This window comes from Alicyclobacillus fructus (assembly GCF_017329605.1).
Lineage (GTDB): Bacteria > Bacillota > Bacilli > Alicyclobacillales > Alicyclobacillaceae > Alicyclobacillus > Alicyclobacillus fructus.
On record NZ_JAFMTY010000015.1, the window covers coordinates 1 to 57,671 of the forward strand.

General features: G+C 62.6%; 50 protein-coding genes (1 of these 50 running past the window's edge). 13 read left to right on the forward strand and 37 right to left on the reverse strand.

Going from position 1 to position 57,671, the window contains the following annotated elements; genetic code table 11:
• Positions 1-72: 72 nt before the first annotated feature.
• The 12 genes from J3481_RS08870 to queF all read right to left on the reverse strand — a co-directional run bounded on the left by J3481_RS08870 (position 73) and on the right by queF (position 12,297).
• Positions 73-342, reverse strand: a complete 270-nt coding sequence (locus J3481_RS08870; protein ID WP_236011462.1) for an acetyl-coenzyme A synthetase N-terminal domain-containing protein — start codon at positions 340-342, stop codon at positions 73-75.
• A 37-nt stretch (positions 343-379) separates the two neighbouring features.
• On the reverse strand, positions 380-1,567 hold the full coding sequence (locus tag J3481_RS08875; RefSeq protein WP_206831684.1) for an acetyl-CoA C-acetyltransferase: 1,188 nt from the start codon (positions 1,565-1,567) through the stop codon (positions 380-382).
• Positions 1,568-1,593: 26 nt separating this feature from the next.
• The gene (locus J3481_RS08880; RefSeq protein WP_206831685.1) at positions 1,594-2,256 is read right to left on the reverse strand and encodes a CoA transferase subunit B; all 663 of its coding nucleotides are present in this window, start codon (positions 2,254-2,256) and stop codon (positions 1,594-1,596) included.
• Positions 2,257-2,284: 28 nt separating this feature from the next.
• Positions 2,285-2,995 carry a CoA transferase subunit A gene (locus J3481_RS08885; protein ID WP_206831686.1) on the reverse strand — a complete coding sequence of 237 codons (711 nt, stop codon included), beginning with the start codon at positions 2,993-2,995 and terminating at the stop codon, positions 2,285-2,287.
• Between the two features lie 603 nt (positions 2,996-3,598).
• Positions 3,599-4,798 carry an IS256 family transposase gene (locus J3481_RS08890; protein WP_206831746.1) on the reverse strand — a complete coding sequence of 400 codons (1,200 nt, stop codon included), beginning with the start codon at positions 4,796-4,798 and terminating at the stop codon, positions 3,599-3,601.
• Between the two features lie 1,109 nt (positions 4,799-5,907).
• Positions 5,908-7,608, reverse strand: a complete 1,701-nt coding sequence (locus J3481_RS08895) for a class I adenylate-forming enzyme family protein (protein WP_206831687.1) — start codon at positions 7,606-7,608, stop codon at positions 5,908-5,910.
• A 31-nt stretch (positions 7,609-7,639) separates the two neighbouring features.
• Positions 7,640-8,392 (reverse strand): SDR family NAD(P)-dependent oxidoreductase, encoded by a 753-nt coding sequence (locus J3481_RS08900; RefSeq protein WP_206831688.1) that lies wholly within the window; start codon positions 8,390-8,392, stop codon positions 7,640-7,642.
• Positions 8,393-8,433: 41 nt separating this feature from the next.
• Complete coding sequence (gene menB / locus J3481_RS08905) at positions 8,434-9,243, reverse strand: 1,4-dihydroxy-2-naphthoyl-CoA synthase (RefSeq protein ID WP_407929327.1); 810 nt, start codon at positions 9,241-9,243, stop codon at positions 8,434-8,436.
• An 8-nt stretch (positions 9,244-9,251) separates the two neighbouring features.
• On the reverse strand, positions 9,252-10,403 hold the full coding sequence (locus J3481_RS08910; protein WP_206831690.1) for an acyl-CoA dehydrogenase family protein: 1,152 nt from the start codon (positions 10,401-10,403) through the stop codon (positions 9,252-9,254).
• A 118-nt stretch (positions 10,404-10,521) separates the two neighbouring features.
• Positions 10,522-10,710, reverse strand: a complete 189-nt coding sequence (locus tag J3481_RS08915; protein ID WP_206831691.1) for a hypothetical protein — start codon at positions 10,708-10,710, stop codon at positions 10,522-10,524.
• A 52-nt stretch (positions 10,711-10,762) separates the two neighbouring features.
• On the reverse strand, positions 10,763-11,854 hold the full coding sequence (locus J3481_RS08920) for a YheC/YheD family endospore coat-associated protein (protein ID WP_206831692.1): 1,092 nt from the start codon (positions 11,852-11,854) through the stop codon (positions 10,763-10,765).
• An 89-nt stretch (positions 11,855-11,943) separates the two neighbouring features.
• The gene (gene queF / locus J3481_RS08925; protein ID WP_008341475.1) at positions 11,944-12,297 is read right to left on the reverse strand and encodes a preQ(1) synthase; all 354 of its coding nucleotides are present in this window, start codon (positions 12,295-12,297) and stop codon (positions 11,944-11,946) included.
• A 66-nt stretch (positions 12,298-12,363) separates the two neighbouring features.
• On the opposite strand from queF, the gene J3481_RS08930 reads away from it, so the two are divergent.
• Positions 12,364-13,809 carry a methyltransferase RsmF C-terminal domain-like protein gene (locus J3481_RS08930; RefSeq protein WP_206831693.1) on the forward strand — a complete coding sequence of 482 codons (1,446 nt, stop codon included), beginning with the start codon at positions 12,364-12,366 and terminating at the stop codon, positions 13,807-13,809.
• On the opposite strand, the gene J3481_RS08935 is transcribed toward J3481_RS08930, so the two are convergent.
• Positions 13,725-14,645 (reverse strand): 3-hydroxyacyl-CoA dehydrogenase family protein, encoded by a 921-nt coding sequence (locus tag J3481_RS08935; protein ID WP_206831694.1) that lies wholly within the window; start codon positions 14,643-14,645, stop codon positions 13,725-13,727. The genes J3481_RS08930 and J3481_RS08935 overlap by 85 nt on opposite strands.
• A 122-nt stretch (positions 14,646-14,767) precedes the next feature.
• Here J3481_RS08935 and J3481_RS14850 point away from each other — a divergent pair, with 122 nt between their 5' ends.
• On the forward strand, positions 14,768-14,896 hold the full coding sequence (locus tag J3481_RS14850; RefSeq protein WP_268884336.1) for a hypothetical protein: 129 nt from the start codon (positions 14,768-14,770) through the stop codon (positions 14,894-14,896).
• Here J3481_RS14850 and J3481_RS08940 read toward each other — a convergent pair.
• From J3481_RS08940 to J3481_RS08955, 4 genes are all read right to left on the reverse strand, one after another.
• Complete coding sequence (locus J3481_RS08940) at positions 14,893-15,669, reverse strand: SDR family oxidoreductase (protein WP_206831695.1); 777 nt, start codon at positions 15,667-15,669, stop codon at positions 14,893-14,895. The genes J3481_RS14850 and J3481_RS08940 overlap by 4 nt on opposite strands.
• Positions 15,670-15,709: 40 nt before the next feature.
• Positions 15,710-16,009: a hypothetical protein gene (locus J3481_RS08945; RefSeq protein ID WP_206831696.1), complete on the reverse strand. Its 300-nt coding sequence runs from the start codon at positions 16,007-16,009 to the stop codon at positions 15,710-15,712.
• Between the two features lie 177 nt (positions 16,010-16,186).
• Positions 16,187-17,485 carry an MFS transporter gene (locus J3481_RS08950; RefSeq protein ID WP_206831697.1) on the reverse strand — a complete coding sequence of 433 codons (1,299 nt, stop codon included), beginning with the start codon at positions 17,483-17,485 and terminating at the stop codon, positions 16,187-16,189.
• 15 nt (positions 17,486-17,500) lie between these two features.
• The gene (locus tag J3481_RS08955) at positions 17,501-18,253 is read right to left on the reverse strand and encodes a PIG-L deacetylase family protein (RefSeq protein ID WP_206831698.1); all 753 of its coding nucleotides are present in this window, start codon (positions 18,251-18,253) and stop codon (positions 17,501-17,503) included.
• A gap of 127 nt (positions 18,254-18,380) precedes the next feature.
• Here J3481_RS08955 and J3481_RS08960 point away from each other — a divergent pair, with 127 nt between their 5' ends.
• The 4 genes from J3481_RS08960 to J3481_RS08975 all read left to right on the forward strand — a co-directional run bounded on the left by J3481_RS08960 (position 18,381) and on the right by J3481_RS08975 (position 22,624).
• Positions 18,381-19,331, forward strand: coding sequence for an aldo/keto reductase family protein (locus tag J3481_RS08960; RefSeq protein ID WP_206831699.1), 951 nt, complete (start codon positions 18,381-18,383; stop codon positions 19,329-19,331).
• Between the two features lie 11 nt (positions 19,332-19,342).
• Positions 19,343-20,626 carry a molybdopterin molybdotransferase MoeA gene (locus tag J3481_RS08965; protein ID WP_206831700.1) on the forward strand — a complete coding sequence of 428 codons (1,284 nt, stop codon included), beginning with the start codon at positions 19,343-19,345 and terminating at the stop codon, positions 20,624-20,626.
• Positions 20,627-20,675: 49 nt separating this feature from the next.
• Positions 20,676-21,566 carry a UTP--glucose-1-phosphate uridylyltransferase GalU gene (gene galU, locus J3481_RS08970; RefSeq protein WP_206831701.1) on the forward strand — a complete coding sequence of 297 codons (891 nt, stop codon included), beginning with the start codon at positions 20,676-20,678 and terminating at the stop codon, positions 21,564-21,566.
• A 170-nt stretch (positions 21,567-21,736) separates the two neighbouring features.
• Positions 21,737-22,624, forward strand: coding sequence for a C40 family peptidase (locus tag J3481_RS08975; protein WP_206831702.1), 888 nt, complete (start codon positions 21,737-21,739; stop codon positions 22,622-22,624).
• 82 nt (positions 22,625-22,706) lie between these two features.
• Here J3481_RS08975 and addA read toward each other — a convergent pair whose 3' ends face one another.
• The gene (gene addA / locus J3481_RS08980) at positions 22,707-26,393 is read right to left on the reverse strand and encodes a helicase-exonuclease AddAB subunit AddA (RefSeq protein WP_206831703.1); all 3,687 of its coding nucleotides are present in this window, start codon (positions 26,391-26,393) and stop codon (positions 22,707-22,709) included.
• Positions 26,390-29,902 carry a PD-(D/E)XK nuclease family protein gene (locus J3481_RS08985; protein ID WP_206831704.1) on the reverse strand — a complete coding sequence of 1,171 codons (3,513 nt, stop codon included), beginning with the start codon at positions 29,900-29,902 and terminating at the stop codon, positions 26,390-26,392. The genes addA and J3481_RS08985 overlap by 4 nt, the downstream gene beginning before the upstream one ends.
• A gap of 126 nt (positions 29,903-30,028) precedes the next feature.
• On the opposite strand from J3481_RS08985, the gene J3481_RS08990 reads away from it, so the two are divergent.
• Positions 30,029-31,243: an MFS transporter gene (locus J3481_RS08990; RefSeq protein WP_206831705.1), complete on the forward strand. Its 1,215-nt coding sequence runs from the start codon at positions 30,029-30,031 to the stop codon at positions 31,241-31,243.
• A gap of 147 nt (positions 31,244-31,390) precedes the next feature.
• On the opposite strand, the gene J3481_RS08995 is transcribed toward J3481_RS08990, so the two are convergent.
• The 3 genes from J3481_RS08995 to gabT form a co-directional block, all read right to left on the reverse strand.
• Positions 31,391-32,194 (reverse strand): carbon-nitrogen hydrolase family protein, encoded by an 804-nt coding sequence (locus tag J3481_RS08995; RefSeq protein ID WP_206831706.1) that lies wholly within the window; start codon positions 32,192-32,194, stop codon positions 31,391-31,393.
• A complete protein-coding gene (locus J3481_RS09000; RefSeq protein WP_206831707.1) occupies positions 32,191-33,534 on the reverse strand; it encodes an APC family permease in 1,344 nt (447 codons plus the stop codon). Before J3481_RS09000 ends, J3481_RS08995 begins: the two co-directional genes overlap by 4 nt.
• Positions 33,535-33,650: 116 nt before the next feature.
• A complete protein-coding gene (gene gabT / locus J3481_RS09005) occupies positions 33,651-34,970 on the reverse strand; it encodes a 4-aminobutyrate--2-oxoglutarate transaminase (protein WP_206831708.1) in 1,320 nt (439 codons plus the stop codon).
• Between the two features lie 218 nt (positions 34,971-35,188).
• On the opposite strand from gabT, the gene J3481_RS09010 reads away from it, so the two are divergent.
• Complete coding sequence (locus J3481_RS09010) at positions 35,189-36,799, forward strand: sigma-54 interaction domain-containing protein (protein WP_206831709.1); 1,611 nt, start codon at positions 35,189-35,191, stop codon at positions 36,797-36,799.
• A gap of 126 nt (positions 36,800-36,925) precedes the next feature.
• Here the strand turns inward: J3481_RS09010 and dusB are convergent, their stop codons facing one another.
• The 6 genes from dusB to J3481_RS09040 form a co-directional block, all read right to left on the reverse strand.
• Positions 36,926-37,912, reverse strand: coding sequence for a tRNA dihydrouridine synthase DusB (gene dusB / locus J3481_RS09015; RefSeq protein WP_206831710.1), 987 nt, complete (start codon positions 37,910-37,912; stop codon positions 36,926-36,928).
• 68 nt (positions 37,913-37,980) lie between these two features.
• Entirely contained in the window at positions 37,981-38,211 is a 231-nt protein-coding gene (locus J3481_RS09020) for a TM2 domain-containing protein (RefSeq protein WP_206831711.1), read from the reverse strand.
• 51 nt (positions 38,212-38,262) lie between these two features.
• Positions 38,263-39,144 carry a D-alanyl-D-alanine carboxypeptidase family protein gene (locus J3481_RS09025; protein ID WP_328702084.1) on the reverse strand — a complete coding sequence of 294 codons (882 nt, stop codon included), beginning with the start codon at positions 39,142-39,144 and terminating at the stop codon, positions 38,263-38,265.
• Between the two features lie 99 nt (positions 39,145-39,243).
• On the reverse strand, positions 39,244-39,918 hold the full coding sequence (locus tag J3481_RS09030; RefSeq protein WP_206831713.1) for a metal-dependent transcriptional regulator: 675 nt from the start codon (positions 39,916-39,918) through the stop codon (positions 39,244-39,246).
• The gene (locus tag J3481_RS09035) at positions 39,915-40,586 is read right to left on the reverse strand and encodes a fumarylacetoacetate hydrolase family protein (RefSeq protein WP_206831714.1); all 672 of its coding nucleotides are present in this window, start codon (positions 40,584-40,586) and stop codon (positions 39,915-39,917) included. The genes J3481_RS09030 and J3481_RS09035 overlap by 4 nt, the downstream gene beginning before the upstream one ends.
• Before the next feature lie 190 nt (positions 40,587-40,776).
• Complete coding sequence (locus J3481_RS09040) at positions 40,777-41,193, reverse strand: BrxA/BrxB family bacilliredoxin (RefSeq protein WP_236011478.1); 417 nt, start codon at positions 41,191-41,193, stop codon at positions 40,777-40,779.
• A 204-nt stretch (positions 41,194-41,397) separates the two neighbouring features.
• Between J3481_RS09040 and hemE the strand changes: the two genes are divergently transcribed.
• Genes hemE through hemG form a run of 3 tightly spaced genes read left to right on the forward strand, consistent with a single transcriptional unit; the run spans position 41,398 to position 44,812 of the window.
• Positions 41,398-42,486 carry a uroporphyrinogen decarboxylase gene (gene hemE / locus J3481_RS09045; RefSeq protein WP_206831716.1) on the forward strand — a complete coding sequence of 363 codons (1,089 nt, stop codon included), beginning with the start codon at positions 41,398-41,400 and terminating at the stop codon, positions 42,484-42,486.
• Positions 42,483-43,403 (forward strand): ferrochelatase, encoded by a 921-nt coding sequence (hemH, locus tag J3481_RS09050; RefSeq protein ID WP_206831717.1) that lies wholly within the window; start codon positions 42,483-42,485, stop codon positions 43,401-43,403. The genes hemE and hemH overlap by 4 nt, the downstream gene beginning before the upstream one ends.
• Before the next feature lie 5 nt (positions 43,404-43,408).
• Positions 43,409-44,812, forward strand: coding sequence for a protoporphyrinogen oxidase (gene hemG, locus J3481_RS09055; RefSeq protein WP_206831718.1), 1,404 nt, complete (start codon positions 43,409-43,411; stop codon positions 44,810-44,812).
• Positions 44,813-44,825: 13 nt separating this feature from the next.
• On the opposite strand, the gene J3481_RS09060 is transcribed toward hemG, so the two are convergent.
• A complete protein-coding gene (locus J3481_RS09060) occupies positions 44,826-46,103 on the reverse strand; it encodes a beta propeller repeat protein (protein WP_206831719.1) in 1,278 nt (425 codons plus the stop codon).
• Between the two features lie 142 nt (positions 46,104-46,245).
• Here J3481_RS09060 and J3481_RS09065 point away from each other — a divergent pair, with 142 nt between their 5' ends.
• Positions 46,246-47,016 carry a sulfite exporter TauE/SafE family protein gene (locus tag J3481_RS09065; RefSeq protein ID WP_206831720.1) on the forward strand — a complete coding sequence of 257 codons (771 nt, stop codon included), beginning with the start codon at positions 46,246-46,248 and terminating at the stop codon, positions 47,014-47,016.
• A gap of 139 nt (positions 47,017-47,155) precedes the next feature.
• Positions 47,156-49,516, forward strand: coding sequence for an EAL domain-containing protein (locus tag J3481_RS09070; protein ID WP_206831721.1), 2,361 nt, complete (start codon positions 47,156-47,158; stop codon positions 49,514-49,516).
• Here the strand turns inward: J3481_RS09070 and J3481_RS09075 are convergent.
• From J3481_RS09075 to secD, 8 genes are all read right to left on the reverse strand, one after another.
• Positions 49,494-49,745 carry a hypothetical protein gene (locus J3481_RS09075; protein WP_206831722.1) on the reverse strand — a complete coding sequence of 84 codons (252 nt, stop codon included), beginning with the start codon at positions 49,743-49,745 and terminating at the stop codon, positions 49,494-49,496. The genes J3481_RS09070 and J3481_RS09075 overlap by 23 nt on opposite strands.
• 102 nt (positions 49,746-49,847) lie before the next feature.
• Entirely contained in the window at positions 49,848-50,297 is a 450-nt protein-coding gene (gene dtd, locus J3481_RS09080; RefSeq protein WP_206831723.1) for a D-aminoacyl-tRNA deacylase, read from the reverse strand.
• 16 nt (positions 50,298-50,313) lie between these two features.
• The gene (locus J3481_RS09085) at positions 50,314-52,494 is read right to left on the reverse strand and encodes a RelA/SpoT family protein (RefSeq protein WP_206831724.1); all 2,181 of its coding nucleotides are present in this window, start codon (positions 52,492-52,494) and stop codon (positions 50,314-50,316) included.
• A gap of 25 nt (positions 52,495-52,519) precedes the next feature.
• Positions 52,520-53,044, reverse strand: coding sequence for an adenine phosphoribosyltransferase (locus J3481_RS09090; protein WP_206831725.1), 525 nt, complete (start codon positions 53,042-53,044; stop codon positions 52,520-52,522).
• A 24-nt stretch (positions 53,045-53,068) separates the two neighbouring features.
• Positions 53,069-55,039: a single-stranded-DNA-specific exonuclease RecJ gene (gene recJ / locus J3481_RS09095; protein WP_236011480.1), complete on the reverse strand. Its 1,971-nt coding sequence runs from the start codon at positions 55,037-55,039 to the stop codon at positions 53,069-53,071.
• A 2-nt stretch (positions 55,040-55,041) separates the two neighbouring features.
• Complete coding sequence (locus J3481_RS09100; protein WP_206831747.1) at positions 55,042-55,974, reverse strand: cation diffusion facilitator family transporter; 933 nt, start codon at positions 55,972-55,974, stop codon at positions 55,042-55,044.
• Between the two features lie 71 nt (positions 55,975-56,045).
• The gene (secF, locus tag J3481_RS09105) at positions 56,046-56,972 is read right to left on the reverse strand and encodes a protein translocase subunit SecF (RefSeq protein ID WP_206831726.1); all 927 of its coding nucleotides are present in this window, start codon (positions 56,970-56,972) and stop codon (positions 56,046-56,048) included.
• A protein-coding gene (gene secD / locus J3481_RS09110) for a protein translocase subunit SecD (protein ID WP_206831727.1) crosses the window boundary here: on the reverse strand, positions 56,956-57,671 show its 3' portion. The gene runs 586 nt beyond the window's last position; 716 of the gene's 1,302 nt are visible here — the last part of the coding sequence; its start codon lies beyond the right edge, outside the window; its stop codon occupies positions 56,956-56,958. The genes secF and secD overlap by 17 nt, the downstream gene beginning before the upstream one ends.

Below are 57,671 nucleotides of genomic sequence, written 5' to 3' on the forward strand. Positions count from 1 at the left end.
TGCGCAAGCCTCATCGACAAGTTTTGGCCCAAACGATTGGAATTGACATGGTTTGACCCAGAAAACAACCAGTTATTGAGAGCAACTGCATAGCGCCTGATTGATATAGCTTCCGGGAAAAAACTGAAAATCCGGAAGTTCGCCCGCAATCACCGTTTTGCCGCGCTGCTGCCAAACCAACTCGTCCGCCACTTCGTCCCAGAACGCCGCCGGATCGTCGATGGACGCCTGGTACTTCGCGCGATAGTCGTCGAAATTCCTGAGGTACGAACGAGCGGCATACGCCTCCGGTGGCGGAATGAGCTTTGCGGCCGCGATCATGCTCAACACTTCGTCTGCCATGAGAACCCCTCCTCGAGGTGATGGACGTGCGGCAGAATCATCGCGCAAGGCGCTCCACGACCATGGCCACGCCCTGTCCTCCGCCGATGCACAGCGTGGCCAGGCCGTAGCGGCCGCCCCGTCGCTCGAGCTCGTACAGGAGCGTGACCAGAATCCTGGCCCCGCTCGCGCCGATGGGGTGACCGAGCGCGATGGCGCCGCCGTTCACATTCAGCTTGTCGTCCGGGAACGACAGCGCTCTGGCCACGGCGAGCGCCTGGGCGGCAAAGGCTTCGTTGGCCTCAATCAGGTCCAGATCCTCGACGGACAGCCCCGCACGGCTCAGCGCCTTGCCCGTGGCCTCGATCGGCCCAAGACCCATGACGCTCGGATCGAGTCCCACGCTCGCATAACTCACGATGCGCGCCATGGGCTTCACACCCAATTCCTCGGCGCGATCCCGCGCGAGCACGAGCATGGCTGCGGCGCCGTCGTTGATGCCCGAACTGTTGCCAGCCGTCACCGTGCCGTCCGCCTGAAACGCCGGCCGGAGCTTTGCCAGAGCTTCGTACGTCGTATCGGAGCGCGGGTGTTCGTCGCGATCGACGAAAGCCGGATCGCCCTTGCGCCGGGGCACCATCACGGGCACAATCTCCTCCTGAAATCGCCCTGCCTCGATCGCTTCCTTGGCGCGCATCTGGCTTCGAAGCGCAAACCGGTCCTGATCCTCGCGGCTGATGCCGTGGCGATTGGCCACGTTTTCAGCGGTGACGCCCATGTGAATGTCACAAAACGCGCACCACAACCCGTCGCGGATCATGCTGTCGACCACTTCGCGATGGCCCATGCGGTAGCCGTCGCGCGCCCCCGGGAGCAGATAGGGCGCGTTCGACATGGACTCCATGCCGCCCGCCACCATGACCTTCGCGTCGCCCGCGCGAATGGCTTGCGCCGCGAGCATCACCGACTTGAGGCCAGATCCGCACACCATGTTGACCGTCGTCGATGGGATCTCCTTCGGCAGGTCGGCGCGCATCGCGGCTTGCCGCGCCGGATTCTGGCCGATACCGGCCTGCAGGACGTTGCCCATCATCACTTCGTCCACGGCTTCGGGGGCCACGCCCGCGCGCCGCAGCGCCTCGCGGATGACGGCCGCTCCAAGGTCGGGCGCGGATAGAGGCGCGAGGCTGCCTTGAAACGTTCCGATGGGCGTCCGAACCGCCCCCGCAATGACCACCTCTTGCACGCTGCATTCCTCCCACTCACCCGTCGTCAATCGATGGACATCATCTTCACGCCTTCCGGCGGGACGTGGAGCTCGGGCTCTGTGATGCGCTGCACATCTTCGACGGTGTGCCCGGGCGCGACCTCGCGCAACACAAGCCCCTTTTCCGTCACGTCGATCACGGCATAGTCCGTGATGATTCGGTGCACCACTCTCCGGCCGGTGAGCGGCAGGCGGCAAGTTTTCAGGATCTTCGGCTCGCCATCCTTGTTCACGTGTTCCATCGTCACGACCACGCGCTTGGCGCCGTGCACGAGGTCCATCGCGCCGCCCATGCCCTTGACCATCTTCCCGGGTATCATCCAGTTGGCGAGATCGCCAAACTCCGAGACCTCCATGGCGCCGAGGATCGCGATGTCAATATGGCCGCCGCGGACCATGGCAAACGATTCGGCGCTGTCAAAGAACGCGGCGCCCGGCACCGCAGTGACCGTTTCCTTGCCTGCATTGATGAGATCCGGATCCTCTTCGCCCTCGTAAGGGTAGGGGCCGATGCCGAGCAATCCGTTTTCGGAGTGAAGCATCACGCCGCGGCTGGGATCGAGATAGTTGGCCGCGAGCGTCGGCATGCCGATGCCGAGATTCACATAGTCGCCGTCTCGAATTTCCTGAACGGCCCTGCGGACGATCTGATCGCGCGTGAGCGGCATCCACCATCATCCTTTCCTTCGCGCGGCGTCACGCCTGCGGACGCGAGCGGACGGTCCGCCGTTCGATCCGCTTGACGGGATTCGGATTCACGACAATCCGGTGCACGTAGATGCTCGGCGTGTGAATGAAGTTGGGATCGAGCTCGCCCGGTTCCACGAGTTCCTCCACCTCGACGATGGTGACCTTCGCGGCCGTGGCCATGACGGGATTGAAGTTGCGCTCCGTCTCGTGGTAGATGACGTTGCCGAGCTTGTCGGCCTTCCAGCCCTTGATGAGGGCGAAATCGCCCGTGATGGCCCGTTCGAGCACGTATTCGCGCCCGTCGAACTCGCGGACCTCCTTGCCCTCCGCCACGGAGGTACCAACGCCCGTCGCGGTGTAGAACGCGGGGATGTCCGCCCCTCCTGCGCGGATGCGCTCCGCCAGCGTGCCCTGCGGAACCAGCTCCACCTCGAGTTCCCCGCTTAAAAACTGGCGTTCGAACGTCTTGTTCTCGCCCACGTAGGACGACACCATCTTGCGAATCTGCCGCGTCTGAAGCAGGATGCCGAGGCCCCAGTCGTCGACACCGCAGTTGTTGCTGACGCAGACGAGTTGGGACACGCCTCGCTCCCGAAGGGCCTGGATGAGCGCCATGGGAATGCCACAAAGTCCGAAGCCGCCAACCAAGAGCGTCGCCCCGTCGGGGATGTCCGCGACAGCCGCCTCCGCCGATTCGTACACCTTCTGTGAACGCATGCACTCCACTCCCATCCGACGATGGCACAACACGCCGTCGTTGACCGAGATAAACGTAAGCGTTTTCATTCTAACAGATCGACAAGGAGCCTCGCTAGACAGGGAGAGGCAACGCAGGCACAGCACCGCGGGGGATGCTGGACGGCGAGCGCAGCGGACGGCCGCAACGCACACAATGGGACATGAACCCCGACCTGTGCACATGTGGACTCTCACTCAAGAGGGGAATGGAGGGCACGCAAAGATTTATAAGCCCTCTTTATAAAAAGTCAAGAACCGGACGAGGAAGACACATATTAATACGGCACACAAAGTCATTATTGATGTAGATATCCACCACAACTCCCAAACCAAATGATTATGAACCCATGGAATGAGATTTAATAAAGCAAAGCCAAACACGGTTCCTACAAGCCCAATTGGGTGTGTCAAGAGAACTGTGTAAACTCCGTATCAAGAATTTTCGGGTGATCGTCTTGGCCCCGACCTGAGGCACTCTGCCAGGCTGTCAAGGTACGCGTCCCAGCCTTGACAGCCGATGTTGGGCTGCCATCCTGGTGAGACGTGGCAGGCCACACACCGTGGGGCATGCCACCTAATGCCTTATGGAAGATACGGCGTCACTCGGTCTCCGAAGTAGATGGCCAGCTGCCCTAGGATCGTGCCCCAATGGGTCACCCGCATCGTCCACTTCTGTGTCACCTCCATCGTCGCCAAATACAGCATCTTCAGCAAGGATTCATCGTTGGGGAACATGCTCTTGCCTTTCGTCGCCTTGCGAAGTTGCCTGTGGTAGCCCTCGATGATGTTCGTCGTATACATGATGCGTCGCATCTCGACCGGATAGCGGAAGAACGTCGCCAACTCCGACCAGTTGTCCCGCCATGACTTTACGCACAGTGGATAGCGTGCACCCCAGGTTTCTTCGAACTTCTCAAGCTCCATTCGCGCCGCTTCCTCCGTTGGCGCTTGGTAAATCGGCTTCAACGCGGCAGAGACCGCTTTGAAGTCTTTGTACGACACGTATCGAAGCGAATTGCGAATTTGGTGCACGATGCATTTCTGGATGTCCGATTGCGGGAAGCAGGCCGCGATGGCTTCACTGAAGCCTTTCAGGTTGTCCGTCGAGAACACCAGCACATCCTGTACTCCGCGCGCCTTCAGGTCATTCAAGACGCCCAGCCAGAACTTCGAGGACTCACTCTGGCCGATCCAGATGCCCAAGACATCCTTGCGGCCTTCTAAGTCGACGCCAAGGACCATGTAAGCAGCCTTGTTGACGATGTGGCCTTCTTCACGCACTTTGTAGTGAATGGCATCCAGGAAGACCACTGCGTAGACGGGATGCAGGGGCCGATTCTGCCACTCCTGAATTCGAGGCAAGAGGCGATCCGTGAGGTTCGACACGAGCGTCGGCGAAATCTCGACGCCGTAAATCTGATGGAGATGGTCTTGAATATCCCGGGTGCTGAAGCCTCGAGCATACAGAGCGATGACCTGATCCTCGATGCTTGGCATGCGCTTTTGGCGCTTCTGCACCACAACGGGATCGAATTCACCCTTGCGGTCTCGGGGCAGGGCGATTTCAATATCGCCAAGCTCCGATTGCACGGTGCGCTTTGCGCCATGGCCGTTGCGGGCGTTGTCTGTGTCTTTGCTCTTCGTGTCATATTTGGCGTAGCCCAGATGCGTGTCCATTTCCGCTTCGAGCATCTCTTGGACTGCCGTCGCGAACAAATCCTTCAGCATGGCCTGCACGTCGCTCAGGTCTTTGAGATGCCCGTCGCGAATGTATTGACGCACCTGTTCCTTGGAAAAAAGCTTCTTCTTGTTTTCCACTTTGCTTCACTCCCCATGTAGACTCCCGCATTTGAGTCTGGGGAGTTTACACAGTTCATTTTACACTCTCGCCCAATTCCACATCGGTACACATTGTACATCTCTCGTGCAGCTCTCGATCTCACAACTGAACCAACTACCTCCTTCGTTTGGCAATCTACGTGACTTATCGTGTGCCTCAGCGTTATTGGAGGCCAAGCTACTTCCAGTTGAAACAATCGCCCCTCCCAAATCCAAATGAGTCCCTCTGATGACGTCCCACGCCTCATCATCAGACATATGAGAAAATTCACTTGAGGCATACTGGATGGAATGCATGATATTCTGCAATTGAAACTTATCAAAAAAGCCCATCCCTTCCTTGACAATACTCACTCCAGGAATTAAAGCAACACCATCGAGTATAACTGTCGTAAGACCGACCTCTTTACGAGCGAAGAAATAAGTATCCGTTACAGCTGCGACAGTGCCACTAAGTAGAGATACTCCGTCAGCGATCGCAGCTATGGGAGGTGCCCATGCCGTTCCCCCAGCAGTCAAGCCGTGCGCAAACCGATGCGCCGTCAAACCACCCGAACGCCTCGATGGAAATCCCCGTCGTCCGAACACCCGACTTCGACACTTCGTAGTCATACAAAGACCCACGAACCCTTTGCCCATGCAGGTTCGTGGGACCTGTGGATCACTCGTGTAGTGCCTGCAGCCCTCGTGTTCGAGGTTCGATCCGCAGAATTCTTCGCGGCCTCTCATGATGAAACACAGGGCCATGTATACACAACCCCCCGCTGTGCTTGAGGAGACCATTTTTAAGGACGGAGAGGCGGAAAACCCTGTGTCATAAGTTTGACGGTTACGCACCCGGTTTTAAATGGGTATTTTTAGCAGTTGGTTTGCGAAAAGCAGTATAGAAAACCCGCCTTTGAAAGGGATTTTCCGCTCGTCTCCTTCCGTCCAGAGCACACAAAGGTGTCCTTCCGCGGAGCCAGCTGAAAGCACCACAACGCACCGTCGCGCTCGGGTAAACGCATCGCCGACGTCGCACTTACGAGGCGGGATTCTCGCCTCGCCAGCGCTCAGCTTCGCTCGGCCTTACCGCCCGCGCCCGGGCGAAGGTGCTGCGCAAGCTCCCGCAGAGCGAAACGCTGAAACTTGCCCGTGCTCGTCATGGGGATGCGTTCGATCATCTGCACGGCCTCGGGCCAGTGCGACTTGCTCACGCCGCGATCGCGCAGAAACGCCTGAATCTCCTCCAGCGTCAGAATGTCGCCCGGCTGCTTGGGCACGATAAACACCGCGGCCCGCTGCCCGAGACGTTCGTCCGGCATCGCGACGACGGCCGCCTGCCCGACGCGCGGATGCGTATACAGGACCTCCTCGATGGCACGCGGATCGATCTTGTAGCCGCCGCGGTTGATGAGGTCGTCTCGCCGGGCGACGAACGTGCAGTAACCTGTTGCATCCACCCGCACGATGTCGGCTGAATGAAACCATCCTTCGTCGTCAAACATCCGCCTTGTGTTCTCCGGCTGGCGGTAGTATCCAGGGATCATGCTGGCACCCCGAACCCAGAGCTCTCCCTCGCACGGCGGCTCGAGCCGATGCCCTTTGTCATCCACCACCTGATCGTCGAGACCGTCCAGACACTTGCCAAACGACACGCTCGTGACGTCGATCCCGTCCCCTGGTCGCGTGATGTGCGTAACCCCGCCCTCGGTGTAGCCGTAGCAAGCGAAGATGTCGGCGCCGAGCTTGGTGTGAAGCGCCTTCAGGATCTCGGCCGGACAGGTCGCGCCAGCGTACACAATACCCCGGATGGATGGCACCGACGACGTGGTCAGATCGTCGGCGTGGGCGAGATCGACGAGCATGGGCGTGGCACCGAGGAGATACGTCGGCTGCTCGCGGCGCAGCATGGCGATGGCTCGCCGAACGTCCCAGGAAGTGAGCAACGCCACCGGCGCCCCGCGGTAAAGCGCCCCGAGGCACCCAATTCCGAGCCCCGTGAGGTGTGCGATGGGCGTTACGATGAGCCACTTGGCCGCTGGCTCGAACTGCGCGGTCTGGTTAATCTGACGGATCCAGTACAGATTGTTCGCGTGCAGATGGATCTCCGCCTTCGGCCGCCCCGTCGTGCCCGAGGTGAACATCACGAAAAAGGGATCGATCGCGACGGGCCGCACGTCGGCGAGCGCCGCGGCCGAAGCGCCCGATTGTGAGTGAAGGATCTCTTCGTACGAGATCGCCTCGCCCCCGGGCGCATGAGGCACGGCAACCAAGGTTAAAGCGCACCCCGCCCCCTCTGCGGCGCGCCGCATGAGCGAGATGTAGTCCCGATCGCGGTACGCCGCCATGACAACAGCGACTTTGGGCGCCGTCAGCTGGAGGATATACGAGAGATCGTGTTCGGTGTACGGCATGTGGTACAGGACAGACACCGCACCCGCCTTCGCGGTGCCGAGCAGCGCCACCAAGAACTCTTGCGTGTTGGGCAACTGAAGGGCGACGCGATCGCCCGGGCCTATCCCCAACGAGAGAAGCCCAAGCGCAAACCGATTCGACGCATCCTCAAGTTCCTGGTACGTTGTTACAGTTCCATCTTCGTCGATCACGGCTGAAGCGTCCGGCGTCCTCTCCGCGTGCAGAGTGAGAAAGTCCAGGAAAGTCTCCTTAGTCCACCGGCCCGCCCGCACGTGAGCCTCGACGTGATCGCGGGTCATCCAGACGTCGTCCCGCGACACGAGGCGCTCGAGACTGGCTTCCCATTTGCCTTGCACGACCCCATCACCTCCGGAATAGCACCGGACCTCATGCCATGGTCAGGCCGCCGGACACGCTCAGCGTCTGCCCGGTGATGTACGAGGCCTCGTCCGAGGCCAGGAACGCGACCGCGTTCGCGATGTCACTCGGTTCTGCCAGTCGCCGGAAGGGGATGGCCTTCTCCAGCGAGGCCGCCAGCTTCTCGTTTTGCGCCGCGATCTCCTGAAACAGCGGCGTGTTGGCCGGGCCCGGGCACACCACGTTCACGTTGACGCGATATCTTGCCATCTCGCGGGCGAGCGTCTTCGAAAATGCAATCACGCCGCCCTTCGCCGCCGAATACACCGCCTCGCCCGTGGAGCCCACGCGGGCCGCGTCGGAACCGATGTTCACCACCTTGCCGTACCCGCGCCCGATCATGTGCGGTAGCACCGCGTGGCACGTGTAGAGCACGCTCTTCAGGTTGATGGCGAGGATTTTCTCCCACGTCTCCTCTTGGCTGTCGAGAAAGAGCTCCATCCGGTCCCACCCGGCGTTGTTCACGAGCACGTCGATGCGCCCAAACGCGTCGACCACGGCCTGCACCATGACGTCGACCTCTGCCCTGCGCGTGACATCGGCTCGAATGGCAACAGATGAACGGCCCATGGCGCGCAGGCGATCGCTCGTGTCGCGGGCGCCCTCCAAGTCGAGATCGACCACCGCAACCAGCGCACACTCTTCCGCGAGCCGCTCGCAGATCGCCCGACCGATGCCGCGTGCCCCGCCCGTCACGATGGCGACTCGATCCTCAAGTCGCATACCACTTCCCCCTTGCTCCGCCCGTCTGCCGTCAGGTGCGATCAGCGATGGCGAAACTTTCGAAAGTCGGGCTTGCGCTTTTCCTTGAAGGCCTGAAGGCCCTCGAGAGCCTCCTCCGAACGGTAGTACATGGCGAGAGAAGCCATCGAAAGGCGCGTGATTCCGTCGATGTTCGCCGAATCGGCGTTAAACGAGTACTTCAGAAACTTGAGCGCCGTCGGACTCTTGTCGAGGATTTTCTGGCACCACACTTCGACCTCTTGCATCAGTTGAATGTGTGGGACCACCTTGTTGACGAGGCCCATCTCAAGCGCTTCCTCGGCCGTATACTGCTCGCACAGGAACCAGAGCTCCCGCGCCTTCTTCTCGCCCACGACGCGGGCGAGATAAGCGCTTCCGTAGCCTGCGTCGAAGCTGCCTACCTTCGGCCCCACCTGGCCGAATTTCGCACGATCGGACGCGATCGTCAGATCGCAGAGGACGTGCAATACGTGTCCGCCGCCTATGGCGTAGCCGTTCACAGCTGCGATCACGGGCTTGGGGATGTTGCGGATGAGCCCGTGAAGCGTCTCGATCTCAAGCCCGATCCCCTCCTCCAGGCCGCCGCCTGTGCCCGTGTAGCCCTCGCTGTCGCGATCCTTCTGATCGCCACCCGTGCAAAACGCGCGATCGCCCGCGCCCGTCAGCACCACGACGCCAACCGTCTGGTCGTCCCATGCGTCCCGGAAGGCGTCGATCATCTCGCGCACCGTGAGCGATCGAAATGCGTTCAACACCTCCGGCCTGTTGATGGTGATCTTCGCGATCCCGTCTCGCTTCTCATAGAGAATGTCCCGGTACGACACCCCCATCGCCCCCTTCAACGTGGTTTGTACGGCTTGCCCAGCCATTCGCGAGCGATCACGATCTTCTGCGTCTGCGCGGTCCCATCGCCGATCTCCAGGCCGATCACGTCTCTCAGGCGTTGCTCGAGTGGCAGATCCTTCGTGTAGCCGTAATGTCCATGGAGCAGGATGCTCTCGTGGATGGCCTGCGCTGCCACTTGAGGACCGAGCCACTTGCACATGGAAGCCTCTTTCGTGTGCGGCAAGCCGCGATCGCGCAACCACAGCGCCCGGTAGCTGAACCAGCGAATCATCTCAAGTTTCGTGTAATATTCCACCAGCGGGAACGCAACGCCCTGAAACTGTGCGAGTGGCCGGCCGAAGGCATGCCTGCGCTTAACGTGCTCCGCCGTTTCGTCCAGGGACTGCATGGCCGCGCCGAGGCACTGCAGGCAGATGAGGACGCGGCTGAGATCGAAGCCCTTCATGAGCTGGTAGAACGCCCGATTTTCCTCGCCGATGCGGTAGTCGGTCGCGACCTCAACGTGATCGAAAAACACCGATCCGCGCCCAATGGCGACGTTGCCCATGTCCTTATAGCGGTGAACCTCGACGCCGGGCGTTTCCCGCGGCACTAGAAAGGCGCTTACACCGCGCGCGCCAGCGTCAGCCTGCGTCTTGGCGAAGACGACAAAGGCATCGGCCACCGATGCAAGCGAGATGCCGGACTTCTCGCCGGTAATGATATATCGATCGCCATCTCGCACCGCGCGCGCAGCTAGATTCGCGACATCTGACCCAGCACCAGGTTCCGTGATCGCAATCGCGACGAGGCGCTCGCCAGACGCCATCGGTGCAAGCCATTCGCGCCTGACGGCGTCCGATGCATGCGCTTCGAGCACTTCGGCGAGCAACGCGTTCAGCATGACCGCGTATGCCGCGTTGAAATCGCCGCGAGCAATTTCCTCCGCAGCGATCCCGGTCGTCACACAATCGGCCCCACTCCCGCCGTATTGCGGTGACACCCGGAGACCCGTGAGCCCGAGCCTCCCCATCTCCCGCCAGAGATGGCGCGGAAACGCGCCAGTCCGATCCCATTCGGCATAATGCGGAAGTAACTCTCGACGCGCAAATTCGCAAAGAACCGCCCGCAGTTGCTCCTGCTCCTCCGTGAACCGGAAGTCCACTCCTGGCACCTCCCTTCGAGTAGATGCCGGTTTGATGAAGAAGAGACTTGCGTTGTCGCAGCTATGGAGAGCGTCAAGAGCCTTACTACCTCATTTCCTTACTTATTATTTTCCAAATTTAAATATGATTCAGGTCGATCTCGTCCCGCGTCACGCGCCATCTCTGCCGCAATCGGTAGTGCGTGAGGACGTGATCGTTATCCGAGCGCCACAGGCCGAGATGGAGGCCGGAAACAGATGCGTGTGCATATCGATGGCACGACTGGCTGGCGGCGGCGCGCACCCACGCGGCGATGGAATGTTCCATGGGCACACCTCATGGCTCGAATCGTACCGCGTCCTCTCGCCGTGACAGAGCCTCAGCGGTGCGCAAGCCAGTGCGCGAAGCCCGCCTGGCAGGCGGCCAGCTTTTCCAGCATCGGCCGATCGAGGAGGGAGCGGGCGGGTTTGGGATTCATCTCGATCATCCAGACGTGCCCGTCCTCCTCCACGGCCATGTCGAAGCCGACGAGTCCGACGGTTTCATACCGGCGGGACAACGCCTCGGCGATGGACTTGGCGGCGCGGACGAGATCGCCGACCGGCACCTCCTTGCCTTCCCGCTTCGCCGCGGACTCCAGTTTCTCTAGCGTCCACCGCTCGCCTCCCGCGATGATGTTCGTCACCACGCCGTCGGGCGCGGCCATCTTTGGGACAATGCCAATCAGTTGCCATTCGCCTTGATGATCCCGGTGCAGGACCACGCGAAAATCGACCCTTCGCCCGTTGACGCGAAACAGGCGGAGCCCTCGTTGCACCAAATACCGCCCGCGCAAAGACTGGACGAAGTCGGCGAGGCGACGGCGATCCACCACCCGCTCCCACGCCCTGACCCGTCCGCCTCGGCGGTCCGCGCGCATCCTCACGCGGCCGTCCGCCAGAAGCTCGAGACGGTGCACGTTGACACCCCCGTATCCGCCGCTCGGCTTCACATAGACGATCCGCCAACGTTCGAGCGCCCGCCAAAGCGCGTCAGCGGTCGTCAGCATCTCGGTCTCGGGCACGAGGTGGTGGAGCTGTGCCCGGCGGAGGAAACCGACCATCTGCCATTTGCCCGGAAGCATGGGATTGAAAAGCGGCACGCCGCGGCGGCGCGCCTGCGCCCTGAGTGCCGCGCTGTAGCCCTTGACCGCCAGGTGGACGTAGACGTTCTCATAAATGACGTCAGGAAACCGGAGCGACGCAGGCTCCCAGTCGCCGTCCGGTCGGTTTGAATCGACAGGTACATACGCCGAAATTCGCGACCACTCCGCCTGCCGTCCCGGATCAAACAGACAAACGCGCATGCCGTGGCGCCTGGCCGCCCGCGCGATCCGGCGATAATGCACGCCGGGGCGCCACCTGCGGCGGCCGTCTCGCGGAACCGCGGTCGAGGCGATGCCGAGCCACAAGCCGTCTGGATAGTCCGCCACGCAAATCCCCTCGCATTCAATCCATGGTATGCGAGAGGCCCCGATTCGCGCGAAAAACGCGACCGCTTGGGCGCGATCGCGTTTTTCGATCATTTGCGGTATTCTACGGTCACCTTGGTGTGAATCCCGCCGCGAATGGTGAAATCGCCGACCACCTTGGCGTAATGCGGCTCCGCGGCGGCCACGAAGTCGTTCAGAATGCGGTTGACGCAGTCCTCGTGGTAGCTGGCCTCGTTGCGGTAGCTCCAGAGGTACAGCTTCAGCGATTTGAGCTCCACGAGTTTCTGATCCGGCTCATACTGAATGTAAATCGTCGCGAAGTCCGGCTGACCCGTCATGGGGCACAGCGTCGTGAACTCCTGCGTCTCCATTTCGACCGTGTATCGGCGATCCGGATGGGGATTCGGCACGGTCACAAGCGTCTTCGAAGGCTGGTTCAACATGGAGATCTCACCCCTTTGGCATTCTACCGTTCGAACCTTAGGCGGACAAGCGAGGAGGCACAACGGGTGCGTTTTCCACCTGAAATTCCCGCAGCATTTGCAGCGCAAATGACACATTGGCTTGGCGCCGAAGCGGACCACCTGCTGTCCGCGCTTTCCGGCAGGCCGTGGCGCGGTCTGCGCTATGCCGCGGTCGCGAAGCCGAACGGCTCGTTGCCCGCGAGCCTTGCGCCGTTCCTGCGCGATCGCGTCCCGTGGACGGAGGACGGCTTCTACCTCGCCCAAGGCCCGTCGCTGGGGTATACCGTGCTTCACCAGGCCGGCGCATTCTACCTGCAGGATCCGTCCGCGATGGCGGTGGCGGTGGCGCTCGATCCGAGGCCGGGAGAGCGGATCCTCGATCTCTGTGCCGCGCCTGGCGGCAAGACGACGTACGCGGCACTCTTGGCCGCGCGCCGCGGCGGCGCACAGATGGTGGCCAACGACATTCACCGCGATCGCGTCCTCGCCCTCGCCGAGAACGCGGAGCGAGTCGGCGCGCCGTGCGCCATCACGAACGAATCGCCCTCCCAGCTCGCGGAGGCGTGGCCGCAGGCTTTCGACGCCATCATCGTGGACGCGCCCTGCTCCGGTGAAGGCATGTTTCGCAAGGATCCGGCCGTGCGCGCGGAGTGGAGGCCAGATGCCCCGGAACGGTTTCAGGCGCTGCAAAAGGACATCCTGACGCATGCCCTGAACATGCTCAAGCCGGGAGGCCGGCTGGTGTATTCGACTTGCACGCTGAACCCGCTGGAAAATGAGCAGGTGGTGTTATGGCTTCTCGATCATTTTCCCGTCGAGCTGGAGCCGTTGCCGGAATGGCCCGAATGGCAACCGGCCCGCGCCGATTGGGCGGCGGATCGACCGGAACTCCGGCGCGCGAGGAGACTGTGGCCCCATCTGGGCCGAGGCGAGGGACACTTTGTGGCGCGACTTCGACTGTGCGAACCCGTGTCTGACCAACCCCGCAGACGATCCAAGAGCTCGGCGCACCCGGGCGCGAACAAGGCGTGGGAAGCGTGGCTCGAGTCGTTCGTGACGGCCATTCCGGCCTCTTGGCGCCGGACGACCGGGAACAAAAACGTCGTGTTCGCCGACGTGCTGGGCGATCTCGCCGCACCCGGCCTGCGCGTCCTTCGGCCCGGCCCGCCGCTCGCCGAGCGAAAGGGGCGGGTGTATGTGCCGCACCACGCGGCGTCCCGGCTGATTCCGCCTGGTGGTTTCCGCGCGACGGTCGAGATCGACGAGGAGACCGCCATCCGTTACCTTGCGGGCGAACCTCTCGCCGCGCCCGGGGATGTGAGCGAGGAGACAGCCTTCTGCGCCGTGGCACACGAGGGATTTCACCTCGGCTTCGCGAAACGTGCGCCGGGGCGGCTCAACAACCTTTACCCGAGGGGCCTTCGCTCCACGCGCATCGAATCACTCGCGGCGCTTGCGGAGGAAGTTGCCGCATCTTCGTCGTATACGTAAAACCCCTCTCCGCTCTTGCGGCCGAGCTTGCCCGCGCGGACCATCTGGCGCAGGAGGCGAGGCGGGAGATAGCGGCTGTCTCCCGTCTCACGCGCGAGTTTTTCGCTGATGGCCAGGACGTGATCGAGCCCCATGCGGTCGGCCAGTTGCAAGGGACCGACGGGATGTTGAAGCGCGAGGCGCATCGCTTCGTCGATATCGCTCGCGGCGGCGACACCCTCTTGCAGCGCGCGAATGCCCTCGTGAATGAACGGGATGAGAAGCCGCTGCACGAGAAACGGCGGCACGTCGATGGTCTGAATGGGCGTGAGCCCGGCGCGCTTGCAGAACCTAAGCGCGAGATCATGCGCCTCCTCGCATGTCACATACCCCCGCACCACCTCGACCACCCTCGACGAGGTGGGCGGCTGGGGAAAATGCAAGCCCAAAAACCACTCCGGCCGGGACGTCGCACCCGACAGTTCCGTGATGGAGAATGTGGAGGTGGTGGTCGCCAACACGGCTTGACTCGGGGCAAATCGGTCAACCTCGCGCCACAAGGCGACCTTGGCCCCAAAATCCTCGGGAATCGCCTCGACGACGAGATCGACCTCGCAGGCAGCTTCAAGCCGTGACACAGTGCGGATGCGCCGCAGAACCTCCTCCATCTCGCCCGGCGTCAATCCGTAGTGCCGCGAACGCGCCGCCAGCCTCTGACCCATGTGGAGGAGCGAGCGCTCGAGCACGTCTTCGTTTGTGTCGTACAAATGCACGCGCATGCCGCCCAACGCGGCCGCCATGGCGACGCCGCGGCCGATGAAACCCGCGCCAATGACTCCGACGGATTGAACGTCCACCGACCTTCCTCCTTCCGCCCGCAGGTTCAGGCGGTTCCCTTCGATTGCATAGGAAGAGCGAGCAAATCGAACCCTGTAAAATGCTGAATCACGACCCATCCCCCTTGGGAGGAGGAGTCTGGATGCGCGACAGCACCGGCTATCTCATCGCCGCGGCCTGCTTCGCCGCGTACCTCACCTGGCGGCTCTCGGACGGCCTCAGGCGATCGTTGAAACAGCGCGATCGGGCAAACGACGAGACCAAGCCCTAAGGCTCCGGCCTGCGCGGAAAGGAATCCTTGGCCACAATTTCGCGGGCGCCGGTCACCTCGAGGACAGTGCCATTGACCTCCTGGCTGTCTTCCCGCAAAAACCACTCCACCGCGCGCGCTACGTCTTCTCCGACCGGCGGCCGCAATCCTTCTTCCGTGCGCACATCCTTGACCTCTTCGATCATCCGCATCTTGTCCTCGCCGCGGATATCGCCGGGACAGACCATGTTGGCCGTGATCCCGTATCCGCGCTCCTCGCGCGCGATGGACCGGGTGAGGGCCGCCAAACCGGACTTGGCCGCCGCGTATGCGGCGCGAAACCGCCATCCCCGCGCCTCGCCCGCGCCGTCGTAGCCCACGGTGACGAAGCGGCCAAACCGCTTCGCGCGCATGTCGTGGACGGTCGCCCGGTAGAGCCAGAAGAAGTTCGTGAGATTTCCGTCCATCATCCGGCTCCACATCTCGTCGTCGTAATCCGCAAGCGGCCTTCGCTCAAACACAAATGGACCGAAATTGTGGACAACGGCGTCGATCCCGCCGAGAGCGTCTTTCGCCGCGGCCACGGCGGCCTGAATGGCATCGCGATCAAACAGATCGCAGTGAATCGGCAGGACCCGGCGCCCGTCGCTTTCCACCTGCCGCGCGAGGGCCACCGCCTCCTGGTGGCTTCTTCCGTATGTAAACGCCACGTCCCAACCGGATTTCGCAAGTGTGCGCACCATGCTGTGGCCAAGCCCTTTTGCGCCGGACGTGATGAACACCACTTTCGCCACAGCCTGTCCTCCTTTCGAGCGTGAGGTGGGAGGGGAGCCCTCACCACCACCAGGGTCCCCACCACCAAAGTGCAAGCGCCAAAGCCACAGCCCATGGAATGAAAATCAGCGGCCAGAGCCACCACGCCGTCTCTGCGTCGAGCGATTGCGGCACTTGATCAAGCGTGCGCAGGTCTTCCTCGCCTGTGAATCCCGCAAGGCGCGCACCTGGACGATACGCGCGGAGATACAGGCCGCGATCGTCGACGTGATGGAGCACGCCGCGGTGCACGCCGCTGTGCGTATACACGACGACCGGCCTGCCGATGTAGTTTCTCGCGATAGAACGCAGGTCCGCCATCCTCCATCCCTCCTTTGCCGCGTTTGCTGTACCGTACGCAGCAAAGGAGCGCAAGGGATGGACGAAACGGAAGAGGCGGCACAGAAAGGCTCAAGCCCTGACCCAATTTCCACTCATTGTACGGGTTTTGCCCAGGCGAAGCCAGCCCTGTCCGACAGGCTGTGCGCCCCCGCCGCGTCAGGCCGTGCGCCAGCGCTGATAGGCGCGCATGCTGATCCAAGCCCCGGCGAGAAAGAGCGCGGGCACGAGTCCGAGCAGGATCCGAAAACCTTCCACCGCGCTCGGCGGTTGCATGGCGGCGCCTGATCGATAACCCGACACCGCGAAAAAGACGGCCATCACGGCGTACTGCAGGGATAACCCCAGGCGCACGATGCATCCGTTGACGCCGAGATACATGCCCTCGCGCCGGCGGCCCGTGCGACTTGCGTCGAGATCGATCACTTCCGCCAAAAGCATGTTCAAGAGCACCATGAAGCCCGCGACGGGAACGCCGAGGCACAGTCCCGTTACAAGCACAGAAGCCGGCGAGCGGTCGACGAGAAGGAGCGCCTCCACACACGCGTACATGGCGATGGCCACCATGGCGCAGCGCGAAGCACCATATCGAATCGCGGCGCGAGCCCACACAAAGGCGACGGGCATCGCGACGACGAAGATGCCGCCGAGAAAGAGCGAATTTTGAAGTGGAGTCAGGCGCACCACGTACGATGTGTAAAACGAGGAGGCTGTGGTGAAAAGCGTGGTGGTGAACTGGACAAGGAAACTGGCGATCACGTACCGAATGAACGCAGGGTTGCGAAACGTCTCGCGCACCGCCTCGCGCCACGAGAAGGGCTCGCCGGGATCGCCCGTCTCAAAACTTCCGAGCAGCGACACGTAGATGGACCCGGCGGCCACCGCCGCAAACAGCCAGGCCATCCGTGCCCAGCCGAGCGCTTGACCGAGCGATTTGGACAGCGCGACGCCCGCGATGAGCCCCAAAATGCCGAAGACCTGTTGAAGCGCTGAGACGTACGCTCGATCGCGCGGATCCGGATACATCTCCGGGTAGAGCGCATTCGCGTTGAGGGCCGTGAACGTGAAGGCGAGATCGAACAAAAACGTCATGGCCATGAAGTAGAGGACAAGACCGTTCTCCGTGAACCGGGGAGGAGAGAACAAAAGTGCGAAGCAGACCGCGTACGGAACCGTGGCGACGGCGACGTAGGGAATGCGTCGGCCGAAGCGCGTGCGCGTGCGGTCGCTCACGTGACCTGCCACAAGGTTGAACAGGGCGTTCAGCACGCCGTACACGATGAGTCCGCTTGACAATCGCACGGCGGAGACGCCGTGATACGCCACGTAGTCGTATACCGCCACGGCGTTGAACGCTTGCCAAAGGATGTTCACACCGATTTGGTTCACCGCGTACGCCGTCTTCTGGGCGATCGACGGGCGCGGCCGGATCGGCGGATGGAGCCCAGGTTGCGCCATGGGTACGCCCCCGTTTCAACTCGAGATGGCGTCGGGAAAGAAGTGAAGCTGCCGAGGCGATAGGACCTTGAACGTTTCGACCAGCCGGCCGTCTCCAGACGCGCCGAGAAATTGGACGGCCGCCTGACGCGACTGGTATTCGAAAAACGCCTTGAGCGCCGGCCATTCCGGCGTGGCGAACTGACTCGCGTGCGCCTCGATGGCTCGAAGTTTGATGTCCCAGTGTTCCGTGACATCCACGGCTGTGTTCGCATACGCACTGGCGTAAAACGCGAACATGAGCGGAACATACGCGGGCGGATGTTGCGGCACGGCCAGACTGGCGAGGCGGATGGCGCACTGGGCCACGGCGCGGCCGGTCTTGACATGGTCAGGGTGAGCCTCGTAAGGCGTCCACGGATCCACGGTCACGACGACCTCCGGCCGAATGTCGAGCAGGACGGGCACGAGCTTCTCGACCACATCCTCTTCCGTGTACGCGCCGAGATCCTCGAAACCGAATTCGATGTGTTCCCGGACGCCGAGCATTTCGCACGCGGCCTCAAGCTCCTGCTGTCGACGCCTGGCAAGCTGGTTGGGGTCGATCGGGCCTGTTGCGCCGCAGCGCCCATCGGTGACCGTCACGGTCACCACGCGGCATCCCGATACCGCGAGTTTGGCGATGGTTCCCCCGGCACCGACCTCGTTGTCATCGGGATGAGGTTGGACAAAGAGCGCCGACCGCACGTCGTCAAGCGGTTTCAAGCCAAGCAAGGCGCGCAGATCCATGCGGATCCTCCTGTCGCGGTGGTGTCGTTCCAAGGATTCGACGCAAGCGCGAGAATTCCTGTGCCAAGGAAAGCGGTTTGGCCTTCGCAGAAAAAGCCAGTACAATGAGGGCGGAGGTGTCCGCGTCATGAAATACCGTCGTCTGGGAAAGAGCGGACTGAAGGTGTCCGAAATTGCGCTCGGCAGCTGGCTGACCTACGGCACGGTGACCGAACGGGAACAGGCCATCGCGTGCGTGCGCAAGGCGTATGAACTGGGCATCAACCACTTCGACTGCGCCAACGTCTACGGGGCGAAGCCGCACGCGGCGGAGGAAGTCATGCGCGAAGCGCTCGCCCCGTTTCCCCGCGAAAGCTACGTGATCACGACGAAAGCGTTTTGGCCGGTCGGGCAAGGGCCGAACGATCGGGGCCTCAGCCGCAAGCACATCGTCGAACAGGTCCATCAGAGCCTGAGGGCGCTTGGCGTCGAGTACATCGACATCTTTTATTTCCACCGGTACGACGCCGAGACGGATCTGGAAGAAAGCCTTCGCGCCGTGGACGATCTCATCACCCAGGGCAAGATTCTGTACGCGGGTTTCAGCGAATGGCCGGCGGACAAGATTGCCGAAGGCGTCCGACTCCAACGCGAGCTCGGGCTGCACAAGTTTGCCGCCAGTCAGCCGATCTACAACATGTTTGAACGGTATATCGAAGCGGCCGTGGTCCCCATCTGCGAGACGGCCGGCATCGGGCAAGTGGTGTTCTCCCCGCTCGCCCAGGGCGTCCTGACGGGCAAATACCGGAAAGGTCAGCCCGCCCCCGCAGGTTCACGCCTCGCGACTCCGGGCGTGAACCAGTTCATGAAGGTCACGGACGACATCCTCGATAAGGTCGAACGACTCGAGAGCATCGCCAAGGAGGCCGGCCTTTCGCTGGCGCAGCTCGCGATTGCCTGGACCCTCAGGCTCTCGAACGTGGCGAGCGCGCTCGTCGGCGCGAGCCGCCCGGAACAGGTGGAGGAGAACGCGAAAGCCTCGGGCATCGAGCTGAGCCAGGACGTGCTGGCGAGCATCGAGCAGGTGCTGGCGAACTGAGGGCGGACGTCATGGATCTTGTCACGTTTGACGAAGCCTGGGCGCGTCTTGAACGCCACGTGCCGGCGATGGAGACCGCACCGTGGAGTTCTTGGCATGCGGTCGAGCCGCGCTGGCTGGCCTGCGACGTGGCGGCGGCAGTGGATCTGCCGCCGTTTTCGCGCTCGATGATGGACGGATACGCCATCCACGCGGACGACCTTCGCACCACGAGTCCCTTGCGCGTGGTGGCGGACGTGCGCGCGGGTGACGCCGCCATGGGCCTATCCGTAAAGCCGGGAGAGGCCGTTCGGGTGCGCACGGGCGCGCCCGTTCCCGCAGGCACCGCGGCTGTGGTGCGCAACGAGTGGGTCGAGGCGGTTGGCGATACCGTCCGGCTCCTTCGCGCCGTTCCGGCTGGCGAGTCGGTTCAGCCGCAGGGCGACGACGCGCGGCGCGGCGACGTGATCGCGCGCGCTGGCCAACTGGTTGACGGGCAGACACAGGCGGTGCTCCGCTCTGCAAGCGTTCACGAGTCCGTCTGCCACAGGCCGCTCATCGCCGCCATTCTCTCGACGGGATCGGAGCTTGTGACGGGGCCTCGCGCCAAGGGCGCGCTGCCCCCCGGCCAGGTGTATGCGGCGACCGACGCGTTCCTGCGATCGGCGCTTGCGCAGCTCGGCGTCTCGGTGGCGGCTGTCGAGCACGCCGAGGACGATCGCGGCGCCATCGTCGAAGCCGCGGAGCGCCTTGCTTCGGCGGCGGACCTCTTGCTCGTCACGGGAGGCGCGTCCGTGGGCGACGCCGATTACGCCCGCGACGCGCTCGAGCACCTGGAAGGCGCCCCCCTGCTCTTCGAACGCGTGTGGATGCGGCCCGGCGCGCCTCTCCTTGCGCGTCCGACCGCGCGCGGATTTGCGTTTGCCTTGTCGGGAAATCCCGCGGCCGCATACGTTCAATTCCACGCGCTCGTCGTGCCGTTTGTTCTCCGGTGGCTGGGTGCAAGCCAGGCGCGCCCCTTTCCGATCACGGCGCTTATCGAGGGCGACGTGCGCGTCAAGCCGGTGAAACACACGCGCGTGCTCCGCGGCCGTCTGCACCAGCGCGGCGCCACGCTCTTCTTTCGCCCGGAGGACAAGCAGTCGTCCGGCAGCCTGACGGGCCTCGTGTCGACGAACGCGATCGCGCGGATGGACGGCGATCACCTCGCGGACGGCGAACCGGTCGCCGTCGCCTGGACGCGCGGATGGCTGCCATCACTGGGTTTGATGGAATTGCCACATACCGGCGTGGCGCGCGGGTTGCAGGATGGCTAAAATATGGAGGACAGGCCGATTGGTGTGAATCATCCCAGAGGTGAAGGATATGAAGGTCAGAAAAGCGGTCATTCCGGCCGCGGGCTTCGGCACGCGCATGCTCCCGGCCACCAAAGCTGTGCCGAAAGAGATGCTGCCCATCCTGAACAAGCCTTGCATTCAATACATCGTGGAAGAAGCCGTGTACTCGGGCATTGAGGAGATCCTCATCATCACCGGTCGGGCCAAGAAGGCCATTGAGGATCACTTCGACCGATCGCCCGAGCTGGAACTGCACCTGGAGCAGAGCCGCAAGTCCAACATGTTGACCGAGGTGCAGGCCATCTCGGATCTGGTCAACATTCATTACGTGCGGCAGAAGACGCCGCTCGGACTCGGTCATGCGATTCTTTGCGCGCGCTCGTTCGTGGGCGGCGAACCGTTCGCGGTCCTGCTGGGCGACGACATCATCCAATCCGATGAGCCCGTCGTGCGCCAATTGATGAAACAGTACACGGACCCTGAACGCGCGCTGCTTGGGGTGCAGCCCGTCCCGTCGTCCGACGTGTCGAAATACGGGATCATCGAACCCGCGCGCCTCGTGGTGGGTCCAGAACCGTTCCCGGTCCGGCGGCTCATCGAGAAACCGAACGAGGCCGAGGCCCCTTCGACGTTCGCCGTGCTCGGACGATACATACTGCCCCCTTCCATCTTCGATGCGCTCGAGCAGACGCCCATCGGGCACGGAGGCGAACTGCAGCTGACGGACGCGCTCCAAAAGCTCGCGGCAATGGGACTCGTCGACGCGTACCAGTTCGAGGGCGTGCGTCACGACATCGGCAATCTCGAAGGCTGGCTCAAGGCCAATCTCGCGTTCGGCCTCGAGGATCCGAAGCTCGCCGCGTCGATGCGGAAATGGCTGATGGACGATCGCGTCCAGAGCCGATTGGCCAACTACTGATCGAAGCGCCTGGCGCCGGCCTCTCTCGAGTCCGGCGCTTTGGGTGCCATCCTCTAGGAAAATTTTGTGATGGATGCTTTTTCTCTGGTTTGATTTACATAAAGGAGTCTGCGCCATCTGGCTCGAAATCGAACCGTGTCAAAACTTTCGATTTTGAGAGGATGGAGAGCATGAGACGACGGAGCGCCTGGATGGTCACCACCCTGACGCTCAGTTTCGCCGCGCTTGGCCATGCCACGATCTTCGCGGCCGCAGAAAACCAGCCCGGCACGTACACGGTTCGCCAGGGCGACACGCTGTATCGCATTGCCGAGGCCAACCACCTTCCGCTCGCGGCCCTGGAGCTCGCGAATCCTCAGTTGTCCAATCCGAACGACATCACCGCGGGACAGACCGTTGCGCTGCCTACACCCTACACGGTCCAACCGGGAGACACGGTCTATCTCATCGCGAAGGCGCACCACCTCACGGTTTCAGCGATCCTGCAAGCCAACCCGAACATCCACCCCTTGGATCTCATCGTCGGCCAGACCCTGTATCTGCCCATTCCCGCAGCGAACAGCACCTCCGCGCCCACGAGCGCAAACGGTAGCGCCGCCCCAAGCGCGGGTCAGACCACGTCCACGCAGACCCAGGTGAACGGCGCACAGCTTCGCCAGGAGATTCTGACGTATGCGAAATCGTTGCTCGGCACGCCGTACTGCTGGGGCGGAGAATCGCCGCAGACGGGTTTTGATTGCTCCGGTTTTGTCGAGTACGTCTTCGGACACTTCGGAATCCAACTGCCGAGAGAGTCTCACGATCAGGCCACGGTCGGGACGCCCGTCAGCCTGTCGAACCTCCAGCCGGGCGATCTTCTCTTCTTCACCGACACCGACAGTTACGCTTCGCTGTACGCCAACCACGTGACGCACGTGGGCATTTACATGGGCAACGGGGCGATGATCGAGTCATCGTCCGCCAACAACGGCGAAGGCGTGGTCATCGTGCAAAATGTGTTTCAAAATCCGTACTATGTCGCCCATTACTACGGCGCGAGAGACGTGATCGGTTCCTGAAGAAACCTGGGAACACAGCGTGGCGGCCGGGGGCGGATCTCCCCCGGCCGTTTGCCGCGTTCAGCACCTGAAGCCGAAACCTTCAATTCGAGCCGAGGGCAAAGCCCCGCATGCGCTCCTCGATGGGTCCCGCCTGAGTCGCCCGGTACGCGCGCGCATGCACAAAGTACAAATAGACTTCCACCGGTGACCCCACCGCGTCTCGCACCGCGGCCGCATACGTCGCGACCTGCGGCTCGTACGCCCGCACCAGGCGGTCGAGCTCCGCCTCGTCTGTGACCTGATCCGTCTTATAGTCGATCACGGCGTATCCTTGGCTGTCCCGAATCAGGCAATCGATGACCCCCTGAATCACGACAGGCGCCTCCACGTCGCCCGAGCGCACATCCACGCGGTAGAAGAACGGTTGCTCCCGGTAGACCTCGTCGGCAGCGAGCACCCGCTGGCCCAAGGCGGAGGCGAAAAACGCGATCACGTCGTCGGGATGAAGCGCTGCCGCCATGCGCGCGTCGAGAAGCCCCTGCTCCACGAGGACCTGAGCGGCGCGTTGCACGTCCTCCCGGCGCGTGTAGTCCTTGAGGGGCGCTCGCTGCATGAACGTGTGGAACGCGACGCCCCGTTCGCGCGGCGAAGCCGCGCCTTCACGCACAAAGGCCGGATCGTCCAGGACCGCGCTCGCGTGGCGCCCTCTCGCCCGCAGCTCGCGCTCGGCGAACAGCCGCCGAATATCGGTCGCGGTGAGCTTGCTCGGCAGCGCCAAGCGGGCGCGTCGCTCCTCCGGTTCCACGCGCACGACGCGATACCCCCGGGCGGGGCCTTCCCACAGGCGCCGAAGTTCCTGTTCCAACGCGTCGGCAGAGGTAAGCCCCGCTTCGGACCGCGCGGGCCGCGGCGCTTCGCCAGACTTTTGTCCTTGCGGCCTGCCGTTCAGGTCCACGTCGAGTTCGAAACGGACACCGGGCACGTCGAACGCGGAAAGATGGACGGCGCCGAGGAGCTCGCGCAGCGCGGCGCCATCCGGGTGACGCAGGATGGCCGGCAGGATCCACGAGGCATACGTCTTTCCGCGAAAGAAGGCGAGAGGGTGAAGGCGCCCCTCTTCGTCATGGCTGTCCGCGGCGCGCGCGAGATCCGTCACCTTGCCGGCGTGGCCCACGAGCACGAGTCGCTCCTTCGCGCGCGTGAGCGCGACGTACAGCACTCGCGCCTCTTCGGCGCGCGAGGCTTCGAGATTGGCGTAGTCCACCGCGATGGATGGCACCGTCCGCCAATGCACGCCGGTTTGTGCGTCACACCGGGTCGCGCCGATGCCCAGCCGTCGATGCAGCGCAATGGGGCTTTGGTTGTGCGGGAACTCGCGCCCGAGGCTCAGCACGTACACGTGCGGAAACTCCAACCCTTTCGATCCGTGAATGGTCATCACCGCGACGCTGTTCGCGCCCGCCCCCTGCGCATGGCCGAGATCGACGTCGGCTTCCTCAAGCCGCCGCACCATCGTCAGAAACCGGTACAGGTCCCCAGCGTGCGGCGCGTGCGCCTGTGCCAAGCGAATGAGCTGTTCGAGATTCGCCGCACGCGCAGAACCGCGCGGCATCGCGCGCAGATACAGGTCGATCTCGCTGTCGCGCACGATGCGCCGCAGGAGTTCGGCGGGCGGAAGCTCCCGCGCCAGTTCGCGCCACTGCCTGAGCCGCTCGACAGCATGGCGCAGCGGAGCGTACAAGCCTTCGTCCTGCTGCGCGGCGTCCCGCACGGCATGCCATAAGGGTCCTTGCGGGCGAATGGTTCGCGCCGCGGCAAGGTCGCGATCGCCCAATCCCACAAAGGGCGATTTCAGAGCCGTGGCCAGCGCCAGGCTGTCGAGCGGGTTGTCCAAGGCGGCGAGCAGTTGGATGGCCCAACGCACCTCCATCGCCCGGAAGAAACCGCTCGACGAGCGCGCCACGGCCGGGATGCCTTTGGAGGCGAGGACCTGAACCACCGTGTTCAACTGTTCCCCGCCCGCGCGGAGCAGAATGGCCACATCCTGATACGCAAGCGGCCGATACGCCTTGGCGGCGCGATCGTACACCACATCGCCGCGCTCGATGGCCCGGGCGATCTCGTCCGCCACCCACATCGCCTCGATCTCAAGCTTCTGCCGCGCCACCTGCTCGTCCTCTTCATCGCGGGTACTGTCGGCGCGCTCCTCGCCGTCCTCGCTCTGCGCCTCCCCGCCCTCATCCGTGGCGCCCGAGAGAAACAGCTTGATCCGCACCGGATACGGCGCTCCCTCGTCGTCCGGATAGTCCGCCCCGGGCTTCATCTCGTGCCCATCCGCGTAGTCGAACCCCGCGACGTCCGCGTGAAACAATTGACCGAACAGATAATTCACGAAATGGACAATGCCGGATCGACTGCGGTAGTTGGCCGCAAGGTCGATGGCTTTTCCTCCCTCGTTGGCCGCGTACTTGCGATAGCGAGCCAAAAACAGCCCGGGCTCGGCCATGCGAAAGCCGTAAATGCTCTGTTTGACGTCGCCGACCAAGAACAACCCGCCTGGCGGCGCGACGGCGTCGACGATGGCGTCCTGGATGGGGCTCGTGTCCTGGTATTCGTCCACAAAGACGTACCGGTAGCGAGCATGAAGCGCCTCCCGCACGCCTTCTTGCTCGGTGAGAAGCGCATACGCCATGTGCTCCAAATCCGAAAACGACAGGCGATGCTCCTCGAGCCGGCGCGACTTGGCGCGAACGAGCGTTTCGCGGGCGACGCCTGTCAACACCTCGATGTGCGGCCGCATGGCGCGCACGTCCGCCTCAAGCGCCTCTCGCCCGCGCTTCAGCACCTTGCGCAGCACCTGGACAGCCTTGGTCGCCTCGTCTCTCCACACCTTGAAAGGCTGATAGTCATCGGACAACCTCGGCGAGGACCAGTGAATGAGCGCAGCCAGCGCGTCGGGATCGAGCGGGCCGTCGTTCGTCGAAAGGAGAGAGAGCGCCTCTTCGAGCTTCGAACAAATGGAGCGAACCGCAGCCGTCACCTTTTCCGGCGCCACCAAGCGCTCGAGTTCCGCCAACCCGTTCTTCATGCATGAGAGCGCGCGGGAGACCTGCGCGCTCGCGTAGCGCGCGAAGGCATCGGCGAACGGGCTCTCCCACAGGCGGTCCGCGTCATACCGTTGGGCGATGACCTGGAGCCATTCGTCGGGATGGACCTGGCTCAGGGCCATTTTGCACAGCTCGAGCACGGCATCGACGGCCTGCCGATGGCGATAGAGGCGCAGCCCCATGAGCGCGTCACCCAATTGTCTCCGCCGCACCGGATCCCGCGTCCACTCGTCCAAAACGGCCTCAGCCGCTTCCTGCATCAGGATGGCATCCTCCTCGCTGGACAGGACGCGAAAGCCAGGGGCGAGTTTCGCGTCCACGGCGTGATCGCCGAGCAGCGACAAACAGAAACTGTGAATGGTCGAGATCTGCGCGTCGTGAACGCGATCGGCCAATCGGCGGAAGCGGCGGGCTTGGTCGGCACGGCCTGAGCGCGCCCATTCGGCGGCGCGCTCGCGGAGCCTGCGCCCGATGCGCGCGCGCATCTCCGCCGCGGCCGCCTCCGTGAACGTCATCACGAGCAGCTGATCCATCCTGAGCTTTGGGTCTTCTTCGGCCAGCGAGGCGATTCGCTCCGCCAACACGGCTGTCTTGCCCGATCCGGCCCCCGCCGAGACCACGAGATTCACGCCGCGCTCAAAGATCGCGAGCCGCTGTTCGTCGGACCAGTTCATGCTCATGAAGACGCTCCCCCTCCCGCGATCACGTCATCAAAGCTGAGCTTGCGCAACGGGCGATAGAGATCGAAGTGATCCGCCCGTTCGAAGTGACACAGCGCGTTGTACGGGCAGTTGGTGCACCCGCTGTCCTCGTGGCTCAGGTGGTACGGCGACACGCGCACCTCGCCCTCGGCAATGGCCTGGGCGGCTTCTTTGGCGCGGCGCTGGACGTGATCGAGCACCACCTGCCACTCGTCCTCTCGCCAGGCCGTCGCTCTCTTCGCCCAATCGCCGCTTTGAACGAACTGCTGCTTATACAACACGGCTTTGCGACCTGGCGCGAGATCCTCGTTCACGCGCACGACGGCGCTCGGGTCGCGCAGAAAGTAGCCCTTCGCCTGATAGGCCGCCAGTTGCGAGGAAGCGTCGCTCACGGCGGGCGGGGCATCGAGCGCGTCCCACCTCACCGCGAGCGGCACATAGAAGACCCCGTACAGGCGCGCCGGGCCTCCTTCTGCCGCCTCGAGCTCGCGCATCGCCACCGAAGCGTAGATCAACAACTGCAACTGCAGCCCCTCGTAGACCTTGGACGGATGTAGGGAGGTCTCCGACGACTTGTAATCGTACACGCAGAGCGCCAGCTCGCCCTGCTGCAGCCGATCGACGCGATCGATCCGCCCGTCCATCACCACCCGGACGCCGTTCCACTCGCCGATTTCTGCGTCTCGAAACTCCCGCTCGAGCCAGAACGGGCGCATCTGGCCGCGATCAAGCTGCATCCAAAGAAAACGAACCACAAAGCCGAAATGGCGCCGCCGCTCATCTGCGTAAACGGCCACATCCGGCCGTGCCAGAACGGCCGCGAGTCGGGTCTCCACCGCGGCGTCCGCGAGCGCCTTCTCCGCGATATCCCGGAGCGCTCGATCCCGCATGGCGTCGTCGAGCGCGGCGAGGCCATCGTAGGCTTCCGCCAACCGCCGGGTGACCGCCTGGACCGCCGCATGAATCCAAGTCCCGGCCTCTCGCTCCGCCACAGGTTCGAGTTCCAGCGGGCGAAGCCCAAGGGCATAGCGGGCGAAGTGCTGGTACGGACAGCGCGCGTACGTCTCGAGGCGGCTCACGCTCACGCGGACGGGATCGCCGTAGAGTCGCCTCACCCAATCCGCCGGCAGCTTCCACGCTTGCGGCCGATGGCAGGCGCCCGCCAGGACGCGGAGGAATCTCTCCCGGTCCGCGTTTTCCCCGCCGAAGATGTAAGTCAGGATGTCCTGAACCACCGGATCCTTCGCCACGGCTTCGAGCGGCACGCCGGTGTGAACGCGGCTCAAGGCGTCCGCCAGAATCCGCATCGCTTGCGTGGGGTGAACCGGGATGCTGGCTTCTCCACGAACCTCGTCGATCCCGAGGTGACCGCGCTCCACCAGCGAGGCCAACATCGGCGTCAGGTGGCGCTCGATGCCGCCTTCGCTCGTCGCGCAAGTCACCACCAGCGCTTCGGACGCGCGCGTCATGACCCGGTAGGGCAGGCACTGAAGCGCGCGCTGTTCGTCTTCCGAGGTGCGGCCGAGCGGGCGGAGGAACACTTCGGCAAACGCCAGGCGCTCGTCGTCGCGCAGAATGCCGCTTCGCCCCACCCGCGGCGGCAGCGACGCGTCGTCGGCAGCCAGGACGAACACCCTGCGCCGGGACCAATTGTCCGCCCGCGCAAAGTCGCACACGAACACGCAGTCGGCGTCCCCTGGAATGCGGGTCAGGCTGACGCCTTCGAGCGCTTCGCGGACGAGATCGGCCACCTCACCGGAAGGCAGCTCGGCGTCCGGTTGAATGGAGGCGAGATCGTCAAGCAAGGCCGTCACCGCGCTCCACGCCTGCTCGTCGATCACGCCCGCCATCGGATCGCCGCCCACCTGGACCACCGATTGCGCCAGCGCGTCCTTGACGCCGAAGGCCTGCATGAGCTCCCAGAGCGTGCGCGCGGCGCGGGCAGGGCGGAGGGTGGGGCCGGAGAACGCCTCGAGGACGGGCCGAAGCGCGTTCACGAGGCCGCGCCTGATTTCCTCGGCCTCCGCATCCTGCATCCCGGACTGCGAACGCGGCGCGCGAGACGCGAACGTCCACGGCTCGTCGGACAGCCATGGCTCTGACCCAGTCACGCCGTGCTCGCGGATATAAAGATCGAAGGCCTCGCGCCGCTTCACGGGCACGAGCGGGCAGCGAATGAGCGCGGCGATCGCGTCGAGATCGAACCCGGTCCTCGCCGCGCCGACGGCTCCGCGGAGGAGTTGGCCGACGGGGTGGTCCGCCAGGGAAGTGAACAGGTCGATGGAGACAGGCACGCCGCGCAGTTCCAGTTCGCCGGCGAGCCGGCGGCCGAGATCGTCCAGCGTCGGCACGCAGACGGCAATATCGCGCGGCCGCACGCGCTCGTGATGCACGAGATGGGCGATCTCGTCCGCCACCGCGTTCAGTTCCTCGGCGCGATCGCCAAACCGCTGGATGCGCACGCCGCGGATCTCCGCTTCAGGCTCGTATCCGCATAGCGCCCGTTCGAAATGTGCGAGGGGCGTATGAGAGAAACGCCCCTCCCCGGCGCCGTCCGGCAGGCGGCAAAACGCCTGACGAAGCTCGGCCCGGGCGAAGTCGCGCGCGCACTCGAGCAGGTGATACGCCGCCACGGCCTGAAGTTCGCTGGGAAAGCGCTCCTCATAAGCGTCCAACCAAGCGGATAGATGCGGCCATGCGGCCGTCGAAGCCGCCGCTTCGAACAGCTCGCCCCATTCGCCGCCTTCAAGGCCGATCTCGTCCCACGTGATGACGAGGCGCTTCGCCTGGTGCGCGAGACTCGCGAGGAACGCTCGTTCCGCGGGCGTAAACGCGTGAAACCCGTCGACGTACAGAGTGGCTTGCTCGAGCCAGGTCACGTGCGGCGCGGCTTCGACCGCGTCGTGAAACAGCAGGGACGGATCCGCAAGCCCTGCTTCGTCGGCCAAGCGGCGATATCGCACGTACAGCTTCAGGACGTCGCCGAGCTTGCCCACAAGTGAGCTGTGAACCGCCCGCTGCCTTGCCTCGACTTCCGCGGACCGGGCCGCGGACATCTCCAGGAGAGCCGCGAGCTGCTCCGGAGACACGCGGTGCGCCGTGAGCTCGTCAAATGCGGAAAGAACGTGCTGATACAGAGCGCCGCTTCGCACGGCGCGACGCAGGGGGCCGAGTTCCGGCGCCAGTTGGTCGTACGCCGTGCGCAAGAGAAGCTGCCGTCCCACCTGCGTCAGCCGCGGCCTTGCCGTCCCGCCATGCGCACAGACGCGATCCGCCAGCCGCCTCAAGGTCACGACTTCCGCGCGAAACGCGGAGCGGACGCGCTCCATAAGCAGGGTCTCAGCCGCGAACGCCGTCGACTCTGGCACCACCCAGAAGATGGGCGCCCCGAGAGGGTTCGTCTCCACGGCGAGGCGCATCTCTTCCGCGATGCGGGCTGACTTGCCGCTCCCCGCGGGGCCAATCCACCATTCCACCTGGTAAGACATCGCCTTCATCCCTTCCGCCCTCGCTTGCCGAAATATCTCCACGCCGTGACGACTCGTGGGCGTCTGTCACCGTTCGCACATGCGGTACATATACCGTGGGTAAACGCACAATGTGAGGTGAGCACAGTGGTCGATCCCGTGTCTCTCCCGGCCAAACGCGTATCGGCAGTTCGCATCCTGGTCTCCTCAGGACTCGGCCTGCTGTTTGACGCGTTTGACGTGGGCATCCTGTCGTATGTGCTCGTGGTTCTCGCCAAGCAGTGGCACCTGACGCACACGGTGACCGGCCTCGTCGGAAGCGTGAGTTCGCTCGGCATGGCCGTGGGCTCCGCCCTGGCGGGCCTGTTTGCGGATCGGTTCGGACGGCGATCGTTGTTCTTGATCACCATCCTGATTTACAGCCTCGCGACGGGCCTGTCGGCGTTCGCGGCCGGCATCGGTATCTTCTTCGTTTTGCGCTTTTTCGTCGGTCTCGGCCTCGGTGGAGAACTTCCCGTGGCCACGACGTACGTGCTCGAATCTTCCCCAGACGAAGTTCGCGCTCGACGTGTCGTGTTCTTGGAGTCGTTCTGGGCCGTGGGATCGCTTGCCGCTGCGCTGGTCTCCTACTTCGTGATCCCGGCATCCGGCTGGCGCGTGGTCTTCCTCATCGGCGCGATCCCGGCGCTCTACACCCTCGTGCTGCGATTTGCGTTGCCCGAGGCGGCGCGCTACGCGCGGCTGAAGCGCCGGAGTACCTTTGGCGAATCCGTGCGCAACATCTGGTCGCGCAAACTGGGCCGCCGGTCGCTCGTGGCGTCGGTCGTCTGGTTTGTCATGAATTACAGCTATTATGGCATGTTCCTGTGGTTGCCGTCCGTCCTGTACGACAAAGGCTATTCTTTGGTGCACAGCCTGGGTTACTCGCTTATCATGACGCTTGCTCAAATTCCAGGATACATGACAGCCGCATGGCTTGTCGAACGATGGGGCCGCAAACGCACACTGGTCACCGCGATGATCCTGAGCGCGCTGTCGGCGCTCGCGTTCGGATTTGCCTGGAACACGGCGTCCCTCATCGTCTTCGGATTGCTGCTGTCCTTCTTCATGCTGGCGGCCTTCGCCGGCACCTACGCGTTTACCGTGGAGCAGTTCCCCACGATGTTTCGGGCGAGCGGCATGGGATGGGCGGCTGGTTTCGGGCGGTTCGGCAGCGCCATCGCGCCGTTTGCCACGGGGTGGCTGCTCGGAGCACACCTCGGGTACGAATGGGTGTTTGGCGTGTTTTTCGGCGTTCTGTTGGTCGGGTTTGTGATTGTGACAGCTTTAGGAGTCGAGACAAAGGGCACAGTGTTGGAGTAAGCGGATCACCCAGGGCGCTGAGGATCGCCTCAGCGCCCTGGATAGCTTCACAGGACTGTCCTCCCCAGAATCGAGGGCACGGTGAACCTCGAACGATCCGACCCAAGAGGACTCCACGGCTTCCCAAAGGGCTCAGGTTTGCATAGGTCAACGCACGCGAAAATCCACCAAATAATCGTAATCTCGTCTCGCCTGGACGAGTGTCTCCCACTCGATATCCACCCACTGAACATCCTCTTGATCGAAGCCGATATCGACCAGTAAAGTTCCATCGGGCGCGACGATTGCACTGCCACCTCGGTACCGATAGCGTGAGTTCGCGCCGACTCGGTTGCAATAAACGACATAGCTCTGATTTTCGATCGCCCGCGCCGCTACGAATACCTTGTGGATCCTTTCATAAGGTTCCATATTCGCTGCGTTCATCAAGAAAAGGCGGCAACCCGCAAAGGCCAACCTCCGCATAGGTTCAGGAAACTCGATATCGTAACAGGTTAACAAGCCCGTGGGCCAACCCAACAAGGAGAATGGCGTCATGCTGTCTCCGGGCTTGTACAACGCCTTTTCTTCGCCAAAAAGATGCGTCTTGTGATAGGTGTGCATGACTCGTCCGTCCCGATCGACCACTTGCGTAGCAATTCTAAGATATCCGTCCATCCCTTGCTCGGGATATGAAAACGCCACAGCCAATCGCTGTTGAACGGCGAGATCTCGCATACGCCTATGCATCGGACCGTCTGGCGGTTCAGCCAAACGGGTAAGTGCCTCTCCCGTGACAAAGCCCGTCAAGCAAAGCTCTGGGAGGAGCAGGACATCCGCCCGTGCACGACTCGCTGCGCGCATCGCTTGAGCCATTTGTTCTAGATTTCTTTCCACATCACCGTCAACGACAGCCAGCTGAGCTAAGGCGACTCTCAACACAGATGGCGTCGAATCCATGCGTTCCTTCATACGCTCACCCCATCCGGCGAGTCCAATGAAAGTTCGGGTGGCGCTTGCTGAAAACCTTTCGTCATGACCGCGAGGTAGATGAGACCCATGACCGTCCAGGCGGCACCCAGCCGTAAAGCGTCCTTATCGAGGTTGAGCAGCAGCCAGAAATCGAACGCAGCCCCGCACAGTGGGCAAAGGAGATGAATGAGCCAGTCGCGCAGGGTGCGCCTGCATTGACGCACGATATAGTGGGCGATGACGGATAGGTTGACAAGCGTAAAGGCTGAAAAGGCACCAAAGTTGATGAATGACGTCGACGTCTCCACGCTCATCCACAGCGCCATCATGGCAACCGCCCCAATCAGGAGGACATTCAAAATCGGCGTGCGATAACGCGGATGAAGATAGGCAAAAATCCGTTTTGGAAGTACAGCATCTCGACCCATCGCGTACAACAGACGCGCCGCGCTGGCCTGTGCAGATAGTCCAGAAGCAAATTGAGCCACAATGATTCCCGCAAGGAAAACCGCGCTGAACAACGTACCGCCGATAGCCCGAGCGATTTCGAACGCCGCGGCGTCCACCTGGTGAAAGGTGAGACTCGGATGCACCAATTGACCCACGTACGAGGCTGCAACAAAAATGACGCCTCCCACGAACGCCACGAGCAGGATCGCTTTCGGCAACGTGCGTTTGGGCTCGAGCGTCTCCTCAGTCAGCGTCGTGATGGCGTCGAAGCCGAGAAATGAGTAGCATGCGATGGACGCGCCCGCCAGAACTGCGGAAAACGAGCCGCTCCGTGCATAGAACGGACGAAGAGAAAACCATGACCTCCCACCGTGCGCCAGATGCACCAAGCTCAGTGCCAAGAACAAGACAATGACCAGTAACTGAAACATCATCATGAGCAGGTTGATATTCGCGCCTAGCTCAATACCAAACAGGTTGATTGTCGTGGTCACGACAATAAACGTGAGCACCCAGAGCCACACAGGCACATGAGGAAACGCTGCACTCAGGTACGACGCCCCGATGAGCCAAATCGCCATCGGGATGAACACGTAGTCCAGCAGGATGGCCCACCCGACCATGAATCCAATATGTGCATTCAGCGATCGGCGCGTATACGTGTACGAAGAACCGGATACGGGATAGGCTTTGACCATCTCCCCATAGCTCAAAGCCGTAAACATCATGGCGATCATGGCGACGAGATAGGAACTCGCGGCCAAACCCTTGCTTGTCTCGACAATGGTTCCGTAAATCGCAAACACCACCATGGGCGCCAGATATGCAAGCCCAAAGAACACGACCTGAGGCAATCTCAGGGTGCGACGCAGTGACGAAACCCGTTCCATACGGTCCCTCCTCAGAGAAATGACCACTCACCCAATTTTCAGAAATCACAAGAGCGCCTCGCGCGGACCGTGCTGCTTCAAGCATTCGCACGATCCGCCGCGAGCGCCTGCCGATCTTACAGTTCCGCCTCCGCCTCACGGACGGCTTGCGCGAGAATGTGGAGCCCTTTCTGCAATTCTTGGTCAGAAATGACCAGTGGTGACAACAAGCGAATGACGTTGTTGTAAATGCCCGCCTTCACGGTGATGAGCCCCTGTGCAAGACACTTTTTGCTAATGAGCGCTACCGCTTCCGGATACGGCTCTTTCGTCTTCCGGTCTTTTACGAACTCCATGGCGACCATAGCGCCCAATCCTCGCACATCGCCAATGATGGGATGGCGTGACTGCAGCTCGCGCAGAAATTGCATACTCTGTTCCCCGATGTACCGTGCGCGCTCCGGAAGTCGCTCTCTCTCCATGATTTCGATGACCTTCAGTGCAGCCGCGCAAGCCAGCGGATTGCCCCCATAGGTTCCCCCGAGGCCACCCGGCTGTGGCGCATCCATCACTTCTGTTTTCCCGACCACTGCCGAAATGGGCAACCCGCCACCCATCGACTTCGCCATCACCACCATGTCCGGATCGAGATCGGGTGTATATTCCGCGGCGAACATCCGGCCTGTGCGGCCAAATCCAGTCTGTACTTCGTCCACAATCAACAACATTCCGTGTTCACGACACACATCCCGCAGACGTGGCAGAAAGTCCGCAGGAGGAACAATGAACCCGCCCTCGCCTTGCACAGGCTCGACGATCACGGCCGCAACCTGCTTGGGATCCACGTAGGTCTCAAACGCTTGGCGAAGGAATCCAATGACCTGTTGTGTCAGATCCCCATCACCAAACGGATGCCGGTACGGATTTGGATAGGGCATGCGATACACTTCCGGAACAAACGGGCCAAAGCCGACCTTGTACGGATCAACCTTGCTCGTCAACGACATGCCGAGCATCGTGCGGCCGTGAAAGCCGCCTTCGAACGCGATGACAGCAGCGCGCCCCGTATACCTTCGCGCAATCTTCACGGCGTTTTCCACCGCTTCCGCGCCGCTGTTCAATAGCACAGCCTTTTTGTCCCCCGAGACAGGCGCAATGCGACACAATGCTTCCGCAAGCGCAAGGTACGGCTCATTGAGCGCGACATGGACGCAGGTGTGAAATAGTTTTTCAGCCTGCGCCTTGACGGCCGCCACGACCTCTGGATGACCGTGGCCGACATTCATCACGCCAATTCCGCCTGCGAAGTCGAGATATTCTTTACCATCCTCGTCCCACATTCTGGAGCCTTCAGCGCGAACGATGACGACCGGATTTTGATTCGACACACCGCGCGCTACAAATCGCTCACGCCGTTCAAGCGAACTCGAACGTGCGCCCGACATGGAAACGTCCATGCGATACGCCCCCTAGCCGTTGAAGGATCAAATCGTCTTCGATCCATCGGTAGCAAGCAAACGGTATGCCAAGCTGAGCCAGTGTCCTGGGCGCCTGGAGTGAGCCAAATTCTACGACGTACACGAAGCATCTTTACGAACGCTCTGATTCCTGCTTGAATCGAAATGATTCGATTTTGTATCGCGCGAATCCTATGAACGGCGAAGGAGGACTCGATGTGCAAGCGTGGTTTTGGGTGCAACAGCTCACGACTCCTATCCTCGTGTTTCGACGTGAAGGCGGCCTTTTGCACTGGAATCGCGCGGCAGACGATGCATGGCCGTTTCTCAAGACCGGCCTGGCGTGGGACGATTTCCGTTCTGCCCTGACAAGTAGCTGGATTGCGCACATCCACGAAGAATCAGATGACGGCTCCTTTCTGGTAGAATGCCACCCGGATCTCACCGAGCCATTGGTAGAACGCTTGCGAGAGATGAGAGAAGCCTACTTGGAACTGGAACTGATCTTCTCCGAGGCCTTTGATGAACTGTTTGTCACGGACGGAAATGGCATCACGTTGCGCGTCAATCGAGCCGCGGAACGCCTGTACGGGCTTCGTCGAGAGGACTTGATAGGCCGATCGGTCTTCGATCTGGAAAGAGAAGGGGTGTTTTATCCCTCGGTAACCGGACTGGCCTTGAAACTGAGACGCCAGGTAACCGTGTTACAGACGACCTCAGACGGCAAACAGCTCTTGACGACCGCAAACCCAGTATTTGATGAACGCGGAGACATTCGTCTCGTCATTTCGACTGCTAAAGAAATATCTGACGCACTCCGATCTGAGGTCCTCCATTTGGAGACGTACACGGACGCAACCGAGACCGGCGATGAGCAGTTCAACATGGTCACGCGCAGCCCGAAGATGCAACAGGTCCTGCACCTAGCCAAACGACTTGCCGCTGTGGACATCCCTTGTCTTCTTTTGGGCGAAACCGGAGTCGGCAAGAGCACCTTGGCCGAATGGATTCACCGAATGAGTCCGCGCCAACGTGGCCCATTTGTTGAAGTGAACTGTGCCGCGCTACCCGAATCGCTTCTTGAAAGCGAGCTCTTTGGGTACGAAAGCGGCGCATTCACTGGAGCGCTGAAATCAGGAAAACCAGGCAAAGTCGAACTGGCCCATGAGGGTACCTTGTTCTTGGATGAAATCGCCGAGGTGCCACTCCACCTGCAAGGAAAGCTACTGGATTTTGTGGAACGGCGCGTGGTCACGAGAATCGGTGGAACGCGTCCGCACAAAGTCGATGCACGTATGATCGCCGCTACAAACCGGGATTTGAAGCAGATGGTGAGGAATGGACGATTTCGCGCGGATCTTTATTATCGCCTGAATGGCGTCACCATCGAGCTCCCGCCGTTACGCGAACGAAAGGAAGACATCCCTTATTTGGTAACGATGATGCTTCCACGCATATTCGAAGAGTTCTCTATGAAACCGAAGCGCGTTCATCCTGACGTGATTCGACGGCTGGAAGCGTACCATTGGCCGGGCAACGTCCGCGAATTCGAACATGTTTTACGCCGACTTGTGCTTTTGTCGAACCACGATTTCATTGTCCCATCCGACCTGAAGGAAGAATGGCTTGACGAGGAACCGGCGGCCGTTTCAAGTGGTTCATTTGAGCCGCCACTTGCAAAACTCGAACGTGTGGAACGAGAGATCTATGCGGACGCCGTACGCACGTACAGGACTACGTACGAAATCGCAGAAGCGCTTGGCGTGAGTCAAGCCACGGTCGTGAGGAAGCTGAAGAAGTATGGACTTCGAGTCCAAGGTTTACGGTGAAAGCAACGTTCAAAAAAAGATCAAGCGGTCTGGCGCACTGCAACCGGCCGACAGCCGTAAGACGGCAATGCGCTCAGAACCGCTTGGACTGATATACCATGGCTGCGAACATCACAACGACGAAACTCACGCCGTCTTCCGGCGCAACACCCAGTCGCAGTAGTCGCGCAACACGGCTTCCATGCCCGCCATGGTGGTCTGCTGATTGATGAGCGTCCGCACCTCCGCTGCACCGGGCAATCCCTTCACATACCAAGCCGCGTGTTTGCGCATCTCCCTGACGCCGATGTCTTCACCTTTGAATTCCACCAACATCCGCATGTGGCGCAGCGTCACTTCGAGGCGCTCCTCCACCGATGGCGGCGGAAGAAGTTCCCCCGTGTCGAGATAGTGCGCAATCTCCCGGAAGATCCATGGATTCCCGAGCGCCGCCCGGCCAACCATGACCGCGTCACACCCGGTCTCCTCCATGAGTCGCTTGGCAGATTGGGGATCCACCACATCCCCATTGCCAATCACCGGAATTCGCACTGCCTCCTTCACGCGGCGGATGATGTCCCAATCGGCCTTGCCACTGTACATTTGCTTGGCCGTGCGGCCGTGAACCGCCACGGCCTGCGCGCCCGCTTCTTGGACGGCGAGCGCCACCTCGACCGCATTGACGTGATCGTCGTCCCATCCCTTGCGGAACTTCACCGTGACCGGCTTGTTGACACGACTCACGACGGCTCTGACGATCTTCGCCGCGTAATTCGGATCGCGCGCCAGCGCTGCACCGCTTCCGGTCTTGCAGATCTTCAACACCGGGCAGCCCATGTTGATATCGATGAGATCGGCGTTCGTCTCGCCGACCATCTCCGCGGCCTGCTCCATGGACGCAAGATCGTACCCGACGAGCTGCAGGCTCACGGGATGCTCGTCCGGCAAAATGGTCGTCATCTTTCTGGATTTTTCGTTTCCGCTCACAAGCCCCTTGTCACTGACCATTTCCGCGCAGACCATGCCCGCGCCAAGCTCCTTGGCGAGCCGCCGAAACGGAGGATTGCAAACGCCCGCCATCGGCGCGAGGATGACAGGGTTGTCCAGCGTCACGCCCGCGATGGTGACTTTCACGCGAACCTCTCTCCTTCGACCGATCCCGATTGCATGTCCGATATTATAAAGCGAGCCGCGGCTGAGGTTCAACCGCGGTACCCCGCCATGCGCGCCGTCAGGACGAGATCGAACAGCCACCAGATGCCGACCGAAAAGAGCAGGATATGGCCGATCACGGTCGACGCCACGAGTCCGCCCACCACGGTGCACGCGGCCATCAGAAGTCCCGTGCCGACGTGGCCGAGATACACGCGATGCACGCCGAGGTAACCCAGGAAAAACCACAACACATACGCGAGCGCCACGCTTCTGCGCATGCCCGTACCCCCCATAACCCGACGTACTAGAGGTTATGAGGCGTCCGCTTGTCAACTTGCCGATGGATCCTGAACGGTCTCACGATTGGCCCAGCTGAGCAGGCGCACGGTCTCGCGGTACATCAGGCTCTTGCGCGGCGCCCCGAAGACGACGCTCACCAGCACATGGCCGTCTGACGGGCGCCTGACGGCGGTCGCCAGACAGTACATGGCGCGGGACGTGAAACCCGTCTTCCCGCCGATGAACTCCCCAATTGAAGCCGGCGGACTGTACAACAGGCGATTCCCGTTTCGGATGACTCTGCCCGCGATGGTCGCCTGAGGCGTCTGCATCGCGCGCACGATGCGCGGATACGTGATGGCTTTGGCGGTGATGAGCGCGATGTCCTTTGCGGACGTGGCGTGAGCTTCGGCGTGCAGACCGTTCGGCGTCACGAACTGGGTGTGGGTGCAACCGATGATGCGCGCTTCCACGTTCATCATGCGCGCGAAGCCTTCCTGCGATCCGCCCACCGTCTCCGCGATGCCGTATGCGACGTCGTTCGCGCTCTTCATGATGAGCGCGAGCAAGGCCTCCTCGGCCGTGAGCTCTGTTCCCGGCCGAAGTCCCAGGCGCACGCGCGGCTGCCGACTCGCTGCCTCGCTGATGTAGACCGGATCGTCCGGTCGGAGGTGTTGCACGAGGAGAATGGCCGTCATGAGTTTGGTCGTGCTGGCTGGGTACATGGGTTCGTCCCCGCGCTTGTCATACAGGACCTTTCGATCCGTGGCGTCGTACACGACCGCCGCCTTTGCGTTCACCGCGGGCGGACGCAAGGTCTCCGCTCCGGCGCGCGGAGCAAGGCCAGCGACGAGCGCCCATGCACAGGCGATCGCGGCGACAAGCGCGCGCCACCACACGCGGTTCCGTCGATCAGAAAACAAAACGACCACCTCTCTCGCGTGTCGTCGCGGATTAAGGTGGACGTTTTCAGCCGGTTCTATGCCCCTCGTCGCCTTCCGACCAAGCCTTCGACAGCGGCGCCATCCCGGTCAGGCCGACTGGCTCATCGGCTTCGGCCGCACTTGAACGCGGTGTGCCACGGCCGGATCGAGCGATAGCGTCTGCCCGCGCACGGTCACCGTGACCCCCGCCGCATACGGCTCCGGTTCGTTGACCTGCACCGTCTCTCCAGGAACCAAGCCGGTTCGGTGGAAGAAGCGAAGCAGGTCGAGATCCTCTTCGGCCACTTCCACGATGCGAATGACCTCGAGCGGCGTATTGGGCGGCGCCTCGTCAAGCCCCACACCTTTGGGCACCGAATGGCCGTTCCCTGGAATCACGTTTCCGTGGGGACAGGTGGCCGGGTGGTGCAGCATTTCGTTCAGCTTCTGTTCCACAAGCGGAGAGACGCTGCCCTCCAGTCTCGCCGCTTCGACGTGGGCGTCCGCCCAGTCGAGGCCCAACACGTCCGTCAGCCAGCGCTCGAGCAACCGATGTTTCCGGATGATGGCTTCCGCGCGCTTCCTGCCTTCCTCCGTGAGCACCAGTTCGCGCGTGTCGCTCACCTCAACATAGCCTTGCCCGACCAGGCGCTGCAGGGTCTGTGAAACCGTAGGCCGCGAAACGCCGAGGTAATCAGCCACTCGCGAGGACAGGACCTGTTCGCCTTCCGAGTGAAGCACGTAGATGGCCTCGAGATAGGTGTCGAGTGCACTTCCGCTCACGGCGATCCCCCCTTGTCCGCAACCCACCGAAAGGCTCCCCATGTATCGCCGTTCAGGCTCAACACAAACTCGTCTCCCGGCCGCACCGGACCTACGCCGCTCGGCGTCCCGGTGAACAGGATGTCGCCAGCGCCCAAACCGTAAACCTCCAGGCAGTGGCGAATGAGATCCGCGAACGAAAACACCATGTCGGACGGCACGCCGCGCTGAACCACCTGACCGTTCTTCTCGAGCGCAAAACGCGCGGTCTCCACGTCGTCGAATGCGTCAAACCGGTACAGAGCCGTCACGATGGCCGAATCGCGGAAGCTTTTCGCGGCCTCCCAAGGGTATCCCTTCTGTTTGAGCGTGGACTGGAGTTCGCGATCCGTGAGGTCGATGCCGAGCGCAACCGCCCCCACCGCGTCCGTGGGCCGGTCCCAGGACGGCGTCTCCTTGAACCACAGCACCACCTCAAGCTCGTGGTGCACGTCCGACCTGCCAGCCGGGTACCTGACCTCACCTGCCGCGGGGACGAGCGCGTGCGTGAACTTGCCGAAGATCATCGGAGAATCGGGCACCTGATTGCCCAGTTCGGAAGCGTGATCGCGAAAATTGCGTCCCACACAGAAGATGTTGCGAACTTGCGGAATCCAAGCGTCAGCCTCTTGGTATTTCGAAAACCCCATCGCGCCGCCCAACCTCCGATCCTTAGTTGCACTTAGCATACCACACTCCTATGGGCGGGGCACGCCAGGGCACAGCATGGGCCGCGAGAAGGTGTCCCATCGGGCGCCATGCCGCTTCTTCACAGGAAACGGGCGGCGGTATCCGCGTCCCGCCGCCCGCGCGCAAGTGCCTCTTGGCGCTCGGTGTTCGTCAGTTGGTCTTCGGATCGCAGTACTGGTTGAACAGCGCGACGAGCTTCTCCGCAACGCGCTCCGGCGTCGATCCCTCGATGTCGCTGCGGTGAAGCACGCCGACCAATTCGCCGTCTTTGAACAGGAAGAAGGACGGCGAGGACGGCGGCTGGCCCACGAAGTACTCGCGAGCGCGCGCTGTCGCCTCCTTGTCCTGCCCCGCGAACACCGTCACCAGGCGATCCGGCCGGCGGTCGTTCTGAAGCGCCATGGCGACGGCCGGGCGCGCGATCCCGCCCGCGCAACCGCAGACCGAATTCACCACGACAAACGTCGTGCCGGCCTTTTCAGCCATCACGGCGTCCACTTCTTCCGGCGTGCGCAGTTCCTGAAAGCCGATGCTCGTCAGCTCGTCGCGCATCGGTTGGATCATCATCTGGTAAAAGTCGAGCTCGAGGCTCACTCGCCCCACCTCCTGAATGGTGCAAATCCAAACCTTATTATACTCTTTCCACATCGCCAATGACAGTTTTGCAAATCTGACGCCGCAGGCGAAAGAGGTGGCCGGTGCCGGTTTGCAACCCCGAAACGCCCTTGGGTATAACAAGGGAGGTACGACGAATTCGAACGACAGACAGGCATGAGGAATGGGGACTTGGCCGTGAACGATCGCTTTCTCCGCGCCTGCCGGCGCGAACCGGTGGATCGAGTGCCCGTCTGGTTCATGCGCCAGGCGGGCCGATACGATCCCGACTACCGCAAGATCCGCGAGACGTACACGCTGCTCGACATCTGCCGGCATCCGGAACTCTGCGCGCGCGTGACGCGCATGCCCGTCGACAAGCTCGACGTCGACGCCGCGATTCTGTTTTCGGACATCATGGTGCCCGTTGGCGCGATGGGCATGGCGTTTTCGCTCCAGGAGAACGTGGGCCCCGTGATGGAACATCCCATCCGCTCGGACGACGACGTCTTGCGCCTGCACGCGTTCCATCCCGAAGAAGCGCTCCCCTACGTGATGGAGACCATCCGGCATCTCGCCGCCAGCCTGCCGGTGCCGCTTATCGGATTCGCCGGCGGACCGTTCACCCTCGCGAGCTACATGATCGAAGGTGGGCCTTCGCGCGATTACGTGCGCACCAAGACCATGATGTGGGCGCGCCCGGACCTTTGGCGCGCGCTCATGGACAAGCTCGCCGAAGCCATGTCCGGCTACCTCCGCGCGCAGATTCAGGCCGGCGCGAGCGCCGTGCAGATCTTCGACTCTTGGGTCGGCAGTCTCTCCGTCCACGCATTCCGCGCGCACGTGAAGCCGTATATCGAACGCATCCTGGCTCAACTCGCCGATCTCGGCGCCCCCGTCATCTACTTCGGCGTTCACACCGGTGAGCTCCTCGCCGACTTCGCGGAAGCAGGCGCGACCGTCGTCGGCGTCGACTGGCGTACGCCGCTCGATCTCGCCCGCGAGCGGGTTGGAGACTCGGTGGCTCTCCAGGGCAACCTGGATCCAGTGAGCCTGTTCGCCCCACCTGAGGCTCTGAAGCAGGAGGTCGAAACCGTGCTGCGCCTCGGCACCCATCGCCCCGGCTACATCTTCAATCTCGGCCACGGCGTCAAACCCACCACCGATATCGCCCAACTTCAGCGCGTCGTGGAATGGGTGCACGCATTCGACGCCCGGCCACGCGATGGGCAGGCCGAGCGCGCAGCGAAGGAGGGACTCGCATGACGACGCTGGGCGTCCTCATGATGGCATACGGCACACCACGCAGCTTGGATGAAGTGGAAGCCTACTACACCGATATCCGGCGCGGCCGCAAACCGTCGCCTGAGCAATTGGCCGATCTCGTCCGGCGCTACCAGGCCATCGGCGGCGTGTCTCCGCTCCGGGAGATCACAGAGCGCCAGGCGGAAGGCGTCGGGCGCATCCTGAATGCTTCAGGCACCGCCACGTACCGCGTCTACTTGGGCATGAAGCACACCGAGCCCCGCATCCATGAGGCGGTGAAGGCGATGCGCCGAGACGGGATCGAGCGCGCCATCGCGCTCGTGCTCGCACCGCACTACTCGGCGATGAGCGTCGAGACGTACCACGAGCAGGCGCGCGCCGCCGCCAGGGACGGGGGGCCGACGTTGCATTGTGTGAACGAATGGCATCTGGAACCGCGCTTCCTGGACGTGCTCGCGGCGCGCGTGGACGAGGCGATCCGATCCTGTGAACACCCCGATGAAGCGATGGTGATCTTCACGGCCCACTCGCTGCCCGCCCGCATCCTGGAGATGGGCGATCCCTACGTCGACCAGTTGCGCGCATCCGGCGACGCGATCGCCAAACGCCTCCACCTCAAACACTACACCTTTGGCTGGCAGAGCGCCGGGCGCACAGCGGAGCCCTGGCTCGGTCCCGACGTGCTCGAGCTGCTCGAGTCCCTGGCCAAGGAAGGATATCGCGAAGTGGTCGTGTGCTCGCAAGGCTTCGTCGCCGATCACCTCGAGGTCCTCTATGACATCGACATCGAAGCCAGACAGCGCGCGGAGGAACTCGGGATGAGACTGGTTCGCACGCGCCAGATGAACGACGATCCCGACTTTCTGCGCGCGGTCGCGGACGTGATCGAGCGCGCCAAACGAGACGCAGGGTGGTGATTGCCATGAAACGAGTGGCCGTGGTGGGCGGAGGCATCACCGGACTCGCCGCCTGCCTGCGCCTGTTGTCCGCCGATAAAGGGATTCGAGTGCACCTGTACGAAGCCGCCGAGCGACTCGGCGGGCATGTGCAGACGATTCGTCAGCCCGATCTCGGCATCACCGTGGAGGCGGGCCCAGACTCGATGCTCGCACGAAAGCCTGCTGCGATGCGGCTTGTCGAGTCGCTCGGCATGGCAAACGACGTCGTGTCGACGCGGCCGGAGGCGAAAGAGACCTTCATCGTGCGAGGCGGTGCGCTGTGCCCGATGCCGCGGGGCTACCTCGGCATTCCGTTCGACGCCTCGTGCGCGAAGCCGCCCCTTTTGAGCCCGGCCGGGATCGAGCGAGTCCTGCAGGAGGAACGGCTGCCCGCGGAACTTCCCGAGGGCGACGTGCCGCTCGGCGCATTCTTGCGGAGCCGGCTCGGCGACGAGTGGGTGGACTACGTCGGCGAACCGCTGCTGGCCGGGATTTACGCAGGTCACATCGATCGGTTGTCGCTCAGCGCGACCTGGCCTTCGCTCGTGGATCTGGTGCGCGCACACGGAAGCCTCGTGGCGGCGAGCCGAGCTTTGGCAGCGCCGCGGCAACCGGGGCCGAGCCGAAGCGCGTTTGTGACGGTGCGAGGCGGCTTGTCGTCGGTGATCGAGCGCATGGCCGAGCGGATCCAGGCGAGCGATCGCGCCGAGATCCGCACCGGCTCACGGGTGTACGGGATGGAGACACGCGGCCCGAGATACCGCCTCAAGCTCGAATCCACATCGGGCGAGCGATTCGAAGAGGACGTGGACGGCGCTGTGATCGCCATCCCGCCCCACGCGGCCCGAGAGCTGCTTCTCCCGATCCTCGACTTGCCGAACGTCGACACCCACTTTCAATCCACAGCGACGATTGTGCTCGTGTACCCGCGTACGGCGTTCGGTCCGGACCTCGATCGGGCGTCCGGCTTTCTTGTGCCGCGGCCCGAAGGCATGGCTGTGACGGCCACGACCTGGATGTCGAGCAAGTGGCCGCACGTTGCCCCCGAGTCGCTGGCGGTGATTCGGGCTTACATCGGCAGGCGGGGGCAAGACGAGGCGCTCGCGCTTTCGGACGACGAACTCGCGCGCCGCGCGGCGGAAGAAGTCGGCCGGCTCACCGGCGCCCGCGAGCAACCCGTGTGGGTTCGCGTGACCCGTTTCGCCGAGGCGATGCCGAACTACGGCGTCGGTCACCTCGCGCGCGTGGCGCAGGTGGAACTTGCCCTCCGGTCTTCCCTGCCCGCCATCGCCGTGGCCGGCGCCGGTTACCGCGGCGTCGGTCTGCCCGACTGCGTGGAACAGGGCGAGCGCGCCGCCGAACAGGTCATCTCCGCCATCCGCGGGTGAACTCCTTGGGCGATCACGGCACGGGTGCAAAGCGATCCCGAAGGCCCTGAGTCGCAAGCAGCACGGTCTGGTTCAGGTTCGCATTGGCCACAAGGACGAACCCCTGCGTGTAGGAGACGTAGTCGATGTCGAGCACGTAAGGATGCGATTCGAGCCACTGCTCGAGCGTGGTGGAATGCAGGGTGAGCCACGTGGTGCCGGAGTCGCTCGTGCGCATGAGCCGCCCGTCTTTGATGGCGTATCCGTAATCCGGCGTGACAAACGCACACGGAGCCCCTTCGACATTGGCCCGCGCGCCCAGGAGCACGTCGCACACCTGCCCGGCGTACGAGTCGCCGCCGTCGCGTGTGCGAAAGACGACGACGTGATCGCGCCATCCGGATGCGCTCTTCGTGCGCCAGATGGAGGCGAACGTAATCTCTTGCTCCAGCGCGCGCGGAGGAAAGACACGCACCACCCTTGCCCCGGAGATGGAGGCAGGAGCGGACAACACACGCCTTTCGAAGTGGGCGCCGCCATCGCGCGTCTGATACGCCACGAGTTTCCCGTCGGGATTCGCGGCGTAGATGTATCCGTCGCGGAGGTTGGCAAAAACCACCTCCACCTGGGCGCCGGTCGCAAGGCCGGAGCCCTCCGGCGCGTCGTCCACACGGACGAGACTCGCCCGCGCCCCTGCGTCCGACACGCGATAGATGAGGGGCGCGCCTCCCGTCTCGGCGGCTGGCCCGGAGAGCACCACCCAAGCGTCCTTACGGCTCGGCTGGCTCACGCTCGTCACGCGGTAACCCCCGCGCGGCAAGGAGCTCGATGCTGCCTGCCAATGACGCCCTCCGTCGGATGTGGCCCAGCGGAAAAAGCGATTCCCGTCCACGCCGTAGACGGCGACGGTGTCGAGATCGACCACAGCCACCTGCGGGTTCTCGACGCCAGCGTAGGCCGATTGACTGGACAGCCTCAAGGCGCCGGGAAGCGACAACGGTTTCCAGGTGACACCGCGGTCCGTCGTCCGCTCCATGCGAAACTGACCTCGAACATAGCCGTAACGGTAACCGGTCTCCCCGTCGACCAGCCGCAGATGGTACCACAGATTCTTCCTTTGAATGGCCGTGATGGAAATGGAGCGCGGTGCGCCAGCGCGTGTGGGCTTGTCCAACATGGCGGCGGTTTGGTTCGGCGGTTTCAGCGCCGATTGAGATTTCGCGATTTGCGCGCCCTCGCCGTCTCCGCATCCGGCGAGGGCGAGTGTACCGCAAAGGGCCATCCACGCAAGGGTTCGTCGAGCAGCCTTCATCGTATCCCCCCAACCTGAGAACGTCTAGACGTAGGTTGTCATGATGGAGTGAATCCATACCGGATCCGGACATTGTTTGAGGATACGCGCCGCAGTACAATGATCCGCGTGGATGTGGCGGGTGTGGTGAGGGGGTCCTGCGTTGGAACATTTGACCTGGGCACATATGGCGGTTCTCGCGGTGGCGGGATACGTGGCGGCGTTCATCGACTCGACCGTGGGCGGAGGCGGCTTGGTTTCTTTGCCAGCGCTCCTCTTCGTTGGGCTTCCGCCGTCCGTGGCGCTTGGGACGAACAAGTTTGCCGGGACGATGTCGGCCGTCACGAGTTTCAGTTCCTACCTGTTGTCGGGCAAGGTACGGTTGAAGCTCGTGGGACCGCTCTTTCCCCTCGGCGTGATGGCTTCTGCGCTTGGCGCCTACGTCGTGCACCAATTGCCGTCGTCGTTCCTTCGCCCGTTCGTGTTGGTCATGCTGCTGATTGTGGCGGCGTATACGCTTTGGAAGAAGGACTTGGGGCTTGTGGAATCCGTTCGCCCGCTGACGCGCAGGACGTTCGCTTTGACGTCTTTGTTGGCGATTGCCCTTGGCTTTTACGACGGATTCTTCGGGCCCGGGACGGGATCGTTTCTCGTCATGGGCTTTCTGCTGTTAGGCTTTGATTTTCTCTCGGCGAGCGGCAACGCGCGCACGCTCAATCTCGCGAGCAACGTGGGCGCGCTCTGCACCTTCATCGCGGTCGGTGCCGTTCACTACGAGGCTGGTCTCGTCCTTGGCCTGTCGATGGTGCTTGGCGCCCTGACGGGATCCCGCTTCGCCATCCGAAAGGGCGCTCGGTATGTGCGCCCCATCTTCATCGGTGTCACTTGTCTGGTCATCGCCCAACAGGTGGCGCAGCTCTTTCACATCGGATGATCCTTGGCGCGGCACAAAGAGGATTTTGCCGAATCGCGTCGAATGGCTCCAATGGATTTCTAGGTCATCATCGTTGTCATTCTGCTCCTCCGCCATGGAATCATCCCCATGGTTTCGGACGACATGAGGCGGTGGCTTTGTGACTCTCGATGCGTTTTCCGGTCAGCGGGACGCCCTGACGAATTTATTGGGGCGCGGCCAGTTCCTCTTCGTCGTGTCGCAGCGGATGAAGGACGCTTCCCGCAGCGCCATGATCATGGTCAATCTGGATCGATTTCGGCTCGTCAACGCCCACCTGAGTTTCGCCGACGGCGACGCCATTCTCCGGGCCACGGCCATGCGGATTGCGCGGGGCGTTCCGGAGAACGCGGTGTCAAGCCGCCTCAGCGCGGACGAGTACGCGGTCGCGCTGTTTGACGCCGACGTGGAGCGCGCGGACGCCGTGGCGGAACAGCTGCGCGCGGCGATTGCCGAACCCCACAACATCGGGGGCATGGACGTGATCGTCACGGCGAGCATCGGTGTGGCGGAAGGCTCCAGGAGCGCAAGCGCGGACGAACTGTTGCGCCGTGCGGACGAAGCCATGCGCCTGGCCAAGCGGTTGGGGTCCAACCAGGTGAGACGGGATCGGGAGATTGTGGTCAAGCAGGCCGACCTTCCCCCGCTCCTCGTGGAGACCATGCTCCGACAGGCACTGCAGAACGGCGAGTTGCAGATTCACTATCAGCCGAAAATTCACACGCGGTCCATGCAGGTGGTGGGCGCCGAAGCGCTGTGCCGATGGACCCATCCCGAGTTGGGCCACATCCCTCCCCAGGCGTTCATCCCGGTGGCCGAGTCGAGTGATCTCATTCTTCCTATCGACGAATACGTCCTTCGCGGCGTGTGCCGCCAGGGCGCGTCGTGGATGAAGCAGGGATACCGGGTGCGCATCAGCGTCAACATCTCCGGGCGCCAATTTATGCAGGATGGGTTCCCGGAACTCGTCCGGCGATGCCTGGCGGAGACGGGCATGGACCCGCAGCTGATCGAACTGGAGATCACCGAACGCACGGCGATGTGCGACGTGGATCGGGCGGTTCACGTCCTGCAGGAATTGAGGAAGATCGGTGTTCGCATTGCGTTGGACGACTTCGGCGTCGGATACTCGTCGCTGAATTATCTCATCCAATTTCCCGTTCACACGCTGAAGATCGATCGAACGTTCACGGCCGGAATTCAGAGCGCTGTCAATCAGACGCCCATCATCGGTGCCATCATTTCGCTTGCCAAATCCCTGAACTTGAGCGTCGTGGCGGAAGGGGTCGAAACGTTCCAGCAATTTGATTTTCTGCGTGAAAACCGGTGTGATGAGATTCAAGGTTTTCTGTTCGGGGCCCCGGTGCCACCGACTTCGTTTCAACTGTCGGCATTCGTGGCGAAGTTACAGCCTCGCGCGTCCCAATCGGCGCTCGCGGACGAACCGAAGGCCGAGCCCACATGGCTGGAGCGCCTTCACCTCGAAACGAAGCGCCTGCCTGACTGGCGGCAAATTGCGTCCCATTTGGCGGACAGCATCGCGCCGCACGTGCCGCTCGATCGCCTGAGCATCGAATGGTACGAAGACGGCGAGCCGTTCGTGGACGTCTGTGAGGTTTCGCTGCGGGACGAGATACCCGCTCGGCCTGTGGGAACGTTGGTGCCGGCCGGATCGAGCGCAGTGCCCACGGTGATCCGGGCTTTGGTGCCGATGACCTCGCCCGACGTGTTGACCCGCCCCGAATTCGACGAAGACATGGCGCTGGCGGCGGACGACGTTCGGTCGATCCTGCGCGTGCCTCTATCCCACTTGGGCGAGCCGTACGGCGTTCTCTCCGTTCAGTCCGCCTTGGAACGGGTGTATACGGAAACCGACCGGCTCACGATGAGGGAAGTCGCAGAGCGGGTCGAAGATGTCATCTGGATGGCCTATCGGCGGGAGCGGGAACGGTACGATTCGCTGTGCGACCCTCAGACGCGCATGTTCCACCGCGCGTTTTTGGCCGAGTGGCTGTCCGCGGACGATCCCGTCTGGTTCCTCTCGCGGGCGAAACGGCGGCCGTACCAGACGTGGACGGATGCGGCCGTGACCGTTCTGCGGATTGAACCGCTGTCCGAATGGCCGCCGAGCGAATCGGAGAGGATTGCCAAGCACGTGGGGCAGTTGTGGGCCGCTTATGGAACGGCCAACTCGCTGGCCGTTCGCATGGACGCGGGCGAGTTTCTGCTGATTTCGCTCCATGGCGAGGACGGATCGTTCTACAGCTTTCTGGAGCAGTTGCGCGTGCATTTGAAGGTGATGGAAATGCGGAACACCCGCCTCGGATCCCCCTATACGTCGCTCTCCGTGGGATGGGGCGAGTGCCGCGACCGTTGGTCCGACCTGTGGTCGGCGTATCTGCGGGCGAGATCGCAGGCGTTGTCGAAGCTCGCTCGCGGAGTTGAGCCGCCGCAACAGCCTACCGATGATGAAGCGCGGTGAAGGAATTCACCGCGTGACACCGCGGGCACTGGAGTTCGATGGACATCTCGATGTAGGGGCCCTTGACGCCGGTCACAGAAATGGTCGCGTCCACCTCGTTGCCGTGGGACAGGACGATCCCGCCGAACATGTGCCCGGCAAACGGTATGACGTGCCCACAGGCGAAGCACGTGTGATACGCGTGAATCTCGCCTTCGTCGGGATCTCGTTCGAACGTGTCGATGAACACGAAGCTCCCCCCTTTGGCCGTAGTGTCGCGCGCAACGCGTCGGCTGATGCGCGGCACATCGTGCCATCGGGGACGGGGCTTTCGGGGAAAGATCTGGGGGCTTCAGAACAATCGCTTGCTGTCGAGCAAAATCGTCACCGGACCGTCGTTGACGAGCTCCACCTGCATCATCGCCCGAAAGCGGCCGGTTTCCACCTTCAGTCCCCGCGCGCGCAGCGCGTCGTTGAACGCCTCATACAGCCGCTCGGCCACGTCCGGCGGCGCCGCATCCGCGTAACTCGGCCGCCGACCCTTGCGGGCGTCGCCGTACAGCGTGAATTGGCTCACGGACAACACGGCCCCTCCAACCTCTCGCACGTCCCGGTTCAATTTGCCCTCGGCGTCCGGGAAAATTCGAAGCCCGGCGACCTTCTCCGCCAGGTACTGGACATCCTCTTCGGTGTCGTCCTTGCCGACCCCGACGAGAAGAACCAGCCCGAAGTCGATCTCGCCGACGACTTCCCCCTCGACCTTCACCCGGGCCGGCCCCGAGCGCTGCACCACCAGTCGCATCGTCCATCCCCCGTCTTCACTGAATCATGCGCCGCACGCTGTAGATGTCCTTGATTCGCTTCAGCCGCTCCACGACCGTGCGCAGGTGATCCAGGTTGCGGATGCGAATGCTCATGTGAATGTGGGCGATCTTCTTGGCATCCGCTCTCGCGCTGACCGCGGTGATGTCGGTCTTCGTCTCGGCGACCGCGTTCAGCACCTCGTTGACCAGGCCGTGGCGATCCATGGCGGTGACTTCAATCTCCGCGTTGTAGGACCAATCCTTGTCCGTCGCCCACTCGACCTCGAGCGTGCGCGCACCGCTTTCCACCATCGCGGCCACGTTGGGGCAGTCCCGGCGGTGCACCGATACACCGCGGCCGCGGGTGACAAATCCGACGATCTCGTCCCCTGGAACCGGGTGACAACAGCGCGCAAACCGAATCAGGATGTTGTCGACGCCCCGCACGCGAACGCCCATCTCCGCCGGCTTGGCCGTGCTGCCCTTTTGAATCGTCACGGTCTCGGGCGGCTTTTCTCCTTGGTTGCGCCGGAAGATCTCGACGAGCCGCGTCACCACCTGCGAGGGACCCAATCCCCCGTAGCCCACCGCGGCGAACAGGTCGTCCTCTCGCGCAAAGTTGAACTTCTGAAGCACCTCGGCCATCGCCTGTTGGGTCATGAGCTGTTTCGGTTCAAGTTTCTGCCGCGCGATTTCGCGTTCAATGAGCTCCTTGCCGCGCGCGACATTCTCCTCTCGCTTTTCCCGCTTGAACCATTGGCGGATTTTGCTCTTGGCCTGAGACGTCTGGACGATCTTCAGCCAGTCCCAACTCGGTCCGTACGAATGTTTGCTCGTGATAATCTCCACGATGTCGCCCGTGCGCAGCCGGTAGTCGAGCGGCACCATCTTGCCGTTCACCTTGGCCCCGATGCAGTGGTTGCCGATATCCGTGTGAATCCGGTAGGCAAAGTCGATGGGCACCGACCCGGCGGGCAGCTCGATCACGTCGCCCTTCGGCGTAAACACAAACACCTGGTCCGAGAACAGATCGATCTTCAGCGTCTCCATGAACTCCTGCGCGTCGCGGAAGTCCTGCTGCCACTCCAGGACCTCCCGAAACCAGGCGAGCTTCTTGGCGAAGTCGTCCTCCACCCGCTTGGATCCAGACTCCTTGTAGACCCAGTGCGCCGCGATGCCGTATTCGGCCGTCTGGTGCATTTCCCAAGTGCGAATCTGGATCTCGAGCGGCTCGCCATTGGGCCCGATGACCGTCGTGTGGAGGCTCTGATACATGTTCGCCTTGGGCATCGCGATGTAATCCTTGAATCGCCCCGGCATCGGCTTCCACATGGTGTGGACCACGCCAAGCGCACCGTAGCAGTCCTTGATGCTTTCCACGATGATGCGGATCGCAAAAAGGTCATAAATTTCGTTAAACTCCTTGTGTTGCGTGACCATCTTGCGATAGATGCTGTAAATGTGCTTGGCGCGGCCGCTCACGTCAGCCTTCAAATTCAACTCGGCGAGCTTTTCGCGCAGGACCGCGATCACGCCCTCGATGTACTGCTCCCGCTCCTGACGCTTGCGCGCCATCAGGTTGACAATTCGGTAGTACTGCTGTGGGTTCAAGTAGCGCAGAGACAGATCTTCGAGCTCCCATTTGATCGTGTTGATGCCAAGCCGATGCGCCAAGGGGGCGAAAATTTCCAGGGTCTCGCGGGCCTTCCGCACCTGCGTCTCGGGGCTCTGATACTTCAGCGTCCGCATGTTGTGGAGTCGATCGGCCAACTTGATGATCAACACCCGGATGTCCCGCGCCATCGCCATGAACATCTTGCGAAGGTTTTCCGCCTGTTGTTCCTCGCGCGAATCAAACTTGATCCGCTTCAACTTCGTGACGCCATCGACGAGCGTCGCGACTTCCGTGCCGAACGTCTGCACGATGGTGGAGTCGCTCACGGAGGTGTCCTCGACGACATCGTGCAACAGTCCAGCCATAATGGCGGCGGCGTCAAGGCGGAGATCCGCGAGAATGTAGGCGACGGCGAGCGGATGACTGATGTACGGTTCCCCAGACAGACGCATCTGCCCGGCGTGCGCCTTGGCGGCAAACTCGTACGCGCGCCTCACGGCGGCGATGTCCTCTGGGCTCATGTACGACTCGAGCTTCTGACAAAGGCCATCGATGGTCTTTTCCTCCGTCTCCACAGCCATGTCCGCTCACCTCCCTCCGGCCCGCTCAGTCCTCAAACTGGACAAGCGTGTAAACGGGTATATCGCCTAGCCTATCACGGCCGCCCAACTGTTTCAATTCAATGAGAAACGCGGCGCCGACCACCACGCCGCCCAGCTTCTCGACGAGGTCGATGGTGGCCCGCATGGTGCCCCCCGTCGCCAATAGATCATCCGCCACCACCACCCGCTGACCGGGCCGAATGGCGTCCTCGTGAATCTCCAGGCGATCCGTCCCGTACTCGAGCGCATATTCCACGCTCACCGTCTTATACGGCAGTTTTCCCGGTTTCCGCACCGGCACAAACCCTAGGCCGAGCGTCACAGCGAGCGGCGCCCCCACCACGTACCCGCGCGCTTCCGGACCGACGACCAACTCTGGCTCCCAATCCTTCGCTTTGGTTGCCAACGCCGCGATGGCGTCCCGATACACAGCGCCATTTCCCAAGAGCGGCGTGATATCCCGAAAGAGAATTCCCTTTTTGGGGAAATCGGGGATGTCGCGAATCCACGTCCGATAATTGTCTTTCAAGTCGTTCTCTCCTCTTCCACGCATTCACTCGCCCTCATTCGAGATGGGCCGCAAATATCTCCGCACCAGCGATTGATACGCGACGGAGTCGCGCAGATCTCGCTTTTCACTTGCAATCACATGATACAGGCCGTCCTTTTGCGCGGCAAACCCCAACTCCAGGAATGTCTCAAGGACCGAGTCGAGATCGCGGGCGAGATCGGCCGAGACGGAGCTCACCCGCTGCTGCAGAACCTCGAGCGTGCAAGGTCCGCGCCGCAACGCCCGAAAGGCGCTGGCAAACGCCTCCCTGGAGACGGCGCGCGGCAGGCGATACCCTCGGTCAATCCGCAACTGGGGTCGAACGACGCCGCGCCACGCATTCGGCGCGAGCTCGACAATGAAGGCCCAGAGCCCGGAGGGATCGCGGGCCACGGCCGGAGGCGCACGAAACCAGACGGCCTCTTGGCGGGCATCTCCCTCGGTCAGCACGAGCCGCAGGTGTTCTCCCCCTCCCATCGGCGTACACCTGGCGATCTCGACGGGACCCACGAAAAATTGGAACGGCTCATGCTCAGGACCAAAAGGAGCGAGCTTCTCCAACCACATCAGCAGCTCGTCGGCCGACTCCGACAACACGAGGTAATCGTCCGCGAGGGTCATCGGCACATTCGAAGACGTGCGCGGCTCACGCACGGCGGCCTCCAGCAGCGCAGCTCGGAATGGGGCCAATTGGGATGCAGCGAGGCCGCACCCGACGGCGGACGCATGCCCGCCAAAGTGATCGAGAAAGCCGCTGCACTGCGACAGAAGTTGCAGGAGCGAAATGCCTTCCGGCGCGCGCCCTGAGCCCCGCAACGTGCCGTCGCCCATGTCGGCGAGAGCGATGGCAGGACAGCCATACGTCTGCGCGAGCCGAGCCGCCACCAGGCCGACGACCCCAAGCGGCCACTGTCCAGCGACGACCACGGCGGCAGGATTCGCGCCGTATTCTCGCTCCACGAGCGACGCGGCCTCGGCGAAAGCGGCGTCGACAGCCTCCCGGCGCCGTTCATTGAGCGCCTCGATCTCGTCCGCCAACCTTGTCGCCTCCATCTCATCGTCCGCCATCAACAGGCGGTACGCGAGATCGGCGTGCGCCATTCGTCCCGCCGCATTCAATCTGGGCACCAGGCGCCAGGACACGTCGGAAGCCGTCAGGGTTTCGCGGCTCACGCGGGCGCGATCGCACAGAATGCGCCAACCCGCACGCCCACTCACGGCCAGGCCGCGCATTCCCTCGCGCACCAGGCGGCGATTCTCTCCGACGAGCGGCATCATGTCCGCGAGCGTGCCGAGCGCGGCGAGACCCATCAGCCAAGCGCGCAGCGCTTCGCGGCGAGATTCGGGTGCCTCCGCGAGCAGTTGCGTCGCCAGTTTCCAGGCGACGAACGCGCCGCATCCGCGCTTCGCGGAGACGGGATCGCGATGGCGCGTGAAGTGCAGGACCGGGATGCCGTCGGGAATCACTTCGTCACCAGGTTCATGATGATCGGTCACAATCACGCCAAGCCCGCTGGCCCGAGCCGCCATGATGGCCTCGACGGCGCGAATCCCGTTGTCCACCGTGACGATGAGGCTGGCGCCCGCCTTCTTGGCATCCTCGAGCAAGCGGAGCGAGAAACCGTAGCCGTCCGACACGCGCTCGGGGATGTGACAGCTCACGTCCCCGCCCAAGGCGCGAATGGCGCTCGTCAAGATGGCCGCGGCGCTCACGCCGTCGACGTCATAGTCGCCGATGATGGCGATGTTCTCACGCCTTTTCACAGTCCACAGGATTTGCTCACACGCCGCAGCCATGTCCGTGAAGTCCATGGGATGGCTCCAAGGCACGTCGGCTGTGAGAAGCCGACGCACTTCCTCCGGATCGCGATAACCCCGAGCCGCGACGAGGCGCGCCACTCGAAGCGGCATGCCCAAGGCCGAAGCCAGCTTGCGAGCGACATCGCCGACGGGCGCCGCCCGCCAGAGAGGCATACTCACCGCTTGTGCCCCCTCTCACGCACGTGATGGCGTTCACCCGGATCGTAAGGATTGACGTGAACAAACACGTCCTGGACGCGATCGAACTTCTCACGCAGGCGATCGCGAACAGCTGCGGCGATGTCGTGACCCGCGAGCACGGAGATGTCGGCATCGACGGCGATCTCGATGTCGACGATCACGTACTGGCCGTGATCGCGCACCCGAAGTTCATCGATGGCGCGCACGCCCGGAACGGCGAGGACTTCCCGCCGATAAAGCTGCAGCGCCTCTTCGGACAGCACGACGCGGTCCATCAGGATCTCCAAGGCATCCTTGGCGATCTCGACGGCCATCTTCAGAACCAGCGCGGCCACGATGATCCCGGCCGCCGCATCGGTGTACATCAACCATGGGATGCCCAGGCGTCGGCCGACGATGGCGAGCACGATCCCGACGAGCGCCGCGAGGGAAGAGTAGACGTCCGCGCGGTGATCGGACGCTTGCGCGAGGAGGCTCTTCGACTGCAGGCGCTTCCCCAGTCGGAGGTTGTAGCGGTACAGCGCCTCCTTGACGACCACGGCGATGGCCGCCATAAAGCCAGCTGCCCACTCGGGTGCGTGCGGACTGCGAAAGAAAGAAGCGATGGAGGAATAAAACACCTCGATGGACGCGGCGATGAGCAAGGCGCTCACACAGATGGACGCGATCAGCTCCGCCTTGCCGTGACCGTACGGGTGATCCTCGTCAGGAGGTTTTCGCGCAATGCGAAGGCCCACAATGACCGCGACCGAACCAATCAGGTCGGAGGCGGAATGGACGGCATCCGCAATCAGCGCCTCACTGTGGGCCATCACCCCGATCACGCCCTTGGCCAGCGCCAGGACGACGTTCAACACCGCATTCACATAGCTTAGAAGGGAGCCGCGCCGCTCGAGCTGATTCGTCACGTGCAATCACCATCGAATCCTTTCGTCAAGCGCTGAACGAAGGGAGCGCCGCCGGTGTGCGCTCCCCGCCATCACTCCGCCATCGGTGCGGCTTGGTCGCCGCCATCGGCCTTCTTGAACGAGCGCGATCGCCAGGCCACCCACAAAGGGCTCGCGATGAAGATGGAAGAATACGCGCCGCTCACGAGACCGATCATGAGCGCGAACGTAAAGTTGCGGATGGAGATGCCGCCGAAGAAGTAAAGGATGACCGCCGCGATGAGCACGGTGAGAACGGTCCGAATCGAGCGGTTCATCACCTGCCACAGGCTCTTGTTCACCACCGACCGCAGTTCCTCGACGGTGTCCGGCTTTTCGAGCTTCAGGTTCTCGCGGATCCGGTCGAAAATGACGATCGTGTCGTTGATGGAGTAGCCGACGATGGTGAGCAGCGCCGCCACAAACGTCAAATCCACCTGACGGCGGAGCAGGGCGAACGCCGCCAACACGATGAAGGCATCGTGAAGCAGGGCGATAATGCCCGAGATGGCGAATCGGAATTCGAACCGAATCGCGATGTACACGACAATGCAGGCCGCGGCGGCCAACACGGCGTAAACGGCTTTGCGCGCCGTTTGCTGCGCCACAAAGGGATCGACGGAGTTCACCTGAATATCCTGCTTGGCGTCGGGAAAGAAGCGGTGTTCCGCCGCCTGAATCTCGCTGATTTGCTTCGCCGTGAGTTGCTCGGGCAACGTCACCATGACCACATTCTGTTGAATGCCGCCCACCGTGAGACTGGTGTCGCCGAGCGGGAGGCCGATGGACGCGAACATCTGCCTCACCCGGGCTTCGGGCACACGTTGGTTCAGTTCAAACTGCACTTCTGAACCCGACTTGAAATCCGTGCTTAGATTGAAGCCGAACAGGGCGAACACCACGAAGCCCGCCACGGTAATGGCGCCCGACAGCAGGAAGAACCAGCGGCTGGCCCGGATGATATCAAACCTTGGCTTCACGGCTCTTCACCACCCCTCTCGGCGCGCCGTACCACCAAGGATTCTTGACTGCCTGCGCCGCCGTGAACGTCAACAACATTGCCCGGGCAAACAGCACGGCCGTCAAGAGGCTGACGATGATGCTGACCATCAAGGCCACGGCGAACCCGCGCACATCTCCTTCTCCGCCGAAGATGTACATGATGAGCCCCGCGATGAAAGTGGTCGCATTCGAGTCGACGATCGTGCGGAACGCGTTCTTATTGCCGATCCGTACGGCAGAGCGCAAACTGCGCCCATTTCGCACCTCATCTTTGATTCGCTCATACGTGATGATATTCGCATCGACCGCAATGCCGACGCCGAGGATCAGCGCGGCGAGCCCCGACAGCGTCAATACGACGTGCAACCCGGCGAACGTCAGCAGCGTGAGATAGCCGTACGCCACGAGCGCGACGTCGGCAATGAGCCCCGCCATCCGATACGCCGCCATCATGAACGCGAAGATGAGCACCACCGCAATGACGCCAGCCAGGAGCGTACGTTGCAGGCTTGCGGCTCCCAAAGTGGGACCCACGCTCGTCTCGCTCTCGAGCGTCAGCGGATAGGGCAGCGCGCCTGCGTTGAGCTCGTTGGCGAGGTCCATGCACGCCTGCGGCGTGTTCAGGTTGCCCCCCGAGATCTCGCTCTGCCCCGTGTACATCACCTGCTCGACGACGG

Coding starts and splice junctions, on each gene's coding strand:
- J3481_RS09085 (WP_206831724.1), bottom strand. CDS start 52,494: ATGGCTGTGGAGACGGAGGAAAAGACCATCGATGGCCTTTGTCAGAAG.
- J3481_RS08900 (WP_206831688.1), bottom strand. CDS start 8,392: ATGCGACTTGAGGATCGAGTCGCCATCGTGACGGGCGGGGCACGCGGC.
- gabT (WP_206831708.1), bottom strand. CDS start 34,970: ATGGACGTTTCCATGTCGGGCGCACGTTCGAGTTCGCTTGAACGGCGT.
- J3481_RS08870 (WP_236011462.1), bottom strand. CDS start 342: ATGGCAGACGAAGTGTTGAGCATGATCGCGGCCGCAAAGCTCATTCCG.
- J3481_RS08975 (WP_206831702.1), top strand. CDS start 21,737: ATGAGACGACGGAGCGCCTGGATGGTCACCACCCTGACGCTCAGTTTC.
- J3481_RS09040 (WP_236011478.1), bottom strand. CDS start 41,193: ATGATGATCCAACCGATGCGCGACGAGCTGACGAGCATCGGCTTTCAG.
- J3481_RS08945 (WP_206831696.1), bottom strand. CDS start 16,009: ATGGCGGACCTGCGTTCTATCGCGAGAAACTACATCGGCAGGCCGGTC.
- J3481_RS08915 (WP_206831691.1), bottom strand. CDS start 10,710: ATGGAACATTCCATCGCCGCGTGGGTGCGCGCCGCCGCCAGCCAGTCG.
- hemH (WP_206831717.1), top strand. CDS start 42,483: ATGACGACGCTGGGCGTCCTCATGATGGCATACGGCACACCACGCAGC.
- J3481_RS08955 (WP_206831698.1), bottom strand. CDS start 18,253: ATGGATCTGCGCGCCTTGCTTGGCTTGAAACCGCTTGACGACGTGCGG.
- J3481_RS08960 (WP_206831699.1), top strand. CDS start 18,381: ATGAAATACCGTCGTCTGGGAAAGAGCGGACTGAAGGTGTCCGAAATT.
- queF (WP_008341475.1), bottom strand. CDS start 12,297: ATGTTGAACCAGCCTTCGAAGACGCTTGTGACCGTGCCGAATCCCCAT.
- J3481_RS09020 (WP_206831711.1), bottom strand. CDS start 38,211: ATGCGCAGAAGCGTGGCGCTCGCGTATGTGTTGTGGTTTTTCCTGGGT.
- J3481_RS09035 (WP_206831714.1), bottom strand. CDS start 40,586: ATGGGGTTTTCGAAATACCAAGAGGCTGACGCTTGGATTCCGCAAGTT.
- hemE (WP_206831716.1), top strand. CDS start 41,398: ATGAGGAATGGGGACTTGGCCGTGAACGATCGCTTTCTCCGCGCCTGC.
- galU (WP_206831701.1), top strand. CDS start 20,676: ATGAAGGTCAGAAAAGCGGTCATTCCGGCCGCGGGCTTCGGCACGCGC.
- J3481_RS09000 (WP_206831707.1), bottom strand. CDS start 33,534: ATGGAACGGGTTTCGTCACTGCGTCGCACCCTGAGATTGCCTCAGGTC.
- recJ (WP_236011480.1), bottom strand. CDS start 55,039: ATGCCTCTCTGGCGGGCGGCGCCCGTCGGCGATGTCGCTCGCAAGCTG.
- J3481_RS08880 (WP_206831685.1), bottom strand. CDS start 2,256: ATGCCGCTCACGCGCGATCAGATCGTCCGCAGGGCCGTTCAGGAAATT.
- J3481_RS08985 (WP_206831704.1), bottom strand. CDS start 29,902: ATGTCTTACCAGGTGGAATGGTGGATTGGCCCCGCGGGGAGCGGCAAG.
- addA (WP_206831703.1), bottom strand. CDS start 26,393: ATGAGCATGAACTGGTCCGACGAACAGCGGCTCGCGATCTTTGAGCGC.
- dtd (WP_206831723.1), bottom strand. CDS start 50,297: ATGCGACTGGTGGTGCAGCGCTCGGGGCCGGCCCGGGTGAAGGTCGAG.
- J3481_RS08950 (WP_206831697.1), bottom strand. CDS start 17,485: ATGGCGCAACCTGGGCTCCATCCGCCGATCCGGCCGCGCCCGTCGATC.
- J3481_RS08885 (WP_206831686.1), bottom strand. CDS start 2,995: ATGCGTTCACAGAAGGTGTACGAATCGGCGGAGGCGGCTGTCGCGGAC.
- J3481_RS08965 (WP_206831700.1), top strand. CDS start 19,343: ATGGATCTTGTCACGTTTGACGAAGCCTGGGCGCGTCTTGAACGCCAC.
- menB (WP_407929327.1), bottom strand. CDS start 9,243: ATGGGGGTGTCGTACCGGGACATTCTCTATGAGAAGCGAGACGGGATC.
- J3481_RS08995 (WP_206831706.1), bottom strand. CDS start 32,194: ATGAAGGAACGCATGGATTCGACGCCATCTGTGTTGAGAGTCGCCTTA.
- J3481_RS14850 (WP_268884336.1), top strand. CDS start 14,768: ATGCGCGACAGCACCGGCTATCTCATCGCCGCGGCCTGCTTCGCCGCG.
- J3481_RS09060 (WP_206831719.1), bottom strand. CDS start 46,103: ATGAAGGCTGCTCGACGAACCCTTGCGTGGATGGCCCTTTGCGGTACA.
- hemG (WP_206831718.1), top strand. CDS start 43,409: ATGAAACGAGTGGCCGTGGTGGGCGGAGGCATCACCGGACTCGCCGCC.